Source organism: Bacillus sp. MT(2024) (assembly GCF_036362845.1).
Lineage (GTDB): Bacteria > Bacillota > Bacilli > Bacillales > Bacillaceae > Bacillus > Bacillus velezensis.
The window spans coordinates 2,933,129-2,989,310 of record NZ_CP143632.1 but is presented as its reverse complement, the minus strand read 5'-3'; the positions used below and the strand labels follow the sequence as shown (position 1 = coordinate 2,989,310).

The 56,182-nt window shown below is 47.4% G+C and carries 56 protein-coding genes, 22 tRNA genes, 4 rRNA genes, 1 pseudogene and 1 riboswitch (1 of these 84 only partly in view); of the genes and pseudogenes, 65 read left to right on the top strand and 18 right to left on the bottom strand.

Annotation, left to right across the window (positions count from 1 at the left end):
- A protein-coding gene (locus tag VP472_RS14790; protein WP_153986698.1) for a right-handed parallel beta-helix repeat-containing protein crosses the window boundary here: on the bottom strand, positions 1-1,540 show its 5' portion. It extends 227 nt beyond the left edge of the window; 1,540 of the gene's 1,767 nt are visible here — the first part of the coding sequence; it begins with the start codon at positions 1,538-1,540; its stop codon lies beyond the left edge, outside the window.
- Positions 1,540-2,337, bottom strand: coding sequence for a poly-gamma-glutamate hydrolase family protein (locus tag VP472_RS14785; protein ID WP_153986697.1), 798 nt, complete (start codon positions 2,335-2,337; stop codon positions 1,540-1,542). Before VP472_RS14785 ends, VP472_RS14790 begins: the two co-directional genes overlap by 1 nt.
- 131 nt (positions 2,338-2,468) lie before the next feature.
- On the opposite strand from VP472_RS14785, the gene VP472_RS14780 reads away from it, so the two are divergent.
- The 3 genes from VP472_RS14780 to VP472_RS14770 all read left to right on the top strand — a co-directional run bounded on the left by VP472_RS14780 (position 2,469) and on the right by VP472_RS14770 (position 5,510).
- Positions 2,469-2,693, top strand: coding sequence for a helix-turn-helix transcriptional regulator (locus tag VP472_RS14780; RefSeq protein WP_153986696.1), 225 nt, complete (start codon positions 2,469-2,471; stop codon positions 2,691-2,693).
- 99 nt (positions 2,694-2,792) lie between these two features.
- Positions 2,793-3,815 carry a glycosyltransferase family 2 protein gene (locus VP472_RS14775; protein WP_153986695.1) on the top strand — a complete coding sequence of 341 codons (1,023 nt, stop codon included), beginning with the start codon at positions 2,793-2,795 and terminating at the stop codon, positions 3,813-3,815.
- A gap of 1,425 nt (positions 3,816-5,240) precedes the next feature.
- Complete coding sequence (locus VP472_RS14770; protein WP_153986694.1) at positions 5,241-5,510, top strand: hypothetical protein; 270 nt, start codon at positions 5,241-5,243, stop codon at positions 5,508-5,510.
- A gap of 148 nt (positions 5,511-5,658) precedes the next feature.
- On the opposite strand, the gene rrf (VP472_RS14765) is transcribed toward VP472_RS14770, so the two are convergent.
- Positions 5,659-5,774: ribosomal RNA gene (rrf, locus tag VP472_RS14765) — 5S ribosomal RNA — on the bottom strand.
- Between the two features lie 497 nt (positions 5,775-6,271).
- Here rrf (VP472_RS14765) and VP472_RS14760 point away from each other — a divergent pair.
- The 3 genes from VP472_RS14760 to VP472_RS14750 all read left to right on the top strand — a co-directional run bounded on the left by VP472_RS14760 (position 6,272) and on the right by VP472_RS14750 (position 6,873).
- A tRNA-Trp gene (locus tag VP472_RS14760) sits at positions 6,272-6,343 on the top strand.
- A gap of 57 nt (positions 6,344-6,400) precedes the next feature.
- A complete protein-coding gene (locus VP472_RS14755) occupies positions 6,401-6,535 on the top strand; it encodes a hypothetical protein (RefSeq protein WP_264372512.1) in 135 nt (44 codons plus the stop codon).
- Positions 6,536-6,555: 20 nt separating this feature from the next.
- Positions 6,556-6,873: a hypothetical protein gene (locus VP472_RS14750; RefSeq protein ID WP_227005766.1), complete on the top strand. Its 318-nt coding sequence runs from the start codon at positions 6,556-6,558 to the stop codon at positions 6,871-6,873.
- 197 nt (positions 6,874-7,070) lie between these two features.
- Here the strand turns inward: VP472_RS14750 and VP472_RS14745 are convergent, their stop codons facing one another.
- Positions 7,071-7,619, bottom strand: coding sequence for a site-specific integrase (locus VP472_RS14745; RefSeq protein ID WP_153986693.1), 549 nt, complete (start codon positions 7,617-7,619; stop codon positions 7,071-7,073).
- A gap of 82 nt (positions 7,620-7,701) precedes the next feature.
- On the opposite strand from VP472_RS14745, the gene terL reads away from it, so the two are divergent.
- The 25 genes from terL to VP472_RS14620 all read left to right on the top strand — a co-directional run bounded on the left by terL (position 7,702) and on the right by VP472_RS14620 (position 30,093).
- A complete protein-coding gene (gene terL / locus VP472_RS14740; RefSeq protein WP_153986692.1) occupies positions 7,702-9,456 on the top strand; it encodes a phage terminase large subunit in 1,755 nt (584 codons plus the stop codon).
- A gap of 16 nt (positions 9,457-9,472) precedes the next feature.
- Positions 9,473-9,904 (top strand): phBC6A51 family helix-turn-helix protein, encoded by a 432-nt coding sequence (locus VP472_RS14735; protein WP_153986691.1) that lies wholly within the window; start codon positions 9,473-9,475, stop codon positions 9,902-9,904.
- Positions 9,905-9,906: 2 nt separating this feature from the next.
- Positions 9,907-11,538 carry a phage portal protein gene (locus tag VP472_RS14730; protein WP_153986690.1) on the top strand — a complete coding sequence of 544 codons (1,632 nt, stop codon included), beginning with the start codon at positions 9,907-9,909 and terminating at the stop codon, positions 11,536-11,538.
- Positions 11,538-12,362, top strand: a complete 825-nt coding sequence (locus VP472_RS14725) for a phage minor capsid protein (protein ID WP_153986689.1) — start codon at positions 11,538-11,540, stop codon at positions 12,360-12,362. The genes VP472_RS14730 and VP472_RS14725 overlap by 1 nt, the downstream gene beginning before the upstream one ends.
- An 89-nt stretch (positions 12,363-12,451) precedes the next feature.
- A complete protein-coding gene (locus VP472_RS14720) occupies positions 12,452-13,123 on the top strand; it encodes a phage scaffolding protein (protein WP_045208632.1) in 672 nt (223 codons plus the stop codon).
- An 11-nt stretch (positions 13,124-13,134) separates the two neighbouring features.
- Positions 13,135-14,238, top strand: a complete 1,104-nt coding sequence (locus tag VP472_RS14715; protein WP_045208630.1) for an SU10 major capsid protein — start codon at positions 13,135-13,137, stop codon at positions 14,236-14,238.
- 51 nt (positions 14,239-14,289) lie between these two features.
- Entirely contained in the window at positions 14,290-14,544 is a 255-nt protein-coding gene (locus VP472_RS14710) for a hypothetical protein (RefSeq protein WP_094247785.1), read from the top strand.
- A 2-nt stretch (positions 14,545-14,546) separates the two neighbouring features.
- Positions 14,547-14,765, top strand: coding sequence for a hypothetical protein (locus VP472_RS14705; RefSeq protein ID WP_099320068.1), 219 nt, complete (start codon positions 14,547-14,549; stop codon positions 14,763-14,765).
- A 14-nt stretch (positions 14,766-14,779) separates the two neighbouring features.
- Entirely contained in the window at positions 14,780-15,166 is a 387-nt protein-coding gene (locus tag VP472_RS14700; RefSeq protein WP_153986688.1) for a hypothetical protein, read from the top strand.
- A complete protein-coding gene (locus tag VP472_RS14695) occupies positions 15,167-15,502 on the top strand; it encodes a hypothetical protein (protein WP_033575285.1) in 336 nt (111 codons plus the stop codon).
- Positions 15,499-15,906, top strand: coding sequence for a hypothetical protein (locus tag VP472_RS14690; protein ID WP_033575286.1), 408 nt, complete (start codon positions 15,499-15,501; stop codon positions 15,904-15,906). Before VP472_RS14695 ends, VP472_RS14690 begins: the two co-directional genes overlap by 4 nt.
- A gap of 6 nt (positions 15,907-15,912) precedes the next feature.
- Positions 15,913-16,302 (top strand): minor capsid protein, encoded by a 390-nt coding sequence (locus VP472_RS14685; protein ID WP_033575287.1) that lies wholly within the window; start codon positions 15,913-15,915, stop codon positions 16,300-16,302.
- Positions 16,303-16,326: 24 nt separating this feature from the next.
- On the top strand, positions 16,327-16,881 hold the full coding sequence (locus tag VP472_RS14680; RefSeq protein ID WP_014470939.1) for a hypothetical protein: 555 nt from the start codon (positions 16,327-16,329) through the stop codon (positions 16,879-16,881).
- A 57-nt stretch (positions 16,882-16,938) separates the two neighbouring features.
- On the top strand, positions 16,939-17,310 hold the full coding sequence (locus VP472_RS14675) for a hypothetical protein (protein ID WP_045208617.1): 372 nt from the start codon (positions 16,939-16,941) through the stop codon (positions 17,308-17,310).
- A 332-nt stretch (positions 17,311-17,642) separates the two neighbouring features.
- Entirely contained in the window at positions 17,643-20,441 is a 2,799-nt protein-coding gene (locus tag VP472_RS14670) for a phage tail tape measure protein (RefSeq protein ID WP_153986687.1), read from the top strand.
- 6 nt (positions 20,442-20,447) lie between these two features.
- Positions 20,448-21,872, top strand: coding sequence for a glucosaminidase domain-containing protein (locus VP472_RS14665; RefSeq protein WP_033575353.1), 1,425 nt, complete (start codon positions 20,448-20,450; stop codon positions 21,870-21,872).
- An 11-nt stretch (positions 21,873-21,883) separates the two neighbouring features.
- Positions 21,884-23,284: a phage tail protein gene (locus VP472_RS14660; protein ID WP_045208611.1), complete on the top strand. Its 1,401-nt coding sequence runs from the start codon at positions 21,884-21,886 to the stop codon at positions 23,282-23,284.
- A 14-nt stretch (positions 23,285-23,298) separates the two neighbouring features.
- Entirely contained in the window at positions 23,299-25,863 is a 2,565-nt protein-coding gene (locus VP472_RS14655; RefSeq protein WP_099320064.1) for a peptidase G2 autoproteolytic cleavage domain-containing protein, read from the top strand.
- 12 nt (positions 25,864-25,875) lie between these two features.
- Positions 25,876-27,459 carry a BppU family phage baseplate upper protein gene (locus VP472_RS14650; RefSeq protein ID WP_227005765.1) on the top strand — a complete coding sequence of 528 codons (1,584 nt, stop codon included), beginning with the start codon at positions 25,876-25,878 and terminating at the stop codon, positions 27,457-27,459.
- Positions 27,459-27,758: a hypothetical protein gene (locus VP472_RS14645; RefSeq protein ID WP_241264966.1), complete on the top strand. Its 300-nt coding sequence runs from the start codon at positions 27,459-27,461 to the stop codon at positions 27,756-27,758. The genes VP472_RS14650 and VP472_RS14645 overlap by 1 nt, the downstream gene beginning before the upstream one ends.
- 1 nt (position 27,759) lies before the next feature.
- Positions 27,760-27,960: an XkdX family protein gene (locus VP472_RS14640; RefSeq protein WP_153986686.1), complete on the top strand. Its 201-nt coding sequence runs from the start codon at positions 27,760-27,762 to the stop codon at positions 27,958-27,960.
- Between the two features lie 3 nt (positions 27,961-27,963).
- The gene (locus VP472_RS14635) at positions 27,964-28,173 is read left to right on the top strand and encodes a BhlA/UviB family holin-like peptide (RefSeq protein WP_013351581.1); all 210 of its coding nucleotides are present in this window, start codon (positions 27,964-27,966) and stop codon (positions 28,171-28,173) included.
- A 76-nt stretch (positions 28,174-28,249) separates the two neighbouring features.
- Entirely contained in the window at positions 28,250-29,161 is a 912-nt protein-coding gene (locus VP472_RS14630) for an N-acetylmuramoyl-L-alanine amidase (RefSeq protein ID WP_153986685.1), read from the top strand.
- 20 nt (positions 29,162-29,181) lie between these two features.
- Positions 29,182-29,439 carry a holin gene (locus tag VP472_RS14625; protein WP_013351583.1) on the top strand — a complete coding sequence of 86 codons (258 nt, stop codon included), beginning with the start codon at positions 29,182-29,184 and terminating at the stop codon, positions 29,437-29,439.
- Between the two features lie 93 nt (positions 29,440-29,532).
- The gene (locus VP472_RS14620) at positions 29,533-30,093 is read left to right on the top strand and encodes a hypothetical protein (RefSeq protein ID WP_153986684.1); all 561 of its coding nucleotides are present in this window, start codon (positions 29,533-29,535) and stop codon (positions 30,091-30,093) included.
- Positions 30,094-30,108: 15 nt separating this feature from the next.
- Here the strand turns inward: VP472_RS14620 and VP472_RS14615 are convergent, their stop codons facing one another.
- From VP472_RS14615 to VP472_RS14605, 3 genes are all read right to left on the bottom strand, one after another.
- Positions 30,109-30,444, bottom strand: a complete 336-nt coding sequence (locus VP472_RS14615; protein ID WP_153986683.1) for a YolD-like family protein — start codon at positions 30,442-30,444, stop codon at positions 30,109-30,111.
- 75 nt (positions 30,445-30,519) lie between these two features.
- The gene (locus VP472_RS14610; protein ID WP_025851529.1) at positions 30,520-30,771 is read right to left on the bottom strand and encodes a hypothetical protein; all 252 of its coding nucleotides are present in this window, start codon (positions 30,769-30,771) and stop codon (positions 30,520-30,522) included.
- A 19-nt stretch (positions 30,772-30,790) separates the two neighbouring features.
- Entirely contained in the window at positions 30,791-30,997 is a 207-nt protein-coding gene (locus tag VP472_RS14605) for a helix-turn-helix domain-containing protein (RefSeq protein WP_025851527.1), read from the bottom strand.
- 174 nt (positions 30,998-31,171) lie between these two features.
- On the opposite strand from VP472_RS14605, the gene VP472_RS14600 reads away from it, so the two are divergent.
- Positions 31,172-31,963, top strand: coding sequence for a helix-turn-helix domain-containing protein (locus VP472_RS14600; protein ID WP_153986682.1), 792 nt, complete (start codon positions 31,172-31,174; stop codon positions 31,961-31,963).
- Between the two features lie 360 nt (positions 31,964-32,323).
- Here VP472_RS14600 and VP472_RS14595 read toward each other — a convergent pair whose 3' ends face one another.
- From VP472_RS14595 to VP472_RS14585, 3 genes are all read right to left on the bottom strand, one after another.
- Positions 32,324-32,587 carry a hypothetical protein gene (locus tag VP472_RS14595; RefSeq protein WP_146277406.1) on the bottom strand — a complete coding sequence of 88 codons (264 nt, stop codon included), beginning with the start codon at positions 32,585-32,587 and terminating at the stop codon, positions 32,324-32,326.
- 114 nt (positions 32,588-32,701) lie between these two features.
- Positions 32,702-32,830: a hypothetical protein gene (locus tag VP472_RS14590; RefSeq protein WP_255219924.1), complete on the bottom strand. Its 129-nt coding sequence runs from the start codon at positions 32,828-32,830 to the stop codon at positions 32,702-32,704.
- Between the two features lie 123 nt (positions 32,831-32,953).
- The gene (locus VP472_RS14585) at positions 32,954-33,157 is read right to left on the bottom strand and encodes a hypothetical protein (RefSeq protein ID WP_015387806.1); all 204 of its coding nucleotides are present in this window, start codon (positions 33,155-33,157) and stop codon (positions 32,954-32,956) included.
- 320 nt (positions 33,158-33,477) lie between these two features.
- Between VP472_RS14585 and VP472_RS14580 the strand changes: the two genes are divergently transcribed.
- Positions 33,478-34,608, top strand: coding sequence for a Rap family tetratricopeptide repeat protein (locus tag VP472_RS14580; RefSeq protein WP_070082263.1), 1,131 nt, complete (start codon positions 33,478-33,480; stop codon positions 34,606-34,608).
- 312 nt (positions 34,609-34,920) lie between these two features.
- Here VP472_RS14580 and VP472_RS14575 read toward each other — a convergent pair.
- A pseudogene (locus tag VP472_RS14575) lies at positions 34,921-35,105 on the bottom strand (hypothetical protein).
- 718 nt (positions 35,106-35,823) lie between these two features.
- Here VP472_RS14575 and VP472_RS14570 point away from each other — a divergent pair.
- Positions 35,824-36,144, top strand: coding sequence for a hypothetical protein (locus VP472_RS14570; RefSeq protein ID WP_146277404.1), 321 nt, complete (start codon positions 35,824-35,826; stop codon positions 36,142-36,144).
- 67 nt (positions 36,145-36,211) lie between these two features.
- On the opposite strand, the gene VP472_RS14565 is transcribed toward VP472_RS14570, so the two are convergent.
- Positions 36,212-36,853 carry a cupin domain-containing protein gene (locus VP472_RS14565; RefSeq protein WP_071392221.1) on the bottom strand — a complete coding sequence of 214 codons (642 nt, stop codon included), beginning with the start codon at positions 36,851-36,853 and terminating at the stop codon, positions 36,212-36,214.
- A gap of 217 nt (positions 36,854-37,070) precedes the next feature.
- Here VP472_RS14565 and hmpA point away from each other — a divergent pair, with 217 nt between their 5' ends.
- Both hmpA and VP472_RS14555 read left to right on the top strand, forming a co-directional pair.
- Positions 37,071-38,246, top strand: coding sequence for an NO-inducible flavohemoprotein (gene hmpA, locus VP472_RS14560; RefSeq protein WP_102422047.1), 1,176 nt, complete (start codon positions 37,071-37,073; stop codon positions 38,244-38,246).
- Positions 38,247-38,387: 141 nt separating this feature from the next.
- Positions 38,388-39,233, top strand: a complete 846-nt coding sequence (locus tag VP472_RS14555; RefSeq protein ID WP_077722742.1) for a glucosaminidase domain-containing protein — start codon at positions 38,388-38,390, stop codon at positions 39,231-39,233.
- 33 nt (positions 39,234-39,266) lie between these two features.
- On the opposite strand, the gene VP472_RS14550 is transcribed toward VP472_RS14555, so the two are convergent.
- The 3 genes from VP472_RS14550 to cudC form a co-directional block, all read right to left on the bottom strand.
- Positions 39,267-39,935, bottom strand: a complete 669-nt coding sequence (locus VP472_RS14550) for a potassium uptake protein KtrA (protein WP_058906302.1) — start codon at positions 39,933-39,935, stop codon at positions 39,267-39,269.
- A gap of 163 nt (positions 39,936-40,098) precedes the next feature.
- Complete coding sequence (gene bslA / locus VP472_RS14545; protein WP_070082729.1) at positions 40,099-40,638, bottom strand: biofilm surface layer hydrophobin BslA; 540 nt, start codon at positions 40,636-40,638, stop codon at positions 40,099-40,101.
- A gap of 160 nt (positions 40,639-40,798) precedes the next feature.
- The gene (gene cudC / locus VP472_RS14540; protein WP_146277402.1) at positions 40,799-41,353 is read right to left on the bottom strand and encodes a transcriptional regulator GbsR; all 555 of its coding nucleotides are present in this window, start codon (positions 41,351-41,353) and stop codon (positions 40,799-40,801) included.
- Between the two features lie 200 nt (positions 41,354-41,553).
- Here cudC and betB point away from each other — a divergent pair, with 200 nt between their 5' ends.
- The 3 genes from betB to VP472_RS14525 all read left to right on the top strand — a co-directional run bounded on the left by betB (position 41,554) and on the right by VP472_RS14525 (position 44,904).
- Positions 41,554-43,026, top strand: a complete 1,473-nt coding sequence (betB, locus tag VP472_RS14535; RefSeq protein WP_003152180.1) for a betaine-aldehyde dehydrogenase — start codon at positions 41,554-41,556, stop codon at positions 43,024-43,026.
- Between the two features lie 16 nt (positions 43,027-43,042).
- A complete protein-coding gene (gene gbsB, locus VP472_RS14530; protein WP_003152181.1) occupies positions 43,043-44,251 on the top strand; it encodes a choline dehydrogenase in 1,209 nt (402 codons plus the stop codon).
- Between the two features lie 71 nt (positions 44,252-44,322).
- Positions 44,323-44,904, top strand: coding sequence for an MOSC domain-containing protein (locus VP472_RS14525; protein WP_102422042.1), 582 nt, complete (start codon positions 44,323-44,325; stop codon positions 44,902-44,904).
- Position 44,905: 1 nt separating this feature from the next.
- Here VP472_RS14525 and VP472_RS14520 read toward each other — a convergent pair whose 3' ends face one another.
- Positions 44,906-45,394 (bottom strand): DinB family protein, encoded by a 489-nt coding sequence (locus VP472_RS14520; protein ID WP_102422043.1) that lies wholly within the window; start codon positions 45,392-45,394, stop codon positions 44,906-44,908.
- A 145-nt stretch (positions 45,395-45,539) separates the two neighbouring features.
- On the opposite strand from VP472_RS14520, the gene VP472_RS14515 reads away from it, so the two are divergent.
- Both VP472_RS14515 and VP472_RS14510 read left to right on the top strand, forming a co-directional pair.
- Positions 45,540-46,070 (top strand): NfeD family protein, encoded by a 531-nt coding sequence (locus tag VP472_RS14515; RefSeq protein WP_146277401.1) that lies wholly within the window; start codon positions 45,540-45,542, stop codon positions 46,068-46,070.
- 19 nt (positions 46,071-46,089) lie between these two features.
- Entirely contained in the window at positions 46,090-47,619 is a 1,530-nt protein-coding gene (locus VP472_RS14510; protein WP_024085720.1) for a flotillin lipid rafts scaffold protein FloT, read from the top strand.
- A gap of 30 nt (positions 47,620-47,649) precedes the next feature.
- On the opposite strand, the gene thiT is transcribed toward VP472_RS14510, so the two are convergent.
- Positions 47,650-48,231, bottom strand: a complete 582-nt coding sequence (gene thiT, locus VP472_RS14505) for an energy-coupled thiamine transporter ThiT (RefSeq protein WP_102422045.1) — start codon at positions 48,229-48,231, stop codon at positions 47,650-47,652.
- Between the two features lie 100 nt (positions 48,232-48,331).
- Positions 48,332-48,432: riboswitch (TPP riboswitch) on the bottom strand.
- A gap of 430 nt (positions 48,433-48,862) precedes the next feature.
- On the opposite strand from thiT, the gene VP472_RS14500 reads away from it, so the two are divergent.
- The 24 genes from VP472_RS14500 (at position 48,863) to VP472_RS14385 (ending at position 55,653) form a co-directional block, all read left to right on the top strand.
- Positions 48,863-50,405, top strand: a 16S ribosomal RNA gene (locus VP472_RS14500).
- 232 nt (positions 50,406-50,637) lie between these two features.
- A 23S ribosomal RNA gene (locus VP472_RS14495) occupies positions 50,638-53,566 on the top strand.
- A 50-nt stretch (positions 53,567-53,616) separates the two neighbouring features.
- A 5S ribosomal RNA gene (gene rrf / locus VP472_RS14490) occupies positions 53,617-53,732 on the top strand.
- A gap of 23 nt (positions 53,733-53,755) precedes the next feature.
- Positions 53,756-53,831, top strand: a tRNA-Val gene (locus VP472_RS14485).
- A 29-nt stretch (positions 53,832-53,860) separates the two neighbouring features.
- Positions 53,861-53,936 (top strand) — tRNA-Thr (locus tag VP472_RS14480).
- A 37-nt stretch (positions 53,937-53,973) separates the two neighbouring features.
- Positions 53,974-54,049, top strand: a tRNA-Lys gene (locus VP472_RS14475).
- A 10-nt stretch (positions 54,050-54,059) separates the two neighbouring features.
- Positions 54,060-54,143: transfer RNA gene (locus VP472_RS14470), tRNA-Leu, on the top strand.
- A 9-nt stretch (positions 54,144-54,152) separates the two neighbouring features.
- Positions 54,153-54,227 (top strand) — tRNA-Gly (locus VP472_RS14465).
- A 19-nt stretch (positions 54,228-54,246) separates the two neighbouring features.
- Positions 54,247-54,332 (top strand) — tRNA-Leu (locus VP472_RS14460).
- A gap of 9 nt (positions 54,333-54,341) precedes the next feature.
- Positions 54,342-54,418, top strand: a tRNA-Arg gene (locus VP472_RS14455).
- Positions 54,419-54,435: 17 nt separating this feature from the next.
- Positions 54,436-54,512, top strand: a tRNA-Pro gene (locus tag VP472_RS14450).
- Between the two features lie 4 nt (positions 54,513-54,516).
- Positions 54,517-54,589 (top strand) — tRNA-Ala (locus tag VP472_RS14445).
- A gap of 19 nt (positions 54,590-54,608) precedes the next feature.
- Positions 54,609-54,685 (top strand) — tRNA-Met (locus VP472_RS14440).
- 2 nt (positions 54,686-54,687) lie between these two features.
- Positions 54,688-54,764: transfer RNA gene (locus tag VP472_RS14435), tRNA-Ile, on the top strand.
- Between the two features lie 7 nt (positions 54,765-54,771).
- Positions 54,772-54,864: transfer RNA gene (locus VP472_RS14430), tRNA-Ser, on the top strand.
- A 19-nt stretch (positions 54,865-54,883) separates the two neighbouring features.
- Positions 54,884-54,960 (top strand) — tRNA-Met (locus VP472_RS14425).
- Positions 54,961-54,966: 6 nt separating this feature from the next.
- Positions 54,967-55,043 (top strand) — tRNA-Asp (locus VP472_RS14420).
- Between the two features lie 10 nt (positions 55,044-55,053).
- Positions 55,054-55,129 (top strand) — tRNA-Phe (locus VP472_RS14415).
- Between the two features lie 20 nt (positions 55,130-55,149).
- Positions 55,150-55,225 (top strand) — tRNA-His (locus VP472_RS14410).
- A gap of 8 nt (positions 55,226-55,233) precedes the next feature.
- Positions 55,234-55,307, top strand: a tRNA-Gly gene (locus VP472_RS14405).
- A gap of 15 nt (positions 55,308-55,322) precedes the next feature.
- A tRNA-Ile gene (locus VP472_RS14400) sits at positions 55,323-55,399 on the top strand.
- 10 nt (positions 55,400-55,409) lie between these two features.
- Positions 55,410-55,484 (top strand) — tRNA-Asn (locus VP472_RS14395).
- 3 nt (positions 55,485-55,487) lie between these two features.
- A tRNA-Ser gene (locus VP472_RS14390) sits at positions 55,488-55,578 on the top strand.
- Between the two features lie 3 nt (positions 55,579-55,581).
- A tRNA-Glu gene (locus VP472_RS14385) sits at positions 55,582-55,653 on the top strand.
- A gap of 35 nt (positions 55,654-55,688) precedes the next feature.
- On the opposite strand, the gene VP472_RS14380 is transcribed toward VP472_RS14385, so the two are convergent.
- Positions 55,689-56,159 carry a TspO/MBR family protein gene (locus VP472_RS14380; RefSeq protein ID WP_070082254.1) on the bottom strand — a complete coding sequence of 157 codons (471 nt, stop codon included), beginning with the start codon at positions 56,157-56,159 and terminating at the stop codon, positions 55,689-55,691.
- Positions 56,160-56,182: the final 23 nt, after the last annotated feature.

Below are 56,182 nucleotides of genomic sequence, written 5' to 3'. Positions count from 1 at the left end.
TGCCGGATATTTCGGGGTTTTTACCGCCGACGACGTAAATCGGGATCAAACATTTCGCGTCTGTGATATCGTTGTTCTTAATGCGAACACTCCGACCCTCAACGCTTTCTCCGTAAATAGCCATGTTTGCCGGCTTTGGTATACGGCTGTATTCGATATTCACGTCGCTTCCCTTATCGAAAGATATAGCGTATCCTGTTGCGCCCGAGTAGTCGGTAAGATCAATATCGTTATCTATCAGCTTCGCCGAAGACCGCGTAACCACGACGCCTTGCTTACTACGTTTAATGTCATTCGACTTCGCTTTAACGTTAATGGAATCGGCAATCTCTATCGCAGCTATATCTGAATCGTGGAGATCGTTACCTTCGAACGTTATATCTTTTGAATTGCGCGCGCTACATACTTTACCCGGACAGTGATTTACGATGTTATCCGAAAACTTAACGTTCTTGGCTCCGAAGGTAGCTAATGCGGTGCCGTCCGCGCTAAGCTCCGAAATTGTATTGCCGGATACTGAAACGTCTGCTCCGCGAACGTCAATACCACTGCTGAAGCCTTTTACCGTATTTCCTGTGATTGTCGTGTTATTTCCGGTAAAGCCGGCAGAAACGCCGAGGCTCGTAATTGCGGTATATTTCTTGTCCGTACGTACTAGCGTATTATTCGAGATAGTGGTGTCAGTTCCGAATCCGTAAGAGATCGAGTTATCCGAATAGTTTCCGGAAATAACGACCTCGTATCCGCTGAAATTACAAACGGACTGTAATACATTTCCTTTGAAAGTATTATTCGTTATCCTCACATTGCGTGGCTCTTCGTAGTCGATATTACCTTCTCCGTAACCTTCGATATCAATGCCGAACATAGGCTTGCAGCCATCGTTTATGCCAGCGTTGGTTATTACGTTTTTATCGATCTTCACATCTTCTCCGCCGGTGACTGATATATTGTTTCGACGCGCTCCGTCTAATTTACAGCGCTCAATCGTAATATTGCGGGCAGGCCGGTAAGTCGTCCACGGTACGTTTAACATGCCTTGCGCGTTCACCATAATACAATCGCCTGTGCAATCCGCAATATCCACGCCTTCGATCACGACATTCTTGGCGCCATGTACGTTTATGCCGTATCCCCATTCGTGTGTTTCTTTCTTTACGTGATCACCGTGCCCGGTAAAGTCGTGCTGGTAACGTTCGCCGCGTATCTTGCCGCCTTTTATCGTCACGTTTTCTACTTCTCCGATGTAGAAACACGTATATCCAAAAGAACTGTTCGGCTCCACGCGGAATACGGCTGCTGGGTGTAGATTTAACGTCATATTGGACGGAACAATAATACCCGCACGTTCTTCCGGTTTATTAGCGGAGTCTTTATTAACCCCGTCGATCAGGTAATCGCCACGTGGTATATCAATCTCGCAAATGCCCGCCTCTGATGCGTCTTTAAGCGCCTGGTTAAACCCTGCCGTAGTCATAACCGCCTCAGATCCATCGCTACAGATACCGTACTTTTCGACTTCCAACGTATATCGCATCATTATTCTTTACCTCCAACGTTATAGTTTTCGTTAATGAACTCCGACAGCAGCCCGGCAAACTTATAGAACGTTGCGGTTTCGGTTCCGGCGCGTCCGCTAAGCGAGAACTTACCGAACATGCTTTTGCGTAAACCGGTACTAAGCTCGATCTGTAAGCTTTCGCCGGTTATACACTTATTCGCTATGTTCGCGCTACTTGCGCCTGCGAATCGATGTCCAGCGCCTACAAGTTCGGCACTAAAGCCGGCAACGTTCAAGCGATCTACTAACGTCTGTCCGCGGACCGGATCGGTGCCGCCTACGATAATATGCTCGGCGCTTTTGCTGTATCCGTGGAGCGATATAGCGCGATGGTGTCGCGCAACTAAGGCAAGCGCAGTTGGTTCGTCGAAATGGGTACTCGTGATGTGGAGGTCGAAGCCGTTCGGCGTCTTAAGAGATTCGAATAGATACGTAGAATAGTCGGTACTGAGTTCGCGAGCAAGTTCGCTAGTTCCGCCTTCAATACTGCCGCCGTGTGGCGCTAATATTAGAACGGGCGTGGTGCGGTCGATTGCGAAAATGTTGTAGTTCGTCTCGGGTTCGTTGGCTTGGAGTTCGGCAAAGTTGCGGTAAACGTCGGTGGCTTGCGCGGTGGTTGAAGTGGATGCGAATAACATTGCGCATAGAATAAACGCTGTGATATACTGGAAGTGCTTCGTTCGGTTCGGACGGTGCAGCTTTGCTTTGGTCGGTGGGGCTGCGCCTCCGTTTCGTTCTTTAATCGCCTTATTCAGTTTTCGAGGATCATTAATCATTTCGTTACCCCTCTCGGATTTTATTAACGAGGGCCCTTCGTTAATCTAAACTATACGCCAGCGCATAGGTGTCGTCAAGGGTATTTGCGAAAAAATATCCTCTAGCGTATAATTATAACGAGGTGGTCGAAATGAAAATTACGGTAAAGCCTCGTCTTGGAGCGCTACTTTCGCAATTAGGGTGGTCCCAATCCGAATTATCGCGTAGATCCGGCGTTACTCAGTCGGCAATCTCTCGATTCGATAATTCCGAAAGGCATTACGACTGGCACGTAGCATCTATCATGAAAGCAACCGGAGTTAAATACGAAGAATTATTTGAGGTAAAAGAAACCACAGAAGAGGACGCTGAGTAAATCGGCGTCTTTTTTTTGTGTTGAAATTCGAGTGCGCGTTGGTATAATTATCCTATCGAATAAAGTTCGGGAATTCCCGAACCGAAAGGACGGTTATAAATGAATCCGAAAATGAGCGTTATTATACCGGTATACAATGGCGAAAAGTATCTTTGCGATTGCATTGACAGCGTGCTCGGACAGACGCTTAAAAATATCGAGGTTTTGGTCGTAGATGACGGCTCGACTGATGCGACGCGCAATATTCTGCGGTACTATTCCACGATAGACGAACGAGTCAAACCGATCTATCAGGCGAATCAAGGGCCTGGAACGGCGCGTAATACAGCGCTGAAGCAGGCGCGCGGCGAATACGTAGCGTTTATTGACTCGGACGACTGGATTGAGCCGGAAGCTTATGCGATTATGTACGAAGCTGCCCGCGAAAACAACGCAGATATTGTGTTTACGGACATGCGTTGGGATTACGAAGACGAGACGAAAAGCTATACGAAAAGTTATAGCGCAAAAGCGAATGAGCCGATCGGACGGGCCGAGATTAAAGCGACTATATTAACGGATTTCTTATATAACGGATCGTATGGCGGCGTCGGCAAGGTAATTCGGAGAAGCATGCTCGATGCGTATAACATATCGTTTCCTGACGGCAAGTATCTCGGCGAAGATTGGCTGTTCAACATGGACGCGTTTACGCATTGTCAGACGGCATACTATATCGATGAGCCGCTGTATCATTACCGGCAGATCAATAACGCCAGTTTGATGCGCGAATATAATCCGGAACTATTCGATTCGTACATCGATAGCGATACGCTCGAACGGTATGCGAAACGATGGGGCTTATACAGCGAGAAAGTTGCGGTAGATCTGGCGAGGCGTAAATGTTATATCGCGGTTAACGGCTGTATACAGAACGAATTCAAGCCGGGCTGCCGTAAAACAGTGCGCGAAAAGTTGACGTTGATTAAGCGCATAGTCGAACATCCGAACGTAGGGAAGGCGGTTACGATAGCGCTGCAGCACGAGGAGAGCTTGGCAAGGCGGATATACTTGGCGATGCTAAAACGGAAGGCGGTCGTAGGGTTGTTTCTGGCGGGGAAAATACTTACGTTGAGGCGCTGACGAATAGTTGGCGTCTTTTTTCGTGAGTTCGTTTAGTCTGCGATTCTCAATTACGATAACCTAAATGATAATGAACACGACTTTATTCGCACAAATCGGGCAAAAACACGACTTTATTCGCACAACAGAAAAGTGGGTTCGCGCTTAGAGCCGCAAGGGATACAGCCGTTTTAGGTCGCCAATCACTTCTTAGTCTTGTGAGTCACAAGCCTCCGGAACTACGGCTCCGCCTTCGTCCGGTGTTAGCGCAATCAATATATCTATTAATATCTGCGTGTATGTAGGGAACGAAGTGACCGGAATTAGCGCTATGTTTAAGTACAAGCGGAAGATACCCGTTAATATAGCGTTAATCTAACGTAATAAATATCGATCTTCCGGCGGTAGTATACCAATTTACCGTCTTAGCTGTCTATACGTAATAGAAGGACGTAACATACCGTATAACCTAGCGATAGGCAGGCGGGATATAGCCGGCATACATACGCTATATGTAACACCGTATAGGCATACGTATAGTTATATAGGAAGGAAGGCGGCGAAGAGGCGTCCGGTTGCGATGCGCGATGAGGCGAACAGCAACGAGCCACTGCCGGAGGCTGAGCCCTTCCGAAACTCACGGGGTCAAACCGAATGACCAACGCAATATGCACGATCCTATACATAGCATACGGCACAGGGCATGCGGGAGGGTGCAGGCGCGGCGCGGGTTCTCGAATGCATAAACAATGTACGTTTAATTGCGATGAGTAAACGATGACGAACGTTATCATATCAACGTTTGTCTATTGATTCGAATGTAACTCAATTTACTTCTGTTAAATTCGTTATTCATAAATATGTATTTAATATACGATGACCCAAACGAAGAATCACGGAAACGCCGGGCCCCCAACCGCCTCCAAAAATACCGGCGCAACTGCTGTCCGAAACTTGCGCACAATTTTTCGAACTCGGGGCGTCAACTAAACGGAGGTGATCGCGTTGTTCATCCAGGTTCAACGGCTGACAGACGACCAGAAGGCGCTATTAACGGAAAGGTTTGCGGAGATGCTCGAAGGAGATGGCGCGATAAAGATCACTGTAAATTGCGGAAGACCCTCCATATACGACATGGTAAGTAGAACGACGAGCTTCGAAATCATCGAACCGATTACGAAATGATAAACGGAGGTGTAGGCGTTGCCCCATAAATGCGACGTTTGCGAAAAAGATTGCGAAGTAGAATACGATGATATTAACGATCGTCATATGTGCGAGCGGTGTTGGGACGAATATTACGAGGCTTGTTATTATGGCGGCTTAACATAACGATTCTACCACGAAATAAACACGCCACAGCCGTTTAAATCCATCCGGAGGGTATTCGGTAGGGTGAACGTTAGAAACGCTAATTTCGTGTGATTTCGAAGGGAGGACGAAAGGATGGCGAAGTATCGTAAAAAGCCGATTGAAATAGAAGCGGTAAAATTCGAGGATACGGCGCATTCAATCACTGATATTTCGAACTTGGCCGGCGGAAGGACGATCGTATACAGTTACCAGAGTGAATATCCGACTTTAACGATTCAGACTTTAGAGGGAGATATGACCGCGCAAGTTGGCGATTACATTATTCGCGGCATTAAGGGCGAACTTTACCCGTGCAAGCCGGACATTTTCGAAAAGACTTACGAAAGGATAGAAGTTGAATAAACGTAAAAAAGAGCTCACCAGTCGCAATCTGAATAAGCTCTTTTCGTAATGCCGTTATCTAAACTTGTTAAAATAATTATACTATTTGTATATATATTTGTCAAACGAAAAAGTGAATTTATTTCAGAAGGCCTAAAACAAAAAAATACACTGGCGGCGTCCTACTCTCACAGGGGGAAACCCCCGACTACCATCGGCGCTGAAGAGCTTAACTTCCGTGTTCGGCATGGGAACGGGTGTGACCTCTTCGCTATCGCCACCAGCATATGTCCTTATGCGTTCATATCTTGGCAGAATGAGCACGTATCGGGAGTAACGGGTTTTCCGTTCTTACTGTACGTTCCGCAGTCCGGACATGTCGGAATCATAGTAACAAGTTTAGATGACGACACTACTTTCGAACCTCCTCCCCCGGCGTCTCTATCCGGATTGCGAGCCCGGTTAGAAGTCCGCCGGCTCAAAGAACGTATGTAACGAACTCTGAGCAAGCAGACCTCGCCCCCTCAGCAACGCTAGGTCGAAATGTGTGTCAACTTGTTATTTTCCTTACATAAACATATTACTACAAAATATTCTATTTTTCTAGTAAATTTTTCTTGTTTTGTACGCAATCAGAACGAGGCTTCCGCACCCTACGGCGGAGGTCTTTTTGTGCTTGCGTTTTACTGATCAGTCGGAATGTGCTTCCGAGCCTTCCGATGACGCTAGCGCACCCACCGACACGCCTCTTAACAATGCGGACCCCGGTCGGTGTGGCAAATAGGGGCGCATGTTCCTCGGTGGCGATGCGGTCTCCAAAACCGCGTGGGCAGGTTCGATTCCTGCCGCCTCTGTTTTAACAGAGCTTCATGATGAATCTCTGTCTAAGAAACCAAAAGGAGACGATGAAGATGACGAAGATAGCGGAATTGCTCGCGTATTTAGATCGTTTGATTGCGTTGCAGGCATCCGGACATGTAGTACGTAACGAGATTGCGGAAGCCCTTGACGCGATCAGATACGAATTGATCAGCGAAATCAACTAAACGAAAAGGAGACGGTGTGAATGGCGGATAAACGCGAATCAATCATTATGACTTCAACGACAAATACTTATGGGCGCAGATTATCAAATTCATATAATGTGCCGCCTGTCAGTTCAGTTATGAGTTCCGTAGATAGTAGAACTCCTGTAAATCTTGACCCGAAATCGGGAGATATCTACGCAACAGGCGACGTTAGCGTAAAAGTAGCCATAGAGGTATCCGAAGCTATAACCGGCCTCAAAGCGCTACAGCGCGAAGCAAAGGCGGCGACGCAGGCGCTAGCTGAATTGCGGGAGGAGCAGGCGAAACACGGTGGTGGGCGAAGCTATGACGAATAAGCAAACGGAATCCCAATGCGCCCCATCCAATTGTTCGCGCCATTTCGAAGTATGCGACTGCAAGTCGATGTGTTTGCTACGGTACGGAGCAGAAATACGGAAGCGGCAGGAAGAAGTTGGAGCTGCAATTGGTGTATACGAAAAAAGACGAGCACACCTACGTTGGCTACGGCTCAAACGTTGGGGCGCTCGTCGTCTTATAGATTAACATTCGCGTATACTTCGTCGATCCGGTCCTGATTGATTCCGATATATCTCAACGTGACCGACTGCTTCGAGTGGTTGAAAATCGATTGAAGTAGCGTAAGATCTGTACCGTTCTTGTACGCATGGTAGCCGAAAGTCTTACGTAATGAGTGACAGCCGATTGTGCCGAGCTTCTCCGAGAGGCCGGCGCGTTCAACAGCTTCGTTAAGGATGCCGTAGGCACGAACGCGGGTAATGGCTTTCGAACCTTTCCGAGAAGGGAAAAGCCAGTCGTTATCGTTTGCTTCGGCCGGAATCAGGTCAGCAACGGCTTTCTTGATTGCGGCATTGAAGAAGAAACGTTTTGACTTCTTCGTTTTCCCTTCCGTAATTGCAACGAAGTCCTTTCCGCGTACATCGCCGACTTTGAGCGCAAGTATATCGGAAATACGTAAGCCGGAATTAATGCCGATCGTAAATAAAAGCAGATCACGCCCACGAAGGGCCTTTTTTATTGCGTTTATTTGGCGTTTTTCTCTAATCGGTTGGACTTCGTTCATTCGAATTTCACTCCGTTCTCAATATGTTAAATTCATATTAACGAAGATAATAACGAAAGTCAAGCGAAAGGAGGGCGATAATTTGGCGTATATTAACGGAAAATGGTTGGATCGTGAAGAGCGACAAGAACGTATCGACTTATTGATCGAGAGTGTGCGTCGATTAGCGGCCCTCATTAAAGCGAAAAAAGCCACCGATTACCATATCGATATGTTCCGGAAGAACAAGGCCGAATTAATTAAGCTGAAGCGTGTTCATCGTGCCGAAGTAGATATCGCATATTTCACCTACGAGTATTTGAGTGACGGCCTAAACCCGGAAAACGAGGATAATGTCGTAAGGAATTCGGATGACGGGACGCCTCACGATAGCATTGAAGATATCGCGAAGATTCACGAAGAGTTTTTTGAGCTTTGCGATTACGTCAACGAAGAAAAAAGGAACGCGCGGCTTGCAATCGCGGCAGCTCGGGGCCACTCAAAGTCCGGAATGTTTTCGAACGCCTTGCCGTTACATCAAGCGGCTTATAGAAAGCGGAAATATATTCTCGTTATATCTGAGACGGATTCTCTCTCGAAAAAGCTCATCGGATGGGTTAACAAGCAAATGAAATTTAACGGCAAGCTCCGGGAAGACTTCGGGCCTATGATGCACGAGTCGGCAAGCCGCAATGAAAAGGATAACGAAGAGGCGTTCATTACAACGACGAATATCCTTATTGAGTCGTCATCCTCCGGAAAGCAGCTTCGCGGTAAACGGCACGGAGCTGTTCGGCCGGATCTCGTAATAATTGACGACCCGTCATCGACAAACAACGAAGGAACCAAGGAAGCGCGTGAAAAGCTCGTCCACTGGTTTAACTCCGTCGTCGTTCCGATCGGGTCCAAGGCGACCGCGATCGTGTTAGTTGGGACGATGGTTTCGGCGACCGGGCTTCTTAACCACGTTCTGAAGCGTAAGGATTTCAAGGCGAGCTTTCACGGAGCGATCATAAGTGAGCCGACGCATCCGGAATTGTGGGACAAATACTGCGAGGTCTATGCGAGAGCAGAAACGATCGAAGAGGCTGACGAATTTTACGAAGCTCATAAAGAGGCGTTGGAGGACGGCGTCGAACTGGCGTGGCCTTGGCGCTGGACCTATCGCGAGCTTATGCACGAAAAAGTAAACATGGGAACGCGCGCATACAATTCGGAATTCCGAAACTTGGCTTTCAGTGAAGACGAGCAGTTCTTCTTCCCGGATAACTACGCTTACTATCACTACTACCACGAGAACGGAACAGCATACGTCGTGTACAACGAATTAAAAATACCGGTCAGCGATCTTCTAATTGTTGGCGCGTGGGATATCGCGCAGGGTAAGAATGCGAGGTCTTGCTACAACTCGGTTATTACGCTCGGAAAACACGAGCCGACCGGCTATATTTTCGTACTCGATGAATACGCGTCGAAGGAACCGGCGCACGTATACATTGACGTCATTATTCGGAAGATCAAACAATACCGGCATCGTTCCTTCAACGTCGAAACAATAAACGCGCAGCACGAATACTATCGTCAGCTTCAGGAGCGGGTCCGGCAGGAAGGTCTTTATACGTGCCGCGTGAACGATGTGAAATCGCATAAGTCTTCGAAGGACGAGCGTATTCAGTCGATGGAGCCGATGCTGCATAACAAAACGCTAATTCTGAACGATAGGCATACGATGCTTCTCGATCAGATGGCGCAATATCCTTTCGGCGATTACGTTGATTCACTCGACGCGCTTCAACAGGCGCTCGAATCCGTATTCAGGCCGAAAACAAGGCTAGTGAAGAAGCCGGGGTGGCTATAAGAAAGGAGGCGATAATATGTCGCGTATGAAAGAGCTTGAAGCAAAACTAACGCTTCAGCAACGTAAGGCAGCACAAGTCGTTGCGAGTAATGAAGTCGCGCCTGAAGACGGGAACAAACGAAGTCAGGACGAACTAGCCGAAGAAATCGGTGTAAGTCGCATGACGCTCTATCGATGGCGGTTTCAAAATCCGGTATTCATCGAATACATGAATCTATTAGCGGACGACATGCTTTCCGGGCACCGATCCGAGGTATACGGACAGCTTATGAAGCTAATAAAAGGACCGCAGTCCTCAGTAAAGGCAATCGACCTATACCTGCGTCGTTACAGCTTATTAACCGATCGTCAGATAACGACCAATGAAGCAGACGGAGGCGCTCGCAGCAACGAAGATATCGAGAAGGAACTCGAAGAACTGGCTGACATTATCGGAGAGGAGGGATAGCGTTGGGGTTTTTCAACTTACTAAAGAAACACGACCGGCCTTCGGATGAGTACACAGTCAAAAAGACATACAGCATCATTCGGGAAGGCGCGCAATTTCCTCCGGATGACTCAATCGAGAGATTGGCGAAATATAAGCGTATGCGTAAGCTCTTCGAAGGGAAGCACCGAGACGTGTACGAAAGAGCTACGGACATTTTAAAAGATTCGCCACAAGCGAAACAGCTCGAAAAGCTTTACATCGCTATCAATCTCGCAGATATTTTGGTAACGAAGCCTGCGGATCTGTTGGTAGGAGAACCGGTTCACTTTGAGAGCGGACTGGACGACACTAGCAAAGAGCAAAAGGCGCTCAACCGATATGTAGAAGAAAACGATCTCAACCAACTGCTGCACGAGAGCGCCATGTCGAACGGGTATCGCGGTGACGCGTGGATTAAGGTTCGATTTGGCTACCGCCAAGACTATTCCGAACTTATCGCGAGGGGCTTAGAGATTCCGGAAGACGCGGAAATGGAATCCATTGTTGAACATGTTAATGCAAATTGTGTTTTCCCTGAGTTTTCAGCCGGAAATGTTAAGCAGATCAAAGCGGTCAATATAGCCCAAGTCGAATGGGTAGAGACGGAGCAGACGGAAATTCCTTTCTTAAACGTAGAGCGTCATATACCGGGCCATATCTTCTATACGCGATACAGACTTTATCAGAATGGCGTCGATGTTTCCGGCGGCGCCCCAATCAGCGTTTTCACTATAGGCGAAGAGGTGTCGACGGGTCGCGAAGAAGATCACGAAGAAACGTTCCTCCCGCACATCCCGGTCTTTCACATTCCGTACAAGTCTATCGATGACAGTTATTTCGGTATTGGCGGGTTGGAGAAGATCGAAACGGCGCTCGCGGCAATTAACGATCGTCTGGTGCAGATCGATTACATCCTATGGAAGCACAGCGACCCAACTGCATATGGCCCGGATTTAGAAGGGTCCGGGGATTCGGTTCAGTTTGGCGGCAAGTACATTCCGGTAAATAAAGACGATCCGACTCCGGGCTATATGGTTTGGCAGGCGCAGCTTGACGCAGCGTTCAAAGAGCTTGACGTACTCTTCAGTAACGTCTTTCAAATGGCCGAGACGCCGCAGTGGTTATTCGGCACGACGATCTCCGGAGACAATTCAGGCGGAACAGGCACGTCGCATACAGACGGTGTGGCGATCAAAGCTCGCTTCATGCCGATTCTTTCGAAGGTAAAGCGGATACGGGCGCACTATGACCGAGCGGTAAGAGACGCCCTTTGGACGTGTATGCTGCTCGAAAAAGCAGTCGGTGTCATCGACGTTGAAAATGCGGTTTATCCGCGGGCTATTTGGAGCGACGGACTTCCGAAGAATGAAAAAGAGCTCGCCGAAATTATGCAAATCCGTACAGGCGGCAAGCCTACGATTGATGTTCGCGGAGCCATTAAACAGCAGGACGATGTGGACGACGAGAAAGCTGACGAAATTATTCGCCGCATTGAAGAAGACGAAAAAACGACGAGCGGCTTTGTTGACGGATCGATTTTCAACAAGGAAGAATCGGAAAAGAGCCCTTCAGACGAGGATAAAGAGGAAATCACAGAGGAGGACGATAGTTAATGCCTCGTTCTCCTGAGCCTCAATACGATTATCAGACGAATCGACTTGCCGGGTATTATCAGGAAGCGGTCCGAGACATTTTGGCGGAGCTTGAACGAATTGACCTCGATAATTTTCGAAGGGCTAACGCGTTGGCGACCTTGAAATCTATTAGCGAGATCCTCAGCGATTTAGACGAAAAATCTTCCGCATGGGTCAAAAAGAATGTGCCGAAGGCGGCCACCGATGGTATTGCGCGTGCACTGGTCGCTCTGGACGTAGCAAAGACGGTGGCGAGCGCGGAAAAGGTCGTTGCTTTTAACGAGGTAAACGAGTACATGGTTGCGGCTGCTGTAGCGGATACGCAGTCGGATTTATTAGCAATTACGCAAAACGTCGATAGGAAGACGCGGGCCGCCGTGAGGAAAGCCGTTTCGGATTCGATGCGGCTTAATATGACCAAAGGGACGAACGGACGGCGGAGCATAACGGATCTGGTGCGCAAGTCTCTTCGGGCTTCAGTGAGTACCGGCATTATTGATGCGAGGGGGAATCGATGGAAGCCGGAAGTGTATGCGGATATGGTTGTCCGTACAAAGATGATGGAAACCTACCGGGAAGCTCATACGAATGAGGCGGTAAGCCGCGGAGCTTATTATGCGCAAATTTCGTCGCACGGAGCGAAGGATCTATGCCGTCTCCACGAGGGACAAATCATTAAGCTGACCGACGACGCTCCCGGCAATTATCCGACATATGACGAACTCAAAGCGACCGGTGAGATATTTCATCCGCGTTGTAAGCACGTAATTTCCACAATAAGAAACCCATCAAGCGCCGTGTAGCGCTTTTTATTTTGTCCGAACGTTATGACGTTAAAAGAAACGGCTGCATCACTCAATAGCCGACGGGCTTTAAGCGGTGGAGGGACTGTATGAGCGAAGAACTTAAAGAAACGCAAACAAGCGAGGTTACCGATCAAACTACGGCTGAGGTGCCGGAAAATAAACCTGAAGCGCAGACGGTGACTATGACGCAAGAGGAATTTAACGCTGTAATTGCTCGCGAAAAGGGGCGCGTTAAGAACAAGTACGCTGACTATGACGAAGTAAAGGCGAAACTCAGCGATTACGAAAAAGCCCAGAAAGAGCGAGAAGAGGCGGAAATGACCGAGCTGGAAAAGCTTACGAAACAGCTCGACGAAAAGGCCGAAGCTGAAGCCGCCTTCGTAAAGCAGATCGAAGATTTAAAAGCGGCTGCTGAACAGGAAAAAGTGGCGAACGAATTTATCAAGGTTGCTACGAGCAACGGCATCGCCTACATTGACGACGCTTTACGTCTGGCTGACCTATCCGCGGTAAAGGTTGAGGACGGAAAAGTAATCGGCATGGAGGACGTTGTAAAGGGGCTCGTTGACAATAAACCATACTTGGTTGCGAAACAGCAAACGCTGAAGCCGATCGGCCAACCCTCTAATAGCGGAGGAGACGGAGACGGCGGAGAAATCAAGACGTTAGAAGCGCAGCTAAGCGAAGCAAGGAAAGAAAAGAATTTTTCGAAGGTTATCGAGCTTTCAAACAAATTGAAATCACTTTTGAAGAAGTAGGGGGAAAATAAATGTTAACTAGTTACGATTTTAAAGATCAGGTACGGCAGCTTGATGCGGGGATTGAACTTATTATTCAGGATGAACCAACGTTGCTTGGTCTGATCGGCTTAAACGGAGAGGCACTTTATCAGACTAAATTCGAGTGGATGTCTGACCGACTGAACTCAAACCTCGCGACTGTTAAATCGGTAGCGGAAGACGGAAAAATTACTGTGGCGGAAGATGACGGGGAGAAGTTCCGTAAAGATGCCATCGTTGTTATTGGCGAAGAGTATCTGAAAGTCACAAACGTGTCCGGCGATGTGCTGACGGTTGTTCGCGGATTTGACGGAACAGTTCAAGAGGAAATCAAGGCGGGCTCTGAGCTGCGCATCGTTTCCCGTCCGCAAAATGAAGGCGCTGGTGTCGGTATCGATGAAGGTCATGACCGTTATGTAGATTACAACTTCACGCAAATTATCGAAAGGTATGCTGCTGTATCAAAAACCCAACAAGCGGTCCGCACACACAATGTGACGAGTGAGCTTGACTACCAAGTAAAGCTACGTCTTAAAGAGATGGCGCGGGAATTTAACGACTGGTTGATCTATGGCCGCAGAATTGACGGTAAGCCTCGTACAACGGGTGGTCTTCTACACTTCGCTAGCTTGAAAAATGCTACTAGAGCTAACTTAAAAGGCGAAGAGGTTGGAGCTAAGGCAATTAACGATGTTATGGAACAAGTTTATTTAAGAGGCGGATCTGCTAACACGATTCTCACCAATACTGCGGGAGCTCGTCAAATTTCAAAATTGGCGAAAGATACTATCCGCACAGAGAGAACGGACACAGTTACAGGCCACAGAGTGAGCACCTTTGTTTCTGACATGGTAGGCGGAGGCGAGGCGACTGTAATCGTCGATCCAAACTTCCCTAAGAACAAAATCGCTTTGTTTGACCGTAACATTCTCTCTCTGCATCCATTGAGCGAGCGCTCTGTCTACGACGAGGATGCCACAGTTCCGGGAGCTGACTTTGTTGCGCGCCAGATCCGTGGCGAATACGGAATCAAGATCAAAAACGCGAACGAAAAAATCGCCATCCTTGAAAATATCTCGACAACTGTATCTTAATGGAAATCGACGGGCTTCGGCCCGTCTTTTTAATTTGAAAGGAGGCCAACAATGGCAATTACAGATGATCAGAAACGGAGATTAAATGAATCTATGCCAGTCGCCAACGATCTAAAGCTCGGCGACATAATTAAGGAATTACAGGAAGGCGGAGGCACGGCTGGTCCGAAAGGCGATAAAGGGGACACTGGACCTCAAGGACCGAAAGGCGATACCGGACCAAAAGGAGCGGACGGGTTCGGTACCAAGGCGCAGTATGACGACATCATCGCGCGGCTTAAAGCGTTAGAGGGAGCTGGCTCGTAATAATGGCCGTCTATAAGGCTTCTCCGTTTTATTCCGTAGGCACCGACCAGACGATTGTTTTCGACCACAAAGGCGTTTATGAAACCGATGTGCCAGCCGAAATCGAGCAGTTGAATGCATTATGTCCGCGATGGATTAGCTGTATTGCGTCAGACGATGAGACGGAAAAGGCGGAGGCAAAGGCGCCGAAAAAGCCTGCACGTAAGTCCTCCGGAAAATAAGGAGGGCTGTGCGTATGGCTTTAAGCGTAGAAGCTGCAAACGAATACATCAACCGAATGACAATCGATAACGAGGATTGGAACGACTATGACTTCGCAAAGCAGCAGCGGGTATTAAACGTAGCCGAGGACGTCTTGGCTCGAAAGTTTCGTAAGTACGTCATTCCTGATGACGCAGTTTACGAGTTTACGAATGTGCTTGCGACTGCTTATAACGATACGAACCGTCTGAATAAGCACGGCATCGCGTCTTACTCAATCACCGGCGTCGGGTCGTTTACGTATAAGGAAACGCTTCGAGCTGACGATGAGTCTCTCATACCGAAAAAGACGATCGACCTGATCGAAGAAGCGAACGACGTAAAACTTAGCGGCCGGACCGTAAAAGCGACGGTGATGTAGTTGGCGATCATACCAATGCGTCAGGTCGTGACCGTTACTCGTGCTTCAGACGAAATAGACGTGTGGGGAAACCCTGTGAACGTCGAGCCGTTCGAAATTAAGTGCCGAATCGACGAAGGATCTACTATTGCGAATTCACGTTCTTCCGGCGTTGTGAAGAGCGAGGAAGTCGTAGCCACGGCGCGTATATTGGTCGATAAATTAGCCGACATCAGGTATACGGATACACTCGCATTCACGAACGAGCTAGGCGAAACCATTGAGCGTAAGCCGAAGGAAATAAACGTGAAGCGGCAAGTCAGTGGCAAGCCGATTCTGACCGAGGTAATCGTATGAGTTTTACGTTGGATGCTGGCGATTTTCTATCGTTATTGGGTAGCCGAGAGGTAGCCGTTGAGCAGGCAGCAAAGACAGCGATGCATGATAACACGGATGACCTCGCTAGACTTGCGCAAAATATCGCCCCGATTGATAAAGCCACGCTCCGTCGCGGCATGAAAAAGAAGGTTACGTTAAAGCGTGATAGTCTGATCGGTGAAGTATCGTTCCGGGCCGTTGATAAAGGCTTTAACTATGCGTTATGGACCCATGAAGCGGAATACAGCCTCGGACCGAATTCGGCAAGTGCCGGCGGCATTAGCGGCTATCCGGTCGGTAACAAATATCTGGAACGTCCACTGAAAGGTGAATCGCAGAAATACATTAATCACGTAGCAGACGCGGTGAGAAGGGAGTTGTGATAATCGTTGAAGATAACCGAATTAATCTCGTTCATACAGTCGCGGGTTGACGGCGTTTATTACGCAAACGGATTCCCGCGAAATGCGGCAGATGAATGTACTTATGTGCGATTTACAGGCGGCTTTCCTCCGTCTCAATGGACCGGAAAGAGCCAACCGTCGTTTCAAATAATCGTACGAGGAAAGGCAAGGGGCGACGCGGATTGCGAAGAGAAAGCGTACCAGCTTCAGGAAGCGTTAACGAATCTCCGTGAAGTGTTTATCGGTAATAGCTCAATCGTTGTTATCCGCGCGGCCAATTCGGTGCCGTTATTTATCGGATACGACGACAATGATCGTCCCCAATACTCGTTAAATTTCGATTGTGTAGTGCGCCCTGACCGGGCGCTTTTTTAATGCAAAAATAAAGGAGGAAAACGGATGGCTGGAATTAAAACGATTCAAGTTCCTATCGGCCCCGCAATCGTCGAGTACGGCGAGGGTAAGGATATGGTGACGTTTGACATCACGAAGGGCGGCATCGTTTTTAAGGCGCAGATGTCTAAGCAGGATACAACGGTCGACCAATACGGTGACTCGATTGTAGGCTCACGGACAAAGGGCGGAACTTGCGAATGTACCGTACCGTTTGCGATCTATGATTTAGAAAAGATTCATAAGGCGGTTCCGAACAGTAAGTACGTGTCTGACGGAGACAAAAAGAAGCTTGTAGTCAGCGGTAAAGCCGGATATGACTTGCTGAAGGACGCGAAGCCTTTACGAATTAAGCCGACAGATCCAGAAGCGACGGCCAACGACTGGCTCACGATTCCGTTAGCTGGTGCGTCGACTGACATCGAGTATACCTATGATTCCGATAATGAGAGGATCGCTAACCTAACGTTTACCGGTTATCCGGACACGATGGGAGAGGGCGATCTTTTTATTATGGGCGATGAAACGGCCGGTACCTCTTCTGGCTCTGGTAGCGAATAACGAACGAAAGGCATCGTCAAGAGGCGGTGTCTTTTTAATTAACGAAAGGAGAGTCGCATGAACATTTTCAAAAAGAAACAGGAGACTGATTCGATCCAGCTCGGTAAGTATCCGGTCGAGGTTGCGAAGCTCACTCCGGCCAAGTGGAAACAACTTTTCGCAGCACTCGATAAAATTCCGTTTCTAGTTCTGGAAGTCTTTAGCGCGCCTAAAACTGATTTCTACTCGTATTTAGTAAGCGCGATTGAAGTCGGTATGGATGAGATCGTCGAAATTACGGCATTATTGAGCGGCGTAGATGCCGAGTACATCCGTGAAGAAGTCGGAACGGACGAAATTATCGAGTACATCACGCTCACTGTTAAAAATAACCGTCTCGATTCGCAAGCAAAAAACGTGAAGAGCCTTCTTCCGAAACTCGAAAAGTAGACGAAGAGGGCGATCCGTATACGATTGACGATTATCTGATCGAAGCGGCGATCAGTTTAGGTGTCACGCAGCATCAAATAGAAAACGAGTTTTATATGGTGGACATACCGAAATTTGTGCGTGCCAAGACGAAGCAAGGCGCGGTAAGGCGGATAGAAGACATTCGCGTACTTCTCGCGACGAATAGCCGGGCAAGTGAGGACGACGAGTATAAACAGCTCATGAATACGTTGATTCGGGCGGCCGGTCTTCGTCCGGAAGTGAAATTCGACCGTGAGAAATTCGAACAACTACGGGCTTTACAGGGGAATTTTCGGAAAGGAGGTAAATAGATGGCCGGAACAACAGTCGGAGAAATCCGGGCGCGTCTCGTATTAGACATGGCGGACTGGTCCCGTCGATCTCAGCAAGCGCGAAGCGATATGGATCAAATGGGCCGTTCATCCGCGAATCTCTCGAAGCAAATGGGCCTCATCCAAAAGGCTTCGCTTGCGGTTGGTGGCGCAGTCGTAGCCGGCATCGGTGTCTCCGTTAAGAAAGCGGCTGACTTCGAGGAGGCCATGTCGCGAGTTAAAGCGATCAGCGGTGCGACCGGTCAGGACTTCGAAGATCTGAAGAACATCGCGGCTAAGATGGGCGCCGAAACAAAATATACCGCGGTCGAGGCGGCCGAGGGTCTTCAATACCTCGCGATGGCGGGCTTCAGCGTAAAAGCGCAAGTCGGATCGTTACCGGCCGTTCTTAACTTGGCTGCGGCTTCCGGCGAAGGGCTCGGCCGTTCAGCAGATATCGTTTCGAATATCATGACCGGCTTTGGCATTAAAGCGGAAGACTCCGGGCACGCCGTAGACGTACTCGTAAAAGCGATGACGACGGCCAACACGGATCTGCCGCAATTAGGCGATGCAATGAAATTCGTCGCCCCTGTTGCGCACTCTCTCGGATACTCCATCGAAGATACTGCGACAGCCGTTGCGAAAATGTCAGACGCCGGTATTCAGGGATCGATGGCGGGTACGGCGCTTCGTGCGTCACTCTTGCACCTTACGAATCCGGTCGGCCAGTCGGCCAAGGCGATGAAAAAGTACGGAATCGAAGTAAAGGACGCGCACGGAAACCTCAAGCCGATACCGGAGCTCGTCGGCCATATTTCGAAACAGTTCGAAGGGATGACGTCAGCGCAGAAAACGGCAGCAGCGGCACAGCTCGTCGGAGTTGAAGCTGCTTCCGGATTCGTTACGCTCTTGGGCGTCGGAGAAAAGGGGCTGCGCAACTACTCGAAGACGCTGAAGGAAGCCGGCGGGACAGCGGACAAAGTAGCGAAAACGCAGATGGATAACCTCAAAGGGTCATTCGAACAGTTTACGTCTGCGCTCGACGGCCTCGGAATTACGATCGGTAACGAGTTTTTACCTACTTTCCGAAAAATTGTCGATACCGGTACGAAGGTGGTTGAGTTCCTTAGCGAACTGAATCCGGGGATTATTACGACGGGCCTCGAAATGGCGGGTGCGGCGGCAGCGGTGGCGTTGGTTGCGTCTTCCATGATGAAACTCGGAATCGCAGTGCGCGGTTTGTTTGTTGCGATGGGGCCGGCCGGATGGGTGATCACCGGGCTCTCTCTATTAGCGGGAGCACTCGTCGGGGTGAAAGCGGGATACGATCAGATGAACACCGTTAGTTTAGAGGCGGCCGAAACCAAACAAAAAGAGATAGATTCTATTAATAATTTAGCGACTGAGTTTGAAAAACTTCAAAACAAAACAAAGCTTACAGCAGAAGAGATGGCGCACTATCTCGACTTGAACGATCGCATTAAATTGGAAACTGATTCTCACGCGATCAAACTGATGAAGGAGGAGCAGGAGGGGCTACGCAAAAAGTCGGGTCTTACAAATAATGAGTTCGATCGCTATCTTTCGCTTAATGACAAGGTACTAGAAAAGGCTCCTATCACAAGCAAGGCAATAACAGACCAAGGTAATGCGTTCGCGAAAAACACTAAGGCGTTAAAGCGGCTGACTGAGGAAAAAGCCGAAGAATTAAGGATTGAACTGAATACTCAAAAAGCCAAACTTGACTCTAAAGAGACTGAGAATCTCAATGAAAGAAGCAGGCTTCAAGAAAAGATAAATAGCCTTGCGGAGGAGTATCGCGAAAATCAGGTGAAAGCCGAGGAGCAGCTTGAGAAAGTAAGGGGGATAGAAGACAGTATAAAACAAGCGAAAGCGGCCGGAAACAAAGAAGACGCTGCACAAAAGGAGAATATCCTAGGTACAGAAAAGCGGATTCTAAGCGAACTTCAGGCGCAACTCGGGGCGAGTGGTGATAAGCTTCTAAGCAAAAAAGAAGAACTACAAAAGGTAAATGAAGAGATAAATAAACTCGATACTGTTAAGCAAAAACTAGTGGATTTAGAGATGCGACAAGTCGGCTTAAACGCCAAAAAGGGAGAAGGCGTGAGAGTAATCGATAAGGAGATCGCTCGCCTTCAAGATGCGAAGGCGAATCTGAAAAACAACACGACAGCAGCCGATCGTAAAACAGATGAGTATCGAAAGTCTGTTAAAGCAATTGACGACGAGATCGCAAACCTTCGTACCGCAAGGGGTCGGGTCGCGGATATTACGTCAGAAGCCCAAAGAATGAACGCTGCTCTAAGTAAGGACATCACGAAACGCATCACGACAATTACATCGGATGTTTCTATGAAGACGGAGCGTGCTGTAAGCCGGGGAAAAGGGAACGAAGGTACCTACCACACTGGCGGCGTCATCGGCCTCGGGCAGATCAATAAACTTCACATCGGCGGCCTAGCGTCTCAATTTGCTAATCCGATGAGCCACGAAGTCGATATCCGGGCCCTGCGTAACGAAATGGTGCTTACCGAAGCACAACAGGCGAATCTTATGCGAATGATTGACGCAGGCCACACGACGGGCCTTGGAGGAGATTCCGGCTTATCGTCGGATATGCTTCGAGCGCTTAGTTCGATTGAGCAGGCGATTAAGACGAAAGGCGGCGCTTCCATAATCGTAGATGGATACGAACTCGGCCATGTAATTGAGCCGCATATCAGCGCGATCCAACAAGACGGCCTCGATATAGAAAGTCTAAAGAGCGGGAGGTGATTTCGAATGGGAAATACGGACTTCATAAAGAAAATCGCCCCGGATGCACAGAAGATATTCGTAAATTATAAAATTCTCGCCAGCCTTGTAATCGCGCAGGGATGTCTCGAAAGTGCGTACGGAACCAGTGGTCTTGCCGTTAATGGAAAGAACCTTTTCGGAGTGAAGGGCGAATATAACGGAAAATACGTCATCATGAAAACGTGGGAAGTAATCAACGGAAGAAACGTTCAAGTGGACGCCAAGTTCCGGAAGTACCCGACGTGGTATGAGTCGATGCAAGACCTTGCGAAGCTTTACGTAAACGGCGTCAGTTGGGACCCGAATCACTATAAGGCGGTCGTAGGCGAGAAAAACTACAAGAAAGCGACTGCTGCGCTGGTAGACGCCGGTTATGCAACGGACCCGTCTTACGCATCAAAGCTTAACAGAATTATTGAAACGTACAACCTGACGAAGTACGACACCGCCCCGTCTCCGTCGAATCCGTCCACTCCTACTACGCCGGGCACAAACAACCCGGCTCCGGTTGTCGTTGAAGAGCCGGAGGTATCTATCGACGTTTTTTCAAGCGTTTATACAACGCCTCCATCCGGTGTCCCTATTACGGATAGCAACTTCCGGATACTTTACAAGGATGGCCGCATAATTGACATGGCTCGCGATTTATCAGTTCTTGTGCGAAGTTTCAAAATTGCTTCGCCCACTCCCGATATCGATTACGAAACGATTCCGGGGAGGGACGGATTAGTTCGAGTGGGGAAAAACTTCGGAGCCCGAACGCTGACTGCCGAATGTCTCTTGCTCGGAGCGGATGACGTTGATTTTCATTTATTACAAGCGGAACTCTTTCACGCGCTTCATCGCGAGGAGGAGTTCTTTTTAGTTTCGGAAGCGACGCCGAAAAAACGGTGGCGGGTCGAGCTAAGCGCATCATTCACGCCTGACAGAATCGGTAGCTTTGGCGACTTTACGCTGACTTTCCAAAGCGCCTCGACTTATTGCGAATCAGTCGGCACCACACTGAATGCGTTTACGTTTGATGCGAACAAATGGCAGATAGGCGAAGGACTGACGGACGATATCCCTTCGTACAAACACAAGACGAAGACTTTTCGTATTTTCAACGCGGGAGCCGTCCGGCTAGATCCGAGATACATGCCTTTAAAAATCACGTATAAAGGCGAGTCAAATAAATTGTCGATCAAAAATAGAACAACAGGCGATCTGTGGACGTTTTCCGGCAATTCCACTACGAAGGAAGCGATTCAAATTTCCGGTGTTACTGTGAAAAAGGGTAACGTTAGCATCTTTGGTCAGACAAATTTCGGACTCATTACGCTTGAGCCCGGATGGAATGATTTTGAGTTAAGCGGAACGAGCGGGGATTTTGAGATCACCTTTGATTTCAGATTCCACTATTACGCGTAGGGAGGTGCGTCATGCCTAGTTTGATTGTAAAAAACCTTGCTAATCAGGTCGAAGCCTTAACGGACTTTAACGTGACAAAGAAAGATGAAATCGATAACGGCAGGTCTTTAGATGTATCAGTTATACAGACCGATCGGAACGCGCACTCCTTTCCGCTGATTCAGAATGAAGGCTCTCTTTTTTATGAAGACGAGGAATTTGTCATCCGAAAGACGCGCTATGTACCGATCGGAGGCAAGAGACTAAAGGTCGACATTACGGCCCTGCACCGATCATTTTCAGACCTCGGAGAGAATTACGTGTACGAGACTTCGGGGAAAAAGAAAAAACTTTACCTCGAAGATATGCTGGATATCGCATTAAAAGGCTCCGGGTATTCTTACGAAGTTGTACCGGATGGTCTTGGTGATTCATTTGAAGTAGAGGATTTCGGGAATGGATACTCGCTCGGACTGTTAAACGATATTAAAGAAAAATACTCGGCGGAATATGAATGTATTGGAAAGAAAGTGTACTTCGCGAAGGAGATAGCGAGAGATACAGACTATGTTATTCGCGATCGAGTAAATGTAAAAGATCCGACACAGGAAATCGACACCTCTTCTATAAAAACGTTTATCAAGGGCTTCGGAAAGAAAGACGACAAGACAGGGAAATATGCGGTCGAAGCTGAATACAAAAGCCCTTTGGCTGCAATCTACGGAATTAAACACGCAAATCCAATATTCGACGACTCTTACACGGCAAAGGACGAGGGTAAACTTGAACAGCGGCTAGAAAAAGAACTGACCGATAAGATTGAGATATCTATCAGTTTGACATATGTGGAAGTCGAAGCTTTGAAAATGCAGGACATCCGAAAAGGTGATTACGTGTGGTGCGTATTAGAGCCGTTTGACTTACGCACCAAGCTACGCGTTGTCAGTGTCGAATCTTATTCCAATCCGAATAAACCGTCTGTTTTTACTTTCGGAAAATTGCGGCCGAATATCAGTAAAACTGTCGCAAAACTAGGTCGTACGCAGAGCACGCTCTCCAAGCTTATCGATACGTCAACTGGGAAAGTGAAAGGCAGCGCCATAAGCGGAAACATAACCATCGGAAAAGACGCGATTTACGAAGACGGGTACGATCCGACAAAGCTGACGATTCCTACGTACGGCCGGGCAAACGCAACAACGGACGGTCTTATGAGCTCATCGGACTATGTGAAGCTGGCGAGTATCGTATTGGGGCCCGACGGCCAAGTTTATGTCTCGCTGGCTACCGAAACGACTGACGGCTTAATGAGCGCATCTGACTTCGCAAAGCTGCAACGCATCAAGGTCGGTACGGCTACGGTGGATATATCGACACTTTCGCAACAGCTCGAATCTATAAACAAGCGCCTGACCGCGCTAGAGAATAAATAACGAGGAGGAATACAATGCCGAAATTTCCGTACAGAAAGGCCGGGGCGGCGTGGGACCGTGTTTTTCGTAACGATCACAACCAAAACCTCGATGATATTGCGGACGATATTAAAGGATCGTATACGGATCTGGCCGCACATAAGAACGCGAAAACCGCCCACACGTCGGAGCAAATCGACCATGGCGGTTTTTCTTTGCGCACATATATCGACGGCCTGTATAACCGTATCAGAAATCTGATCCTTAACGCGGACGGTACAAACGTAAAAGAGGTCGTTGACGCTCGTGTAGACGCGGAAGGAAACATCGCGCCTTTATTGAAGGAGCGGCTCGACAAAGAGTATAACAAGCTTTTACGCAAAATTGAGCGCGATGTAAACGTTGATGACTACGGAGCCGATCCGACTGGTGTTAACGATAGTACAGAAGCGTTTAAAAAGGCGATCGGGAACGGTAAGGTGCGGCTAAATCTATCGGCAGGCACATATATCGTTAAAGGCATCAAGTTGCCGTCATGGACGTATTTGATCGGTCAAGGTATGGGCGTTACTACGTTGAAGCTACACGAAGATACGCCGGCGAGCGAATGGGTCATCATTAACGCGGACCCGGCGTCCGGCAACCGGAATATCGTAGTCCAAGGAATGTCACTCGACTGGAATCCGGATCGTCAAGGCGGCGTTAGTTCAACTGGCGGAATCCATTCGAGCTGTTTAACTTTCGCGCAAGTGAAGTTCGGTATCGTCCGGGAGGTCGAAGGCATTAATCCGGGGCTCCACTGTTTCGACATATCGGCCCCTACCTACGATATTACAGCGAAGGATTACACCGCAACAGGAAGTAAGTACGTCTGGATCGATCGCTGCGTCGGCTATGGTTACGGTGATGACGGGATCACTACGCACTACAGCGAATATATCTTCATCACCAATAACGTAATGACAAATCCGCGCGGCACAGCCCACCGTAAGGGTGCCGCCAATTCGAACGGTATCGAAGTCGATGACGGATCTAAACACGTATGGCTTCTTGATAACTACACTGAAGGAAACATCCGAGGCGTAGAGGTGAAGGCTCATACAGAATGGCCGGCGCCTTGTAACGTCCATATTCGCGGACACGAATCTTTCCGGGATGTGCGCTCATTCGACTTGCGGCATATAGGACACCACTTAGCGACTGATCCGTGGAGCGAGACGGCGAGGGACGTAACGCTGATCGACTGTACTGCGCGAGAGCCGATATTCAATTCGCTGTATGACGGACTGGAACCGAAAGCTTTAGTCGTCTCGGCGTACCAACGTGTTAAGATAATCGGTTTTACTGCAATCGGTGATCCGACGTATGACTACAAAGGAAAGTCGATGATAGCCTTTCAATATAAGAGCCGGAAGATAACTGTAACTGGTCTGCAAATTTCCGGTTTTAAAAAGGCCGGCTATGATGTCAACATTACCGGAGGCGATCAGCGCACAGATGACGTCCTCATTTCTGATTTCGTTATCCATGATTCAGCGCAAAATGGTATCGGGATCGGGGGCGGTGTCTATAACGTAAACTTGGAAAATGGTATTCTTCACGTATCTAGCGGTACGGCCGGCATCACATCGCCGAATACGCAAACAAATATCTTAATGGTCCGGGCGTATGGTTACGAAAGTGCGGCAGTACTCGGGGGCCAGAAACATTCGGTCGTCCCTAACAACGTGAAAGGTGGGTTCCGTGCTGCTTCTACATCAGGTCACGTTTTAGACAAAACAAGCGCAATCATTGCGACCACGGGCGGATGTACAACGAAAGGACCTAGAAACGTCGTTTTAGGCGCCAGTGGTGGCTCATCCACAACAGCTTCGCGTCAAGCGGTTATAGCGTCAAACAATTCACATACAAAAGGTGACGGGCCGTCGAGGGTCGTACTCGCTGCCAACGGGGTTATCAACGATAACGGATATAGCGTCAGAGGGGGCTACGGAAGCGGCAGCGCCTCGACCGGAAATACGAAATGGGAACTCGATTCAACTGGCGGACATATTCGTGGTACAGGGCGGGTAGAAAGCGTCTCAGATTTCAAAGACTTCGCGGAGTATTTCGAATCTGCTGACGGTCAGAAAATCGATTCAAGCTATCTGGTTGCGTTAGAAGGCGAAAAGATACGAAAAGCAGGCGAAGGAGATAAGATACTCGGAGTTGTTTCGGAAACGGCCGGCTTGGTGCTCGGAGGCGCGGCGTTCTATTGGAACGATCAGTTCGAAAGAAACGAATTCGGCGGCTTGGTTTACGAAACGGTTATCGATGGTGGCGAAGAGTTAAGCGTTCCAAAATTAAACCCCGACTACGACCCTTCTCTCGAATATGTGCCGCGTGACTCTCGTGACGAATGGCATGTCATCGGACTAATCGGCCAAGTCTTTGTCAGGATTGACGAAACAGTGGCCGTAGGGGACAGCGTATCAGCAATTGGTGGCATCGCGACTAAAGCAGAAAGCGGCGGCTACGGAACCGTTATGAAAATCAAATCTCCGTATGATGCGGAAAAAGGATACGGTGTAGCTCAAATGATCGTTACGCCGCAGCACTAAGGAGGTTTTGCAGTGATATACAATAACGCACCACTTGCGTTTGAGGTGACGAGCCGGACAAAAACGAATATAAAAACCGCAATACAGTTCAGCACGCAAGACATCGATACGGCGCGGTTACTCTTCTCGCTAACTAAGGATGGCGTCCCATTGCCGTTGTCTGCTGTTACCGGGAAACTTGTCATGTTCACGGCGGACGGCAGCCGGTTTATAAAAAACGTAGAGATCGTAGATAAGGTCGAAGGGGTTGCGCAGTACGTTCTGTCAGCCGAAGAGATCCGACACAGTGGCGATGTGCAAGCGGAACTTTACCTGTATTACGCGAATAAGCAGGCGCTTTCCATCCATAAGTTTTCGTTTACCATCGACAAGGCGCTGATTGATACGGATATCGTACCATTGGCGGAATACTACGTGGATGACTTCGAAGCGTTGCGCCAACAAATCAACGACTTATACGACGAAGTGGTCGAAACAGTCGAAGAGCTGCGCAAGAAATTCGAAGACCTTGAAAATATTGAAACGAAAGAAGGGGCGCAAGCAAAAGCGGACGCTGCAGAAAAGAATGCGAAGTCCTATACGGACACTCATACGAAAAGGACTGACAATCCGCATAGCGTAACGAAATCGCAAATCGGTTTGGGGAACGTTGAGAATGTGAGGCAGGAGACGCCGGATGGTGCGCAGGAAAAAGCCGACAAGGCCTTAACGGACAGCAAAGCGTACACAGACGAACACACAGGTCGGACTGATAACCCGCACTCAGTGACGAAGGATCAGATCGGACTTAGTAACGTCGACAACGTTAAGCAGGCGCCTCTCGACCAATTCCGGGCGCACGATTCGAATGGCATTCGTCATACTTCGCAGGTTGAGAAGGACAAGTGGAACGGATCGCAGTTGTTTAAATTGACGCAGGATACCGGCGCGGCACAGTACATGACGGGCATCGATTTTAATACGGTAACAGATACCGGCTTCTATTATATGAGCGGCGCAACGACGGCCCTAAACGCTCCGGTAAATAACAACGGATATCTTCTCGTTCATAACTACAGCACGTACGCGTATCAGGAATACACGTCATATAGCAGTAATGATTCAACGTCTTCCGGCCGGCGGAAATTTATGCGTAATAAGGTCGCGAGTTCGGATTCATGGACGTCGTGGCGCGAGCTTGAATCGGTAGAAGGGGCGCAGTCAAAGGTAGATGCCCACGCCAACAGAACGGACATTCACGTCGTACAGACGGATAAAGATAAGTGGAATAGTCCGTGGGTCGCGACGTGGAATAACGTTACTTTGATTAACGGCGCGCAACAAAACGCTAGCTATCCGTTCAAGTTTTCCGTTGCGAATAACGAAATTAAACTGCGTGGTACATTCGGGTCACTACCGGCCGCTGGTACGACGGTAGCGAAGTTCACGTATAAGCCGACGCAGCTCGTAGATTTCGTTGTACCTACGATCGGATCTTACGGGACTGCGCGGTTTGCATTTACGACGGACGGCGAATTACGGTTCGATGGGCTTTCCGCAACCGACTCGGCTAGCGTTACGCGAGTATCTTTTAATATCGGGATTCCACTATGGTAATGGAGGCGATGAATGTGCACGTTCTTTTCTACGATGAGAATTTCAAATATGACGGCGAAGCGGATATCGAAATAAATACGGAGGCAGGCGAGAAACTGCCTCCAAATTGCACAACGGCGTTAATTCCTGCCGGATTATACGATCCGAAATATGATCCTAAAAAGGGCGTTTGGGTTGAGGCGGCAACACAAGATTATATCGACAGTGTAAAACCACCTGCACCAAAACCAAGCGAAATTGAAGTCCTGTCTCAACAGGTCGCGGATCTATACTATCTAATTGCGATGGGAGGCTCATAATATGATAGATTGGTTCACGTATATCAAAGGGTTTTACGAAACGGGTCGGTGGACGAAAAAACAAGTTTATGATGTTGTTGCTGTCGGCCGCATCACACCGGAACAATACGAAGAAATTACAGGCGATCCGTACGATCCCAGCACGCCTCCCAGCGAAGACTCTACCGGAAGTGACGAAAAAGTGAGCGGACAGGAGGCGTAGTTATTGAACGGCGGCGAATTAGACGTACTCAAATATTTTTTAACGCAGGGACCGTTCGCGGTCCTTTTTACGTGGCTGCTGATTTACGTAATGAAGTCGAACAGGGAGCGTGAATCGCGGCTGCAGGACTTACTCGATAAATTTAGCGATAAGTACGACGTCATCATCGACAAGATCGATAGGCTCGAAGAAAAATTCCGCGGAAGAGAATAATCGAATAAACGCAACACGCCCGTCAGGTGAGAGTCCCGGCGGGCTTTTTAAATTATGAAAAAGGAGACGATGAAACATGGTGAAAATCACAAAGGACTTTATTCCAGTAGGACACAATAACAGACCGGGATACGCAATGAATCCGGCATACATCACAGTTCACAACACGGCGAACACGGCGAGAGGGGCAAACGCAGCCATGCACGCCCGTTATGAGAAAAATCCGGAAACACCCACCAGCTGGCACTTTACGGTTGACGAAAAAGAGATATATCAACATCTGCCATTGAATGAAAACGGATGGCACGCGGGAGACGGAAACAGCGGAACCGGCAACCGAAAATCTATTGGCATTGAAATTTGTGAGAATAGCGATGGGGATTTTGAGAAAGCCGTGGCGAATGCTCAATGGCTGATCAAAAAGCTCATGAAGGAGCAGGGCATTTCCCTTGCAAATGTCGTTCCACATCAACACTGGTCGGGTAAGTATTGTCCGCGCAAATTGCTTGATCGGTGGGACTCTTTTAAGGCCGGTATAAGCGGCGCGCCATCTTCACCAGCGAAGACAGAAACCAAGACGTCCGGATCGACATACCCCGTTAAGAAAGGCGACACTTTGTCCGAAATTGCGGTGAAAACAGGCGTCAGTATGGCGAAGTTACAAGCATACAATGGCATTAAGAATGCGAATAAGATTACGGTCGGCCAAGTGTTAAAACTGACGGGGGCGGCCGGCTCTTCTAAGCCGTCATCCAGCGGCAAGAAATACGTCTACCTTCCGGCGTCTGCCGCCTCATGGCGCATCTATCCTACGAATAAAGCGCCGGTCAAAGGGAACGAATGCGGATTATTGCGTCCTAAGAAATTCGGCGGCCTGAAGTACGAGGTTCTCGGTAATCCACAGACCGACGTGTACACGATCAAGACGGACCAGTTCGGAAAGGTAAATATCTATGCCGCGAAGTCCACAGGCGCAACAGTTAAATAAACGAAAAGGGAGACGATAATATGGAAGAAGTATTAATTTTCGCGACTATCCTCGCGCCCATCCTAACGGCGCTCGTTCAGCTCGTTAAGAAAACCGTTAAGCTGCCGACGAATATTGTGCCGGCTCTCAGCTTCGTCATTGGTATCGGGTTGGGCGCGATTGCCTATCCGTTTACTGACCTCGACTTGGTGCTACGTTTGTGGGCCGGCGGCTTTGCGGGTCTGGCCGCGACGGGTCTTTTTGAAATCGGAACAAAGCGAGAGGGAACTACGAAATAAAATAACGGAACTTTTTGCGGGCGCTTGCGTATGAATACGTAGGTGTCCGTTTACATAACTGAAAAATAAGTTATCATTAGAAGAAAAAAGGTCGTGATCGTATTGAAGCGGGTTGGGCTACTTTTTTCTGCGTTAATAGCTGCGTTTTTAATCGGTGGGTGTTCATCTGATTCGCAGCCTCATAGCAAAGACAGTACGGCAAAAGCTGAGGAAGTGAGCACAAATGAAAATCTAGGTGAAGATAGTGCTATTTGGGCTTATTCAGCAGAAATAAATGATAAGGCAAATTACGATGGGCTAGATATAAAAATCGATCGGATTTTGATATCGCCATCAAGCGCCCACATTGCGATAAAAGGATCGATAGAAAACATCGGGCATTCTTCCTTTGAAGCGTATCCGGCAGCGGAAACAATCAAGCTTAACACCGGAGAGGAATTAGGTCCGCAAGAAGTGATAAAAGTAGTTGATGACGGCACGAATAAATTAAAGAAGAAGGGCGATCGTCTCGATTTTTTCTACGCTTGGCCTATGTCCAATACATCTCCGAACGAAGTGACAAGCATAAACCTATCTTGGAATATCTACAAAACGCTTGGGGATGACGCAGTAAACTCAGCTACCTTCACGCGAAATTACACACTAAAACAATAACGATAAGCCCCGTCCTTAACCGGATGGGGCGTTTTTTACGTTTATGATATCCGCAAACCTCACGAAATTGGTGCCGCCCTTGGCGTCCTTCACACGAAATTCCTTCCGTATGTGATCCACGTAATGGACTGCGCCGATTACTTCGCGTATGTATCCACCGTCATAAAGCTCGAACGACAAATCTGCGCCTACCTCCATCGATTGCGCGACCGTCACTTCCATATCCTCGATCTGCTGCGTGTCCAGTTGCGGCTTTTCTACTTTAAGTTTCGCCTCAGCCAATCGCTGAAAGCCTTCGCGTAATTCCGGCAAGATAAAACTCGAAGCCCACAGTTTGTTATCGCTAGTCATGCCGAACACCTCCGGCTTTATTATATGCGAATATGCGTTCGGCTATCAATCGGAAATATCAGCCATAACGAGGAGCTATTGTTGTTCGTCTTTTTTAAAAGCGCTTCGCAATTTCTCTTCAATGGACTCTTCGTTGGTTTCAATTTTATATAATAATTCGTGAAAATCATCTCGCAGCTTACTAATATTAGTTGCTAAATATCCGTCCATCTTTGAACCACTAAGTTCATAAATACGCGATTTTTCAAGATCTTTCAACCTGTTTTCTATATTATTAATTTCACGTCTGTACTTTTTGACGACTCCATTACCATTGTCCGTCGACATTATATTCACCTCCTCTCGCTCACTCACGAATTTCAAACAACTCATTCATATCTGTTATGTTAAGCTCTTTCGCAATTTTGGCAACATGCTCTCGGTTAAAAGATGTCCGCTGATTCGAGCAAAGCTCAGAGATAACGTTTCTTCTAATCCCTATTTTATCTGCGAACTTCATTTTCGGTATATTACGGCTGTCCAATATTTCTTCAAGCTTTATATAAAGCCGCATAACTCTTCCTCCTTGATTCTGATCGTTATCGGATAAGGTAGATTTATTATACCTTAAATTTTCCTAAATCGAAATCAAAAATATTAATTTATCGATAAAAAGATAAAAGAGTTGACTTATCGATAAAACGATAATATTATTTTATTATCGATAAAGCGATAAGGAGGTGGAGGTATGCATTACTTAGCGGAGCATCAAACGTTTAATTCAACGGCTGCCCTAAACGCGGCAGTCTACGAGCACATCAAGCGCAATACATACGACCTGAATGACACCGACCGCCAAGCGTTGAAGAAGATCGCCCGGTATGCGGTTAAGTTCAGCGGGGCGGCGCACCTGAAGGCGGAAACGCTGGCGGATCTCATCGATAAGTCAGTCAAGACTGCACGCCGGGCCCTAAATAAATTGGCAACGCTCGGCATCGTTAAGAAAATCGCAACAACTCGGAAGATAAACGGAGGGAAGGGCGCGAACATAATCGTGATCCTGCCGGTAGATGACCAGTCGACAATGTCCAATCGCGGACAAGCCGAAAAGCCAACGGAGACAACGGCCGAGGCCCCGAAAACGGAAAACGAACCATCGGATTCTATTAAGCGTTCTAAAAACAAAAATAACGTATTAGATACGGCGACTGTGCCGGCTGAAGCGTTAAAAGGCGCATTGCCTGACGAAATATTTAACGCGATGTCTCGCTACTTTGACGCAGAGGATATTTATAAATACTACGGAATTTTACTTCGCGCTAAGGCCAGCGTAGACAGATCGATCAGACTCGAAGAACATGCGTCGCCTTTCGTTGAAGCGTGGCACGCAACGATTATGAAAGCGAAATCGCACGAAATTAGACGTTTCGACGATTACCTATACGCAGGGTTCAGGAAGGCGGCTTGGACGGTTAAGGCGCGGTTAAATCGTGGCGGATCGCTTATGGATCGTTTTAGGCAGGCGTTTGAAACAGCGTAACCCAGTTCGGACTTGCGGCGTAGTGCGTCCGCATCGTATAATTGAATAAGAGACGATTGACTAAACGGTGACTAAACGTTGATACGCTTGACTTTCCGTAGTGACTAAACGGTTGACTTATCGGAAAATTAATTACGTAAAGCTGGCAGCGTAGAGGTCAGGGGTTCGAGCCCCCTTGGCTCCATACCTTTAAACCCTTATTCTATAAGGGTTTTTTTATTTGTCAGGAACAGAGCCAATAGCCCAAAAAAGCAATTGGGGACAATTTGGGGACGAAAAATTTATTTTGAGGAAGTTTAGTTGCTTTTCGCCTTCAATTAGGATTGAAGAAGCCGCCTTTAAAGGCGGCTTTGTTGTTTATCAATTTTCTTTCGGAGCAATCTTTGCTGGTGCAGCACCGCAGAACAGGAAGAATGTAAATAATACTGGTGGAGAAATTGCTACGCCTAATTTGCCCAGATATTCTAATACTGTCCACCAATCTCCTTTTTCAATTGCCTTTTGAACTTTATCTAATGCTCCTTTAGAGATACCAATAGCATCTTCAAGGCATCTTCGAACAGTGTTCTTTTGGACACTTGTATACTTATATTCCTTATTCATATATTTAGCGAAAGCGATCATACCCTCTTTTTGACCTTTGGTATAAGGAGACTTTTCAAGCTCATCCTCATTAACTGTGTAGCCTGTCTCTTCATCAAAAATTACAATCTTAGTAAAGATGTACTCAACTTCTTTTCAAAATTTTTCAATTTGTTCTTTAGTTAATCCATCTAACCCGTTCTCTTCCTCTGCTGAAACTGTTGGCGCTATTGTAGCAATAGCAAGAAGTAGGGTCAACGCCAGAAAAACTAATCTTTTCAACATTATAACTTCCTCTTTTAGAAACTTGTACAAGAAACTACACGGTAACACATTTTTCTAAATAAGGGTACATTTATCTAGTTTTAATCTGTTTAGACAGGATAAGTAAAATATCGACAAAAAAGATTATGACCATAAACTCAAAGCAAGAGTCGAACCCCCCCAAGCTAATATACCGAACATGACAGAGAACCTAAGACAAGCTTCAAATTTTGTAAGCCCTCGCTCTCTTTTTGTTTTACCTAATTTCCAATAAACAGCATATCCTGAGAACACCAAAATGAGTACTCCGAGTCGTGTCATATTTTCTAAAAATTCTATACCATCCATTGATTTTCACCTCGTTTATTTATGAGAAAAAAATAAAGTAGACTTGTAGAGAGTCTACTTATAAACGCTATCCCAAAGTACACATTTTCATACAGCTTAAAACATTTGAGTGATAAAGTAAGGCTCATTTTAAATGACACATCCTTAATCCCTCCCATTTATATTCCCCATACATTAGTTTTATTATCTCAAATAGAATGGACGTTTCCAACAGTTATGTGAAAATAAGTAATCTGGCAACTGCAAACAAATTGCGGTTTTTTTTCGTCCAAACATATTATGGAAATGTTAGAATATTATATAAAAGGAGGAGTGGCCTTGTGAGTTCTGTTTTACCGTCATCGGAGGTTGGCGTTAAGATTAATGAATGGTACAAAATGATACGTCAGTTCAGTGTTCCGGATGCGGAGATTTTGAAAGCGGAAGTGGAACAAGAAATAAATGAGATGGAAGAAGACGAGTATCTACTGATTTACTACACCCTCATGAAATTCCGCCATCAGCTCATGCTGGATTATTTAGAACCGGTGACTACCCGTGTGAGACCGACAATTGACGAGCTGCTGGAAAAAATCGAAGCATCAAATAAAGGAATTTCCGGCCTGCTGTGCTATTACTCTTTATTTTTCCGCGGCATGTATGAATTTGATCAAAAGCAGTATGTAAAGGCGATCGGCTTTTATAGAGAGGCTGAAAAACAACTCGTTCATGTGCATGATGAAATTGAGAGAGCGGAGTTTCATTTTAAACTGGCTGAAGCATATTACGGTATGAAACAAAGCCACGTCTCCATGCATCACGTAAAGCAAGCGCTCGATATTTACGATCAGTATGAGTTGTATAAGGTCCGGAAAATTCAATGTCTATTCGTCATCTCTGGGAATTATGTTGACTTTAAACGCTTTGAAAAAAGTTTGCCTCATTTAGAAAAAGCTTTAGAGTTATCGAAACAAGTAAACAATAATGAAAGGCTGCTCAGTTCTGCTTATTACAACATAGGAAAGAATTACGGAGACCTAGAAGAATACAGTAATGCTGAAATCTACTTAAAAAAAGCAGCGGAGATATCTGAAAAGTATAAATTGGGTAACCTTCCGCATTCCTTGTTTACATACGCAAAGCTTCTATTTAAACAAGGGAAAACAAGCGAGGCGATTCAAATCAGCAAAAAGGGACTTTCATCAGCGATATATCAAGGGGATAAGCTGTTTGAATCTCTGCAAAAATATTTGGAGGCTTTATATATTAATGCAATAGACCAAATGGGAATCAAAAAAACAATTGATTACCTTGAGAAAAATAAAAACTATTCGTATGTAGAAGATATTGCTCTTGATACGGCTGCTGTTTATGCAGAATCAAAGCAATATGACAAATCTTATTTTTATCATCAAAAAATGATTCAAACGCAAAAACAAATTCAGAGGGGAGAATGCCTGTATGAATTTTAGAAAAGGCGTATTTATCATTGTATCGGCTGTCGTTTTAATGTCAGGGGCCGGTCTAACGGCTTCGGTTGTTTCATTTGATGGATCATATCAAGTTTCATCTGATCGTAATCAAACTTAAGAAGGAGAGTGCCAGTATGAAAAAAAGCATCTGCATTATTTTGGGTCTGTCGTTATCTTTAGTATGTGGATTGGGTATGAACTCAGTGGAAAAAACACATGATACCTTTCAAACTGCTTCAGATCGTTTTCAAACTTGAACAGCTTAAGCCTTTTCTTCGGAAAAGGCTTTTTTCCTTTCTTCATTATATTGTTTCAAAACATCCACTTGTTTTTATGCTTATCCCACTTCAGCACACACTGCCTCATGAGGTTCTTCACTGCTTCCCGGATAGCGCGTTCATCCTTGCCAGTTTTTCTCTTCAATTCATCCAAGGAGGGGTTCTTCCTGAATTGGATCTAAAGATAATCCGGTACACTTTTCGTTCAAAATCAGTCATTTGATCATCTCTTAACTTCATAAGTCTCAACGGATAAAAGAGAATCAAATACAATAATGTATCCCCCTTTAAGTTCTTCACACGAAATTCCTTCCGTAGGTGGTCCCGTAATGAACTGATAACCTCGCGTATGTATCCGTCGTCATAAAGCTCGAACGATAATTCTATGCTAATATTTAAAAAATATGGCACTCAATATTTATAGGTTCAATTTATCAATTTAATGGAGGGAAAATAGAAAGGAGAGAAATGAGAAAGTATTTTGGGATCGTGTTGCTTATCATCCTTTTATTCACATTGTGTTTCCTGCCTCATATTCATTGGGCGCTTGGAATCCTAGGAATTGTCGTGGGGAGTATTCTAGCAATCAAATCGCCTAAAGGAATTGCAAAGAATATTTCTTTTGTTATCCTAGCACTTTGTTTACTTTTACTATTATTATTGATTGTGATGGGCGTTTTGATGGCAGGTCTAGTGGAAAATTAACCTTTAATTTATTATCCTATTTTGGGACCAGCTTATTCATTTTTAGCCAAATAAAAGATTAGGATTTGAAATAAAACGTCTGTTCGTATCAGAAACTCATCTCCACACTGGCAGCGTAGAGGTCAGGGGTTCGAGCCCCCTTGGCTCCATACCTTTATAGGTTTTTAATCTCTGTAACAGCCTCTGTGTTCCGCTTCATTTCTAACAACTCAAAATAAAGGAAAGAGAGAAAATGAAAAAGAAAATCTATTTTATATTATCTCTGTCAGCTGCACTGGCACTTCTTTTAACAGCGCTCCCGGCTCTTTCTCCCGTCATCATCACGTCTGCTTCAGAAAAAGGAGCCATCAGGCATGACATTTATAAAAAAGGATATCCGTATCAAAGCTGCTTTGCGATTCTTCAAAGAGAAGAAGGAGGCGGAGAGGCCGGGAACCTTTATTATGTAAATTGGTTCAATTGGAAAGATGAAACCGGACAGACGCCGCACGTATGTTATTCAAAAAAATCGTCCGAAGGCGAGTACAAAGTAAGCTGCGGAACCGGACCGTAATGATCAAAAGCCCCTCTCCAATGAGGGGCTTTTTTCGTCAAAGCTTGAATGCCGCTCCGTTTCCCATTTAATACCCCCGATAGAACGGCTGAACATAATGCCGATACGGATCATTGGGATAATGCGTATTTGGCTGATAAGGCTTATTCATATCATGAATACCCGTGTTTTCAGACTGTCCGCAGTATTTATCGGGGCCTATCACAGTTGATTGCCGGATCGGTGAAACGGCTTTTTCCCACTCATGCTCATTCAGACAGTACGTATGCGCCATGATCTCAGGCGGCGTCAGACGGAGAATATCCGAGCCGTATATCACTTCAGGCGAAGGGGCGTCAAATATGGCCAAAAGATGGGTTTTGTCTGAAGTGGCGACTTCATAATGCCACCACCCCTGCGGAATATTCGCCACTTGCCCGGGGGTAATCGGGTAATTACGTATTTTCTGGGTGAACGGATTCAGCATCGACACCACCGCGGAACCCGAAATACAGTACACCAATTCAGCGGCGTTTTGATGGGTATGCGGTTCAATCACATTTGTTTTACTCAGAAAGATATCTAATAATGAAATATTTTCAAGCGTGTTTAACTGTTTAATCCCCAATACATTGATAAAGTTCCGAGCATCTTTCGTAAAAAAACGGCTCTCATTCACATCATAAGTGAACTGTGTATTCGGAGACGTGTAATCGATATCGGAAACCATGCAATCCCCCGCTTTCATCTTTAAACGTATATTCCCAAATATATGTGTCCCTGTTTCACCGGGTGATAAAAAAGGAGGTGAAATCCATAAATTCCAAATCCAACACAATATTGTGACGGCTTTTTTAAAGATTCATTTTAGATATATCTTTTATTCGAAATATCTCTTACTATAAAGATATATTGAAAATACATCTTTAGAAGGGTTGAGGATGAACATGCTGGATGAGAGAACAATAGACATCATCAAAAGCACAGTACCTGTATTGAAAACACATGGAGAAAACATCACCGGACGCTTTTATAACCTGATGTTTCAAGATCATCCCGAACTGTTAAATATGTTTAACCAAACGAACCAAAAGAAACAGACTCAGCGCGCAGCATTGGCAAATGCAGTTATTGCGGCTGCGGCGAATATTGATCAATTAGAACAAATCATTCCGGCGGTCAGACAGATCGGCCATAAGCACACAAGCATCGGTGTAAAACCGGAACATTATCCGATTGTCGGAAAGTATCTGCTTCTGGCAATTAAGGATGTGCTGCAGGATGCCGCAACTCCTGAGATTATGCAGGCATGGGAAAAAGCTTACGGTGTTATTGCGGAGGCTTTCATCGGCATTGAAAAAGACATGTACAATGAAGCCGGATGGCAGGGGTATAAAGAATTTACGGTTATACAGAAAACAAAAGAAAGCAAAGATATCACATCATTTTATATCAAACCGAGTGACGGCTCTTCGCTTCCTGGATTTGAAGCGGGACAATATATCAGCATTAAAGTAAGGATTGCGGATTCTCCTTATACGCACATTCGCCAGTACAGCCTGTCTGATGTTGCCCGAAAAGGGGAATATCGGATTTCTGTGAAAAAGGACGGAGCGGTTTCTTCTCATCTCCACAATGAAGTTCAAGAGGGAGATAAACTTGAAGTCAGCGCACCCGCCGGAGATTTCAAGCTGTCTGCTTCCGAAAAACCGGTTGTTCTTATCAGTGCCGGTTCCGGAATCACGCCGATGATGAGCATGCTGAAAACAGCCGCCAAAAAACAGCCGGAGCGTTCCGTTACTTTTATTCATGCCGCGAAAAACGGAGAGTACGCCGCGTTCCGCAAAGAGGCTGAACAAGCTGCGGAGAATCATCCGAATATTAACGTCATTTATGTATACAGTGAACCGGCAGAACAAGACCGCTCAGGAGACAAGCCTTTTTACAGCGGCCGGATTGATCAAACCTTCTTGGAGCAGCTTCATCTGAATCAAGATGCTGAATGTTACTTGTGCGGGTCAGCGCAGTTTATGACGCAAATGAAAGATATGATTCTTGCACTCGGGTTTGACTCTGATTCTGTTCAATATGAATTGTTCGGCCCTCAGCTGAGCATGGCATAACAAAAAAGACTCCTCAAAGAGGGGTCTTTTTTATTTGCACAATGTGTTCTTTCTCCGTCTTTTTCCCTATTTTATTGAAATTTTCATCAATGACCAGTAAAATTATAAATCTAGTGATTCCGGAATTAAAGGAAGGTTGATATGAAAAAGAAAGCAAAGACCAAAAGGGTGCTTGGGTGCCTTTTTGCTGTATCTCTTATATTCGGATTATTTCTGGTATCAATGGTATTTTCGAAATTCATAGTGACGGAAGAAAAACCGCCTGAAGAGGTGGACGAGCAGCAGGTCTTTATTGACAGCCTTTCCGGGCATGCTCAGATTTTATATGAGAAATATCATGTCCTTCCGAGCATCACCCTCGCACAGGCCATTCTCGAATCGGACTGGGGGAACAGTGAGCTTGCGGGGAAAGCGCGCAACCTGTTCGGTGTAAAAGGTGATTATAAAGGAAAACACGTCACGATGAAAACGGATGAATTTGAAAAAGGAAAACGAAAAACGATTCGGGCAAAATTCCGTAAATACAGCACGTTTTTTGAATCAATGGATGACCATGCCAAATTATTTGTCAACGGAACGTCTTGGAATAAAAAGAAGTACAAGCCCGTCATTGAAGCGGACAATTATAAAACAGCGGCGGCTGCCCTTCAAAAATCCGGCTACGCCACAGACCCCGGCTATGCTGAAAAAATTAAAGATGTCATAGAAACCTATAACCTGAATGAATATGACAAAATCAATGCCTCTCTTAAAGCAGTTGATAAGAAAGGCGCCATCAAAGACCACGCCATTGAAGACGTGTGGTCCAAGCCGTCGAAAGAGCGGCATTCTATTAAACTGGCATCGGCGCAAAAGTTTACCGGCGAGCATATTAAAGTCGTATCTGAAAAACAAAACGGAGAATCCGTCTGGTACCAAATTCAAGTGAAAGATGAGCTGATCGGCTGGGTTGACCAAACCGCCGTCCAGTTAAGTGAAGAAACATAAGCATCAAAAAAAGCCGGCAGCTTGCCGGCTTTTTTACATTCCTTCAGTTTCAAACCTTTTAATATCACGTTTATGCCCCATCAGCACAAGGCAGTCACATTCATGAATGACAGTCTCCGGAGAAGGGGACAGCTGAATGTCTCCATTATGTTTCACGGCGAGAATGGTGCAGCCGAATCTGGCCCGGACGCCGAGATCAAGAATGGATTTTAAATGCAGCTTTTTCGTGGCTGAAAGCTCCACAATGCTGTATTCATCTGACAAATCGATGTAATTTAAGACGTTTTCATCTGAAAGGCTTTGCGCAATCCGCACGCCCATATCCTTTTCGGGATGGATAATACGGTCAGCACCGATCTTTTCAAGCACTTTGTGATGATAATAGTTTTGCGCTTTCACCCAAATATTAGGGATGTTCAGCTCCTTCAATAACAGCGTCGTCAGCGTGCTTGCCTGAATGTTGGCGCCGATTGCTACGATGACATATTCAAAATTTCTGATGCCGAGCGACTGAAGCTCGCTTTCTTCCGTTGAATTTGCCCGCACGGCATGCGTGGCATAAGAGGAGTATGCGTTGACCCGCTCTTCGCTGATATCGATCGCAAGCACCTCATGCCCCATTTTAAAAAGCTCTTTACAGATGCTTCCGCCGAAACGGCCGAGTCCGATGACGGCAAATTGTTTATTTTTGATTTTTCCCAATCCTCATAACTCCTTAAGAAACTGTTTTCGTCACTCCAAATACAACAAACAAGAATGTACTCCTGTTTCAGGGGTTTGTCAATGCGAGGGCCGGAAGAAAGAAAACAGCACAAAAAAAGACCGGCTGACAAGCGATGAGCTTGTGCCGGTCCGTTTTTCGCAATTATTTGCAGTTGCAAGGCTGTGTCGGCGGTGTGCTGCGTTTTTGAACAACAATTGTGTCCTCAGCATAGAATTTAGAGCCGATGCTTAATGATTTATTTTCTGCACGGAACTTATATGTACCTGCAGCAGGCAATGTTTTATTATTAAGAGAAAGCTTAAATTCCGCTGCGCCGAGCAAATCAATGTTTAACGGAAGTCTGACTGTTTTGCCGTTATTCAGAATCTGTCTTTCACGCAAAGCGTGTCCGTTGACTGTATCTTTTGTTGTAGCCGCAAATCCGCTAGGAAGGGTAAATTCCATAACGCCTAAGCTCAGGATCGTGTTCGGACGGTACGTCAATTCGATATCAGAAAATGACCATTCCTGCTGGCTGGCACCTGTATATTTTGCAAATAAGGTAGCAGTCGCTTTCGCGGACATTTCCGGCTCGTGAACGGTTGAGCCTGACTCAGCGGCGAATGACGCTGTCGGCAGAGAAAGAAGCAAAACCAGGCCGAATAAACTTGCCATGACAGTTGAGAAAAATTTCTGTTTCATTTTCATAAATCCCCCTAAAAAAAATTTGCTGATTGTTCTTAAAAAAGAACGACCATACCTATAAAAATTTACCATCAATTTTAATGGAAGTAAATGGGGTTATGTTCCTATATTTTCTCAAAAATAATCAAATCACGACAAAAAAACGCCTGAATCAAAATCAGGCGTTTTTTTCGTCCGTTTCTATCGGAATAAATTTAAAAATCTCCCCGCTCTGAACCGAGTCGGCGAGCCGCTTCAGCCAATGATAATAAGCTTTCGAGCTTTCAAGCTGATCATATAACTGCCGCGCTTCTTCCTGTAATTCCGCGCTGCCTTCCTCGGCCAGCAAAACGGACTGCAAATCCGCCTGAGCCTGTACGATGGCTGACAAATTCACCTGAACTTCACGGTCCCATTTCGGCGGAAAGAAATTCGTGAAAAACGTAAAGAAATCCTTTTCCGCTACAAATGTATGCTTCCGTGTGCCGCGGTGAAAGGTTTTTTTGACCACATTTAAATCCTGCAGCTTTTTAACGCCCGTGCTCATACTCGGTTTGCTCATCTGCAGTTCCTCACGCATTTCGTCAAGCGTCATTTCATCCCTCATATACATTGTTCCGTATAAAATCCCGACACTCCGTGTGATTCCGTAAAGATCCATCGTCTCTGCAATGGAATCAATGACAAGCTCCCTGGCTTGTTCTATAGCTGCGAATTCTGGATTCTCATCCATACTGTCCCTCTTTTCCTCTTGAAGTTTAAATTTGTTAAGTCATTTCTTTATGTTCTTAATCTTAACGAATCATGACAAAATGTCAAAATCTAAACGGACTGACCGGGTTTTGACAGGCAAAAAAACATGTGTTAAATTAACATTGTTAAAAACATTAAATTTTTATTTAACAAACTTACTTCTCGGTAAGGAGGACTCTTATGAGCAAAACGCTTTATATCGGCGGCGAATGGATCAGTGCAGAAAAAAAACAGACCCGCCGTATCATTAATCCATTTAATCAAGAAGAAATTGCAACGGTATGCGAAGGAGACCGGGATGATGCGGTGAAAGCCATCGCCGCAGCCAGAAAAGCATTTGATGAAGGGGAGTGGCCGGTGCTTTCCGGGCTCGAGCGCGGACAATTTGTTCTGAAAATTGCGGAATTAATCAGACGCGATCTGAACGAATTAGCTGAGCTGGAATCGCTTGACACAGGAAAAACGATTGAAGAAAGTAAAGCCGATATGGATGATATCGCAAATGTATTTCAATATTATGCCGGTTTGGCGGATAAAGACGGAGGCGAAGTCATTTCATCTCCGATTCCCGATTCAGTAAGTAAAATCGTCAGAGAGCCGATTGGCGTATGCGGACAAATTACGCCGTGGAACTATCCGCTCCTTCAGGCGAGCTGGAAAATCGCTCCCGCTCTTGCGGCCGGAAACACGATCGTTTTAAAGCCGAGCGAGATTACTCCGCTGACAACCATTAAAGTCTTTCAATTAATAGAAGAAGCCGGTATTCCGAAAGGGGCCGCCAATCTCGTGCTGGGGCCGGGCGCCTCTGTCGGCGACGAGCTGGCGAGAAACCTCGACGTCGATTTGGTCTCTTTTACGGGCGGAATTGAAACAGGCAAAAAAATCATGCAGGCGGCAAGCGGCAACGTGAAAAAGATTGCCCTGGAGCTTGGCGGCAAAAATCCGAATATCGTATTTCAAGATGCAGATCTCGAAACAGCTGCAGATCAAGCGCTGAACGCCGTGTTCTTCCATGCCGGTCAAGTTTGTTCAGCAGGGTCACGTCTTTTGGTGGACGAAGCCATTCATGATGAATTTTTAGCCGAGCTGATCAAGCGCACGAAACGCATCAAATTAGGAAACGGTTTTCATGAAGATACGGAAAGCGGTCCGCTGATTTCCGCCGAGCATCGGGCCAAAGTCGAAAAATACGTAGAAATCGGTATCGAAGAAGGGGCAAAACTGGAAACAGGCGGCAAACGTCCTGATGATCCCGCCCTTCAAAACGGTTTTTTCTATGAACCTACTATTTTCTCAAACTGCAAGTCTGATATGCGGATAGTCCAAGAGGAGATCTTCGGCCCCGTTTTAACAGTCGAGTCATTTTCTTCTGAAGAAGAAGTGATCAGACTTGCCAACGATACCATTTACGGGCTGGCCGGAGCGGTATGGTCAAAGGATATTGAAAAATGCGAACGCGTAGCCGCCAAACTGCGGATGGGAACGGTATGGATCAATGATTTCCACCCGTATTTCGCGCAAGCGCCATGGGGCGGGTACAAACAATCGGGCTTCGGCCGTGAGCTCGGTAAAATCGGCCTGGAAGAATACACGGAAATCAAACATATTTACCGCAACACGAAACCTGCGGCTGTGAACTGGTTTCAAGCATAATTAGGAGGAGATAAATATGACATTAAATATGAAAGTAGAAAGCATGCATAAATTCCATACATTCGAAATCCCGACAGTCATTAAACACGGAATCGGCGCGATTCAGCACGCGGGAAGTGAAGTCAGAGCGCTTGGCGTCACAAAAGCGCTGCTCGTAACAGACCCGGGAATTTATAACGCGGGAGTGGCAAACCCGGTCATTGAATCTTTGCAGGAAGCGGGCATCGAAGTCGTCCTGTTTAACAAAGTGGAGCCGAACCCGCCTGTACGTCTTGTGAACGAAGGATCAGAACTGTATAAAAAAGAAAACTGCAACGGTCTTGTGGCTGTCGGCGGCGGAAGCTCCATGGATACGGCGAAAGCGATCGGGGTAGAAGCGACACACGAAGGAAGCGTGCTTGATTATGAAGCCGCGGAAGGGAAAAAGCCGCTGGAAAACCGTATTCCTCCGCTGACAACGATCCCCACGACTGCGGGAACAGGTTCAGAGGTCACACAATGGGCGGTCATTACAGATGAGGAAAGAGAATTTAAATTCAATACGGGCGGACCGCTTATCGCCGCGCATTTAACGGTCATTGACCCTGAGCTGCACACGTCCATGCCTCCGCATGTGACGGCCATGACAGGTATTGATGCACTTGCGCACGCCATCGAGTGCTATACGATGAAATTCGCGCAGCCGATCACTGATGCCGTCGCTTTAATGGCCATTGAATATGCGGCGCATTATATTAAGCGCGCGTTTGCGGACGGAGAGGATTTGGAAGCAAGATACGGCATGGCGCAGGCGGCGATGCTTGCCGGCCTTTCATACGGCAGTGAATCAGCAGGCGCGGCGCATGCGATGAGCCAGACGCTCGGCGGCATCATCCCTGTCGCTCACGGACAATGCGTCGCAGCTATGATGGGACCGGTAATGGAATACAACTGGAAAGGCTATCCGGAAAAATTCGCCCGCATCGCCAAAGCATTCGGAATCGATACAAGCAACATGACAACCGAAGAAGCGGCCAAAGCGTCCGTCAACTGGATGTATGATCTTGTAAAAGATTTAGAGGTGCCGAGTTTAGAAGAACAAGGTGTGTCTCCGGACATGATTGAACGTTTATCAAAAGAAGCCATGAAAGATCCGCAAACATTCGGAAATCCAAGAGATTTGAATGAGAAAGCATACAACTGGATTTACAAACGCTGCTTTGACTTAACGCCGAAAACGGTATAATAAATGAACCCCGCTCCTTTACAGAGCGGGGTTTTTTAAGGATAATGTCAAGAAAAAGGCGGTGGTGGCTGATGTGGAAACGCATAACAGCAAAGACGGAAGGCGTATATATAGCGGATACCGAACAATTTGTTACCAAAAAGATGGACAAGCTTCGCGCGGAATACGGCGGGTTTCCCGGTGACCTGCATTTCGGACTGACAAAAAAGGCCGGCGCGCGTGAGCCGATGTATGAAAGAGGAACGGAAATTTTTAACCGGAGACAAATTTCAATCGTGTCCATGGAGGAATGTGATGACATTGCGGAGAAGATGGGGATTTCTCATATCTTTCCCGAATGGCTCGGCGCTAACATTGCAATCAGCGGTTTTTCTGCGCTGACGCCGCTTAAAGAAGGAAGCAGATTGATATTTCCAAGCGGCGCGTCTCTGTTGTGCGAGGGAGAAAATGATCCGTGCATTCAGCCGGGAGAAGTCATTCAATCCTTTTATCCGGGTCAGCCAAAACTCGCCGCGGCGTTTGTGAGGCACGCGATGGGCAGAAGAGGAATTGTCTGTATTGTTGAACGCCCGGGTGATATATGCACGGGCGATGCGGTCACCATCCATTCTTATGAACCGAAACGCGTCAAGAAAAAAATCGAGAAGGTCTGACTCAGACCTTCTCGATTTTTTTCTTGATTTCTTCTATTTGATCGATGTGACGCTTTTCATGATGGCCGATAAAATCAATCCACTGGCGGATCGTCAGTTCTTGAAAAACGGGATGCGGAAGCACACGTTCAAAATCTTCCTCGTTTAATGATGAAATAACTGCGGTCAGCTGCTGTCTTGCCGTATCTAATTCTTGTTTTGCTTCAATGACTGAGATTCGGTTTTGCTCAGGTTCGAGGTGTGACGGCGCCGGCCGTTTATTTGATCTGTCCTCTATAAACTCCATCGGTTTGTCTTCGATTTTTTTAAACGGTGCGTCTTTTGCCTGCTTTGATAAAAGGGCCTGCGCTGTTTCGTCAATTTTCTTTAAATGGTCAAGGACTTCCCGCACGCTCCACTCATCAGCCGCGGGCTTTCGGTTGAATTCCTCATCAGAGAGTCCTTTCAGTACTTCCCAGGTCTGCTGTCTGGCTTCATTAAAAATGCTCATCCTATCTCCTCCTTTAGAGTAAACATATCATATCCGGATTGGATAATCATGTAATCAGCCTTACTTATCAGAAAATTGAAACCATTTACCTTTACATCCGTATATAAAGTAACACTCCGACACCAAGCCGAAAGGAGGATAGAATGTGGACATATTTCATCTGTCGCTTGAAACGGTCTATCTTTACACATTGATTATTTCGGGAAGTCTCACGCTTTTGATTCTGTTTTTTCAAGATGTGTTTCACGGCCTCTCGGAAGCCATTCCTGTTTCATTTTTAAACCCTGCATTGATTCTGTCTTTTTTAACAATCTTTTCAGCCTCAGGTTATATCGGCGAAATCGCCGCTCCGCTATCAAGTCCTGTCATTGCGTTACTTTCATTTGTTCTTTCGGTTCTTTTGGTCATCCTGCTTCACTTCTTCGTCCTTGTCCCGCTTTCATCAGCGGAAGAATCGCTCGCATATCGGGAGACAGATTTAAAGGGCAGAGTCGGCAGGGTCATTACTTCCGTCCCGAAAGACGGCTATGGGGAAGTGATCATAGAGGGAATAGGGGGCGCCATTTCTAAATCAGCCGTCAGCTTTGATCAAGAACAGATCAAGTACGGAACGGCCGTATTAGTGATTGACGTGAAAGACGGAGTGCTTTTTGTGACGCCGCATGAACCAATCTGATATCTAAGGGGGAACTGTTATGACTATGCCGATTATCATTGTTATCGGAATCGTATTCTTTTTACTTATCGCACTTATTGCTGTATTTATTACGAAGTACCGGACAGCGGGGCCGGATGAAGCCCTTATCGTGACCGGAAGTTATTTGGGAAATAAGAACGTCCACATTGATGAAGGCGGAAATCGTCTGAAAATCGTCCGGGGCGGGGGAACGTTCGTGCTCCCCGTATTCCAGCAGGCAGAACCTCTCAGTTTACTGTCAAGCAAACTTGATGTCTCTACACCTGAAGTCTATACAGAGCAAGGCGTGCCGGTAATGGCCGACGGAACCGCCATTATTAAAATCGGAGGCTCCATCGGTGAAATCGCCACAGCGGCTGAACAATTTTTGGGGAAATCCAAGGACGACCGTGAGCAGGAGGCGCGGGAGGTGCTGGAAGGCCATCTGCGCTCCATCCTCGGCTCCATGACCGTTGAAGAGATTTATAAAAACAGGGAAAAGTTTTCTCAGGAAGTCCAGCGGGTCGCGTCTCAGGATCTTGCTAAAATGGGGCTGATGATCGTTTCTTTTACGATTAAAGACGTCCGGGATAAAAACGGCTATCTTGAATCATTAGGTAAGCCGAGAATCGCCCAAGTCAAGCGGGATGCGGACATTGCCACGGCAGAAGCGGATAAAGAGACGAGGATTAAACGCGCGGCCGCTGATAAAGACGCAAAAAAATCAGAGCTGGAGCGGGCGACGGAAATAGCTGAAGCGGAAAAAATCAATCAGCTGAAAATGGCGGAATACAGAAGAGAGCAGGATACAGCAAAAGCCAATGCCGACCAGGCATATGATCTTGAAACCGCAAAAGCACGCCAGCAGGTGACAGAGCAGGAAATGCAAATTAAAATTATTGAGCGGCAAAAGCAGATTGAATTGGAGGAAAAAGAAATTCTGCGCCGTGAGCGCCAATATGACTCTGAAGTGAAGAAAAAAGCCGATGCTGACCGTTACTCGGTGGAACAAGCGGCCGCGGCCGCAAAAGCGAAGCAGCTCGCCGAAGCGGATGCCGAGCAGTACAGCATCGAAGCGATGGCCAAGGCGGAAGCGGAACGCGTGAGAATTGACGGTCTTGCTAAAGCGGAGGCTGAAAAGGCGAGAGGAGAAACCGAAGCGGAAGTCATCCGCCTGAAAGGTCTCGCAGAAGCGGAAGCTAAAGAAAAAATCGCCGACGCATTCGAAAAATACGGGCAGGCTGCAATCCTTGATATGATTGTGAAAATGCTGCCTGAATACGCAAAACAAGTCTCAGCGCCTCTTTCAAACATTGATAAAATTACCGTCGTGGATACGGGAGGAAGCGGTGAAAACGGCGGAGCCAATAAAGTCACAGGCTACGCAACCAATTTAATGGCCGGTCTCCAGGAAAGCTTAAAAGCATCTTCCGGAATCAATGTAAAAGAGCTGATTGAGAATTTTTCAGGCAAAGGAAACATAAAACAAAGCATAAATGAACTTACAAAAGAACTGAGTGATTCTAACGAACGGCACAGCCCGGAATAAAAAAACAGCAGGCGTAAACCGCCTGCTGTTTCAGTTCGTCCGCTTAGCTTCAAGAAGCCGCGGCGCAGTCATGAATAATAAGATAAGGACAATGGCTGAAAGGATAAAAGAAGGAATCATGTAAGTCGCGTTATAGACGGATGAATAAATCCAGACCGGCGTACCCTTCGGAGCATAGCTTCCGAAAAAGACAGCTCCGGAGACCACATGCGCCGCATACCGCAGTACACTGCCGATGAAAACACCGCCTATAACATACATCGTTAAAGCGCCTCTTTTTTTATTCAATGCCGATGCTCGTACACCGGAAGCAAACAAGCCGCTGAAACCGAGAACTGCAAATGCCGCGATGTAATCGAGAAATAGCTGCACCGGGTGCTGCAAAAACAAATTGCCGATGGCGATCTGGACGATCCCTGTTAAAAAGCCTGTCGTAAGCCCGGCCTTCATTCCCCAGCGGAATGAAATCAAAAAAATCGGAATCATCATAATAGAGACCGAACCGCCTTGGGGCATCCGGAGAAACATACCTGAGACAATGTCCAGAATGACAGCCGCCCCGGTCATAATCGCTATTTCAATTAAGCGCACAAGCTGTGTTGAATGATTCATAGTTTTCCCCCTGGTCAGACAACCGTATCAAGGATAAACAAAAAAGCAGCGCGGGGAAGGATGGGAAAAGGTCCGCGCGCTGCTTACATAAACTGCAAATCATTTGGCTTTGCCACATCCCTACGCCAGCGTTAACTAACAGGTTCAAAGGGTCAGAACAAAACGTTCACTCTCAGCTTTAATGCTCCCCTTGTGGTCATCAAGTATTTAGTTCAATCTTACTATACAAGAAAATAGGCCAAACCACAAGACAGCTTATCTTTCTATAGAAGAGAAACTGAAATAAGGTATGAAAGAAAATAATTAATGATTTTTTTAAAAAACTATTGTCATATTTTCAAAAGGGTGTTATATTATTAAACGTCGCTGATGGACAGCAGACAACAACAAAAAGCTTCGGAAACAACTTAAAAAAAGTTGTTGACATAAAAGAAGATGAGTGGTAAGATAATAAAGCTGCTTCGACAAGCGGTAATGATCTTTGAAAACTAAACAAGACAAAACGTACCTGTTAATTCAAAGTTTTAAATAAATCGCACAGCGATGTGCGTAGTCAGTCAAACTAAGGTCTGCACGATGCAGATCACACAGACGTTACTGCAGGATGCAGTGAACTTAGTCTGTGATCCATTTATCGGAGAGTTTGATCCTGGCTCAGGACGAACGCTGGCGGCGTGCCTAATACATGCAAGTCGAGCGGACAGATGGGAGCTTGCTCCCTGATGTTAGCGGCGGACGGGTGAGTAACACGTGGGTAACCTGCCTGTAAGACTGGGATAACTCCGGGAAACCGGGGCTAATACCGGATCGTTGTTTGAACCGCATGGTTCAGACATAAAAGGTGGCTTCGGCTACCACTTACAGATGGACCCGCGGCGCATTAGCTAGTTGGTGAGGTAACGGCTCACCAAGGCAACGATGCGTAGCCGACCTGAGAGGGTGATCGGCCACACTGGGACTGAGACACGGCCCAGACTCCTACGGGAGGCAGCAGTAGGAATCTTCCGCAATGGACGAAAGTCTGACGGAGCAACGCCGCGTGAGTGATGAAGGTTTTCGGATCGTAAAGCTCTGTTGTTAGGGAAGAACAAGTGCCGTTCAAATAGGGCGGCACCTTGACGGTACCTAACCAGAAAGCCACGGCTAACTACGTGCCAGCAGCCGCGGTAATACGTAGGTGGCAAGCGTTGTCCGGAATTATTGGGCGTAAAGGGCTCGCAGGCGGTTTCTTAAGTCTGATGTGAAAGCCCCCGGCTCAACCGGGGAGGGTCATTGGAAACTGGGGAACTTGAGTGCAGAAGAGGAGTGGAATTCCACGTGTAGCGGTGAAATGCGTAGAGATGTGGAGGAACACCAGTGGCGAAGGCGACTCTCTGGTCTGTAACTGACGCTGAGGAGCGAAAGCGTGGGGAGCGAACAGGATTAGATACCCTGGTAGTCCACGCCGTAAACGATGAGTGCTAAGTGTTAGGGGGTTTCCGCCCCTTAGTGCTGCAGCTAACGCATTAAGCACTCCGCCTGGGAGTACGGTCGCAAGACTGAAACTCAAAGGAATTGACGGGGCCCGCACAAGCGGTGGAGCATGTGGTTTAATTCGAAGCAACGCGAAGAACCTTACCAGGTCTTGACATCCTCTGACAATCCTAGAGATAGGACGTCCCCTTCGGGGGCAGAGTGACAGGTGGTGCATGGTTGTCGTCAGCTCGTGTCGTGAGATGTTGGGTTAAGTCCCGCAACGAGCGCAACCCTTGATCTTAGTTGCCAGCATTCAGTTGGGCACTCTAAGGTGACTGCCGGTGACAAACCGGAGGAAGGTGGGGATGACGTCAAATCATCATGCCCTTATGACCTGGGCTACACACGTGCTACAATGGACAGAACAAAGGGCAGCGAAACCGCGAGGTTAAGCCAATCCCACAAATCTGTTCTCAGTTCGGATCGCAGTCTGCAACTCGACTGCGTGAAGCTGGAATCGCTAGTAATCGCGGATCAGCATGCCGCGGTGAATACGTTCCCGGCCTTGTACACACCGCCCGTCACACCACGAGAGTTTGTAACACCCGAAGTCGGTGAGGTAACCTTTATGGAGCCAGCCGCCGAAGGTGGGACAGATGATTGGGGTGAAGTCGTAACAAGGTAGCCGTATCGGAAGGTGCGGCTGGATCACCTCCTTTCTAAGGATTTTAACGGAATATAAGACCTTGGGTCTTATAAACAGAACGTTCCCTGTCTTGTTTAGTTTTGAAGGATCATTCCTTCAAAACATAGGAACACCTGCTAAATGCGCCACTTCCTGTGGCAACGCATGTGTTAGCATGTCCTATGCGTTGTTCTTTGAAAACTAGATAACAGAAGTAATTCACATTCAATTGTAATGCAAGATATCACGTAGTGATTCTTTTTAACGGTTAAGTTAGAAAGGGCGCACGGTGGATGCCTTGGCACTAGGAGCCGATGAAGGACGGGACGAACACCGATATGCTTCGGGGAGCTGTAAGCAAGCTTTGATCCGGAGATTTCCGAATGGGAAACCCACCACTCGTAATGGAGTGGTATCCATATCTGAATACATAGGATATGAGAAGGCAGACCCGGGGAACTGAAACATCTAAGTACCCGGAGGAAGAGAAAGCAAATGCGATTCCCTGAGTAGCGGCGAGCGAAACGGGACCAGCCCAAACCAAGAGGCTTGCCTCTTGGGGTTGTAGGACACTCTGTACGGAGTTACAAAGGAACGAGGTAGATGAAGAGGTCTGGAAAGGCCCGCCATAGGAGGTAACAGCCCTGTAGTCAAAACTTCGTTCTCTCCTGAGTGGATCCTGAGTACGGCGGAACACGTGAAATTCCGTCGGAATCCGGGAGGACCATCTCCCAAGGCTAAATACTCCCTAGTGACCGATAGTGAACCAGTACCGTGAGGGAAAGGTGAAAAGCACCCGGAAGGGAGTGAAAGAGATCCTGAAACCGTGTGCCTACAAGTAGTCAGAGCCCGTTAACGGGTGATGGCGTGCCTTTGTAGAATGAACCGGCGAGTTACGATCCCGTGCAAGGTTAAGCAGAAGATGCGGAGCCGCGCGCGAAAGCGAGTCTGAATAGGGCGAATTGAGTACGTGGTCGTAGACCCGAAACCAGGTGATCTACCCATGTCCAGGGTGAAGTTCAGGTAACACTGAATGGAGGCCCGAACCCACGCACGTTGAAAAGTGCGGGGATGAGGTGTGGGTAGGGGTGAAATGCCAATCGAACCTGGAGATAGCTGGTTCTCTCCGAAATAGCTTTAGGGCTAGCCTCAAGGTAAGAGTCTCGGAGGTAGAGCACTGATTGGACTAGGGGCCCCTACCGGGTTACCGAATTCAGTCAAACTCCGAATGCCGATGACTTATCCTTGGGAGTCAGACTGCGAGTGATAAGATCCGTAGTCGAAAGGGAAACAGCCCAGACCGCCAGCTAAGGTCCCAAAGTATACGTTAAGTGGAAAAGGATGTGGAGTTGCTTAGACAACCAGGATGTTGGCTTAGAAGCAGCCACCATTTAAAGAGTGCGTAATAGCTCACTGGTCGAGTGACTCTGCGCCGAAAATGTACCGGGGCTAAACGTATCACCGAAGCTGCGGACTGTTCTTCGAACAGTGGTAGGAGAGCGTTCTAAGGGCTGTGAAGCAAGACCGGAAGGACTTGTGGAGCGCTTAGAAGTGAGAATGCCGGTATGAGTAGCGAAAGAGGGGTGAGAATCCCCTCCACCGAATGCCTAAGGTTTCCTGAGGAAGGCTCGTCCGCTCAGGGTTAGTCGGGACCTAAGCCGAGGCCGAAAGGCGTAGGCGATGGATAACAGGTTGATATTCCTGTACCACCTCCTCACCATTTGAGCAATGGGGGGGACGCAGGAGGATAGGGTAAGCGCGGTATTGGATATCCGCGTCCAAGCAGTTAGGCTGGGAAATAGGCAAATCCGTTTCCCGTGAAGGCTGAGCTGTGATGGCGAGCGAATTATAGTAGCGAAGTTCCTGATTCCACACTGCCAAGAAAAGCCTCTAGCGAGGTGAGAGGTGCCCGTACCGCAAACCGACACAGGTAGGCGAGGAGAGAATCCTAAGGTGATCGAGAGAACTCTCGTTAAGGAACTCGGCAAAATGACCCCGTAACTTCGGGAGAAGGGGTGCTCTGTTAGGGTGCAAGCCCGAGAGAGCCGCAGTGAATAGGCCCAGGCGACTGTTTAGCAAAAACACAGGTCTCTGCGAAGCCGTAAGGCGAAGTATAGGGGCTGACGCCTGCCCGGTGCTGGAAGGTTAAGAGGAGCGCTTAGCGTAAGCGAAGGTGCGAATTGAAGCCCCAGTAAACGGCGGCCGTAACTATAACGGTCCTAAGGTAGCGAAATTCCTTGTCGGGTAAGTTCCGACCCGCACGAAAGGCGCAACGATCTGGGCACTGTCTCAACGAGAGACTCGGTGAAATTATAGTACCTGTGAAGATGCAGGTTACCCGCGACAGGACGGAAAGACCCCGTGGAGCTTTACTGCAGCCTGATATTGAATGTTGGTACAGCTTGTACAGGATAGGTAGGAGCCTTGGAAACCGGAGCGCCAGCTTCGGTGGAGGCATCGGTGGGATACTACCCTGGCTGTATTGACCTTCTAACCCGCCGCCCTTATCGGGCGGGGAGACAGTGTCAGGTGGGCAGTTTGACTGGGGCGGTCGCCTCCTAAAAGGTAACGGAGGCGCCCAAAGGTTCCCTCAGAATGGTTGGAAATCATTCGCAGAGTGTAAAGGCACAAGGGAGCTTGACTGCGAGACCTACAAGTCGAGCAGGGACGAAAGTCGGGCTTAGTGATCCGGTGGTTCCGCATGGAAGGGCCATCGCTCAACGGATAAAAGCTACCCCGGGGGATAACAGGCTTATCTCCCCCAAGAGTCCACATCGACGGGGAGGTTTGGCACCTCGATGTCGGCTCATCGCATCCTGGGGCTGTAGTCGGTCCCAAGGGTTGGGCTGTTCGCCCATTAAAGCGGTACGCGAGCTGGGTTCAGAACGTCGTGAGACAGTTCGGTCCCTATCCGTCGCGGGCGCAGGAAATTTGAGAGGAGCTGTCCTTAGTACGAGAGGACCGGGATGGACGCACCGCTGGTGTACCAGTTGTTCTGCCAAGGGCATCGCTGGGTAGCTATGTGCGGACGGGATAAGTGCTGAAAGCATCTAAGCATGAAGCCCCCCTCAAGATGAGATTTCCCATTCCGCAAGGAAGTAAGATCCCTGAAAGATGATCAGGTTGATAGGTCTGAGGTGGAAGTGTGGTGACACATGGAGCTGACAGATACTAATCGATCGAGGACTTAACCAATTTGAATGTATGCTTACTGTTATCTAGTTTTGAGAGAACACTCTCAATGGTTTGGTGGCGATAGCGAAGAGGTCACACCCGTTCCCATGCCGAACACGGAAGTTAAGCTCTTCAGCGCCGATGGTAGTCGGGGGTTTCCCCCTGTGAGAGTAGGACGCCGCCAAGCCATTACACGTAAGTGTAATATACGGAGGATTAGCTCAGCTGGGAGAGCATCTGCCTTACAAGCAGAGGGTCGGCGGTTCGAGCCCGTCATCCTCCACCATTCCTATCATACATAAGTTGGCGTATTAGGCCGGTGTAGCTCAATTGGTAGAGCAACTGACTTGTAATCAGTAGGTTGGGGGTTCAAGTCCTCTTGCCGGCACCACTTTTATATGTTATACTATATAAGTCTCTTGTAATAAGAGCCATTAGCTCAGTTGGTAGAGCATCTGACTTTTAATCAGAGGGTCGAAGGTTCGAGTCCTTCATGGCTCACCATATTTTTCTTGCGGATGTGGCGGAATTGGCAGACGCGCTAGAATCAGGCTCTAGTGTCTTTACAGACGTGGGGGTTCAAGTCCCTTCATCCGCATTGCCAAACGCGGAAGTAGTTCAGTGGTAGAACATCACCTTGCCAAGGTGGGGGTCGCGGGTTCGAATCCCGTCTTCCGCTCCAACTATACTATACCATCCATGCCGGGGTGGTGGAATTGGCAGACACACAGGACTTAAAATCCTGCGGTAGGTGACTACCGTGCCGGTTCAAGTCCGGCCCTCGGCACTTATTGTTGCGCCCGTAGCTCAATTGGATAGAGCGTTTGACTACGGATCAAAAGGTTAGGGGTTCGACTCCTCTCGGGCGCGCCATACATACTTTTGAAAAACGGGAAGTAGCTCAGCTTGGTAGAGCACATGGTTTGGGACCATGGGGTCGCAGGTTCGAATCCTGTCTTCCCGACCATTTTGGGGCCTTAGCTCAGCTGGGAGAGCGCCTGCTTTGCACGCAGGAGGTCAGCGGTTCGATCCCGCTAGGCTCCACTTGATTTTAATTGTTTTTGGCGGTGTAGCTCAGCTGGCTAGAGCGTACGGTTCATACCCGTGAGGTCGGGGGTTCGATCCCCTCCGCCGCTACCATTGGACCTTTAGCTCAGTTGGTTAGAGCAGACGGCTCATAACCGTCCGGTCGTAGGTTCGAGTCCTACAAGGTCCACCACTTATACGGAGGAATACCCAAGTCTGGCTGAAGGGATCGGTCTTGAAAACCGACAGGGGTGTCAAAGCCCGCGGGGGTTCGAATCCCTCTTCCTCCGCCATATCTAATTTAATTATCATCGCGGGGTGGAGCAGTTCGGTAGCTCGTCGGGCTCATAACCCGAAGGTCGCAGGTTCAAATCCTGCCCCCGCAACCAAAAAATGGTCCGGTAGTTCAGTTGGTTAGAATGCCTGCCTGTCACGCAGGAGGTCGCGGGTTCGAGTCCCGTCCGGACCGCCATTTATAAAAAGGCTCGGTAGCTCAGTTGGTAGAGCAACGGACTGAAAATCCGTGTGTCGGCGGTTCGATTCCGTCCCGAGCCACCATTTAATTTAATATTGTTTTGGCGGTTGTGGCGAAGTGGTTAACGCACCAGATTGTGGCTCTGGCACTCGTGGGTTCGATTCCCATCAATCGCCCCAAACAACATGCGGGTGTAGTTTAGTGGTAAAACCTCAGCCTTCCAAGCTGATGTCGTGGGTTCGATTCCCATCACCCGCTCCATTTTTATATTGTCATGGGCCTGTAGCTCAGCTGGTTAGAGCGCACGCCTGATAAGCGTGAGGTCGGTGGTTCGAGTCCACTCAGGCCCACCATGATGATTTTTCCACAGTAGCTCAGTGGTAGAGCTATCGGCTGTTAACCGATCGGTCGCAGGTTCGAATCCTGCCTGTGGAGCCATATGGAGAAGTACTCAAGTGGCTGAAGAGGCGCCCCTGCTAAGGGTGTAGGTCGTGTAAGCGGCGCGAGGGTTCAAATCCCTCCTTCTCCGCCATAAGGCCCGTTGGTCAAGCGGTTAAGACACCGCCCTTTCACGGCGGTAACACGGGTTCGAATCCCGTACGGGTCATTAAAAAAACCTTGCATACTATGCAAGGTTTTTTATTATACGTTCATAGCGTAAATGGTAAAAGACAGGTATGTGGCAAAAGCGCTCCATAATAAATAAGGAACCAGAAGCCAGGCTGAAGCTTTACTGTATTTACCGGCAATGAGCAACAGAATGAGTGTTGTCACAGCCACAAGCAGGCAATCGATAGATGCAGCAAGCAAATTTTTCTGTGTGAATTGAAAATAGCTGAATCCTTGATTCACGATATAATTGATGAGAAGCATCACCCAAAAAGCTTTGGATTCTTTACATGAAAACTTTGCGTATATCAAGGCTGCTGAGAGCGAAATAAGCGCAAACAAAACCGCCCATATGATGCCGATCACTGATCCGCTCGGCGTCCAGTCAGGTTTTTGCAGCGCGTCGTACCATTCCCGGTCGATGGGAAAGAGAAACCCTGCTAAAGAAAACAAGACATATGTAATGATAAATACAATAATTGCACCGATATACTTCTTTTTCATTTGTTCCCTCCGCCATTCAATGT

Excerpts from the sequence above, each read along its gene's own strand:
- VP472_RS14785 (WP_153986697.1), bottom strand. The coding sequence starts at position 2,337 with ATGATTAATGATCCTCGAAAACTGAATAAGGCGATTAAAGAACGAAAC.
- VP472_RS14780 (WP_153986696.1), top strand. The coding sequence starts at position 2,469 with ATGAAAATTACGGTAAAGCCTCGTCTTGGAGCGCTACTTTCGCAATTA.
- VP472_RS14775 (WP_153986695.1), top strand. The coding sequence starts at position 2,793 with ATGAATCCGAAAATGAGCGTTATTATACCGGTATACAATGGCGAAAAG.
- VP472_RS14770 (WP_153986694.1), top strand. The coding sequence starts at position 5,241 with ATGGCGAAGTATCGTAAAAAGCCGATTGAAATAGAAGCGGTAAAATTC.
- VP472_RS14755 (WP_264372512.1), top strand. The coding sequence starts at position 6,401 with ATGACGAAGATAGCGGAATTGCTCGCGTATTTAGATCGTTTGATTGCG.
- VP472_RS14750 (WP_227005766.1), top strand. The coding sequence starts at position 6,556 with ATGGCGGATAAACGCGAATCAATCATTATGACTTCAACGACAAATACT.
- VP472_RS14745 (WP_153986693.1), bottom strand. The coding sequence starts at position 7,619 with ATGAACGAAGTCCAACCGATTAGAGAAAAACGCCAAATAAACGCAATA.
- VP472_RS14735 (WP_153986691.1), top strand. The coding sequence starts at position 9,473 with ATGTCGCGTATGAAAGAGCTTGAAGCAAAACTAACGCTTCAGCAACGT.
- VP472_RS14725 (WP_153986689.1), top strand. The coding sequence starts at position 11,538 with ATGCCTCGTTCTCCTGAGCCTCAATACGATTATCAGACGAATCGACTT.
- VP472_RS14720 (WP_045208632.1), top strand. The coding sequence starts at position 12,452 with ATGAGCGAAGAACTTAAAGAAACGCAAACAAGCGAGGTTACCGATCAA.
- VP472_RS14715 (WP_045208630.1), top strand. The coding sequence starts at position 13,135 with ATGTTAACTAGTTACGATTTTAAAGATCAGGTACGGCAGCTTGATGCG.
- VP472_RS14710 (WP_094247785.1), top strand. The coding sequence starts at position 14,290 with ATGGCAATTACAGATGATCAGAAACGGAGATTAAATGAATCTATGCCA.
- VP472_RS14705 (WP_099320068.1), top strand. The coding sequence starts at position 14,547 with ATGGCCGTCTATAAGGCTTCTCCGTTTTATTCCGTAGGCACCGACCAG.
- VP472_RS14700 (WP_153986688.1), top strand. The coding sequence starts at position 14,780 with ATGGCTTTAAGCGTAGAAGCTGCAAACGAATACATCAACCGAATGACA.
- VP472_RS14690 (WP_033575286.1), top strand. The coding sequence starts at position 15,499 with ATGAGTTTTACGTTGGATGCTGGCGATTTTCTATCGTTATTGGGTAGC.
- VP472_RS14680 (WP_014470939.1), top strand. The coding sequence starts at position 16,327 with ATGGCTGGAATTAAAACGATTCAAGTTCCTATCGGCCCCGCAATCGTC.
- VP472_RS14675 (WP_045208617.1), top strand. The coding sequence starts at position 16,939 with ATGAACATTTTCAAAAAGAAACAGGAGACTGATTCGATCCAGCTCGGT.
- VP472_RS14670 (WP_153986687.1), top strand. The coding sequence starts at position 17,643 with ATGGCCGGAACAACAGTCGGAGAAATCCGGGCGCGTCTCGTATTAGAC.
- VP472_RS14665 (WP_033575353.1), top strand. The coding sequence starts at position 20,448 with ATGGGAAATACGGACTTCATAAAGAAAATCGCCCCGGATGCACAGAAG.
- VP472_RS14660 (WP_045208611.1), top strand. The coding sequence starts at position 21,884 with ATGCCTAGTTTGATTGTAAAAAACCTTGCTAATCAGGTCGAAGCCTTA.
- VP472_RS14655 (WP_099320064.1), top strand. The coding sequence starts at position 23,299 with ATGCCGAAATTTCCGTACAGAAAGGCCGGGGCGGCGTGGGACCGTGTT.
- VP472_RS14645 (WP_241264966.1), top strand. The coding sequence starts at position 27,459 with ATGGAGGCGATGAATGTGCACGTTCTTTTCTACGATGAGAATTTCAAA.
- VP472_RS14640 (WP_153986686.1), top strand. The coding sequence starts at position 27,760 with ATGATAGATTGGTTCACGTATATCAAAGGGTTTTACGAAACGGGTCGG.
- VP472_RS14630 (WP_153986685.1), top strand. The coding sequence starts at position 28,250 with ATGGTGAAAATCACAAAGGACTTTATTCCAGTAGGACACAATAACAGA.
- VP472_RS14625 (WP_013351583.1), top strand. The coding sequence starts at position 29,182 with ATGGAAGAAGTATTAATTTTCGCGACTATCCTCGCGCCCATCCTAACG.
- VP472_RS14615 (WP_153986683.1), bottom strand. The coding sequence starts at position 30,444 with ATGACTAGCGATAACAAACTGTGGGCTTCGAGTTTTATCTTGCCGGAA.
- VP472_RS14610 (WP_025851529.1), bottom strand. The coding sequence starts at position 30,771 with ATGTCGACGGACAATGGTAATGGAGTCGTCAAAAAGTACAGACGTGAA.
- VP472_RS14605 (WP_025851527.1), bottom strand. The coding sequence starts at position 30,997 with ATGCGGCTTTATATAAAGCTTGAAGAAATATTGGACAGCCGTAATATA.
- VP472_RS14600 (WP_153986682.1), top strand. The coding sequence starts at position 31,172 with ATGCATTACTTAGCGGAGCATCAAACGTTTAATTCAACGGCTGCCCTA.
- VP472_RS14595 (WP_146277406.1), bottom strand. The coding sequence starts at position 32,587 with ATGATCGCTTTCGCTAAATATATGAATAAGGAATATAAGTATACAAGT.
- VP472_RS14590 (WP_255219924.1), bottom strand. The coding sequence starts at position 32,830 with ATGTTGAAAAGATTAGTTTTTCTGGCGTTGACCCTACTTCTTGCTATT.
- VP472_RS14585 (WP_015387806.1), bottom strand. The coding sequence starts at position 33,157 with ATGGATGGTATAGAATTTTTAGAAAATATGACACGACTCGGAGTACTC.
- VP472_RS14570 (WP_146277404.1), top strand. The coding sequence starts at position 35,824 with ATGAAAAAGAAAATCTATTTTATATTATCTCTGTCAGCTGCACTGGCA.
- VP472_RS14565 (WP_071392221.1), bottom strand. The coding sequence starts at position 36,853 with ATGGTTTCCGATATCGATTACACGTCTCCGAATACACAGTTCACTTAT.
- hmpA (WP_102422047.1), top strand. The coding sequence starts at position 37,071 with ATGCTGGATGAGAGAACAATAGACATCATCAAAAGCACAGTACCTGTA.
- VP472_RS14555 (WP_077722742.1), top strand. The coding sequence starts at position 38,388 with ATGAAAAAGAAAGCAAAGACCAAAAGGGTGCTTGGGTGCCTTTTTGCT.
- bslA (WP_070082729.1), bottom strand. The coding sequence starts at position 40,638 with ATGAAACAGAAATTTTTCTCAACTGTCATGGCAAGTTTATTCGGCCTG.
- cudC (WP_146277402.1), bottom strand. The coding sequence starts at position 41,353 with ATGGATGAGAATCCAGAATTCGCAGCTATAGAACAAGCCAGGGAGCTT.
- betB (WP_003152180.1), top strand. The coding sequence starts at position 41,554 with ATGAGCAAAACGCTTTATATCGGCGGCGAATGGATCAGTGCAGAAAAA.
- gbsB (WP_003152181.1), top strand. The coding sequence starts at position 43,043 with ATGACATTAAATATGAAAGTAGAAAGCATGCATAAATTCCATACATTC.
- VP472_RS14525 (WP_102422042.1), top strand. The coding sequence starts at position 44,323 with ATGTGGAAACGCATAACAGCAAAGACGGAAGGCGTATATATAGCGGAT.
- VP472_RS14520 (WP_102422043.1), bottom strand. The coding sequence starts at position 45,394 with ATGAGCATTTTTAATGAAGCCAGACAGCAGACCTGGGAAGTACTGAAA.
- VP472_RS14510 (WP_024085720.1), top strand. The coding sequence starts at position 46,090 with ATGACTATGCCGATTATCATTGTTATCGGAATCGTATTCTTTTTACTT.
- thiT (WP_102422045.1), bottom strand. The coding sequence starts at position 48,231 with ATGAATCATTCAACACAGCTTGTGCGCTTAATTGAAATAGCGATTATG.
- VP472_RS14380 (WP_070082254.1), bottom strand. The coding sequence starts at position 56,159 with ATGAAAAAGAAGTATATCGGTGCAATTATTGTATTTATCATTACATAT.